This window comes from Mucilaginibacter corticis, assembly GCF_007558865.1.
Taxonomy (GTDB): domain Bacteria; phylum Bacteroidota; class Bacteroidia; order Sphingobacteriales; family Sphingobacteriaceae; genus Mucilaginibacter; species Mucilaginibacter corticis.
The window spans coordinates 112,380-170,050 of the sequence record NZ_VLPK01000006.1 but is presented as its reverse complement, the minus strand read 5'-3'; the positions used below and the strand labels follow the sequence as shown (position 1 = coordinate 170,050).

At 42.6% G+C, this 57,671-nt stretch carries 39 protein-coding genes (2 of these 39 cut by a window edge); 28 read left to right on the top strand and 11 right to left on the bottom strand.

The window, feature by feature from the left end:
• The 4 genes from FO440_RS22540 to FO440_RS22525 all read left to right on the top strand — a co-directional run.
• On the top strand, positions 1-655 hold the 3' portion of the coding sequence (locus FO440_RS22540) for a hypothetical protein (protein WP_144250575.1). Its footprint begins 368 nt before the window's first position; the window shows 655 of its 1,023 coding nt (coding positions 369-1,023); its start codon lies beyond the left edge, outside the window; its stop codon occupies positions 653-655.
• A gap of 10 nt (positions 656-665) precedes the next feature.
• Positions 666-5,069, top strand: coding sequence for a DUF7619 domain-containing protein (locus tag FO440_RS22535; protein WP_144250574.1), 4,404 nt, complete (start codon positions 666-668; stop codon positions 5,067-5,069).
• On the top strand, positions 5,066-5,779 hold the full coding sequence (locus tag FO440_RS22530) for a hypothetical protein (RefSeq protein WP_144250573.1): 714 nt from the start codon (positions 5,066-5,068) through the stop codon (positions 5,777-5,779). The genes FO440_RS22535 and FO440_RS22530 overlap by 4 nt, the downstream gene beginning before the upstream one ends.
• 852 nt (positions 5,780-6,631) lie before the next feature.
• Positions 6,632-7,351 (top strand): RNA polymerase sigma factor, encoded by a 720-nt coding sequence (locus tag FO440_RS22525; protein WP_246104298.1) that lies wholly within the window; start codon positions 6,632-6,634, stop codon positions 7,349-7,351.
• A 42-nt stretch (positions 7,352-7,393) separates the two neighbouring features.
• Here the strand turns inward: FO440_RS22525 and FO440_RS22520 are convergent, their stop codons facing one another.
• The gene (locus FO440_RS22520) at positions 7,394-8,218 is read right to left on the bottom strand and encodes a carboxylesterase family protein (RefSeq protein WP_186292763.1); all 825 of its coding nucleotides are present in this window, start codon (positions 8,216-8,218) and stop codon (positions 7,394-7,396) included.
• Positions 8,219-8,451: 233 nt separating this feature from the next.
• Here FO440_RS22520 and FO440_RS22515 point away from each other — a divergent pair, with 233 nt between their 5' ends.
• From FO440_RS22515 to FO440_RS22485, 7 genes are all read left to right on the top strand, one after another.
• Positions 8,452-8,814, top strand: coding sequence for a helix-turn-helix domain-containing protein (locus FO440_RS22515; protein WP_144250571.1), 363 nt, complete (start codon positions 8,452-8,454; stop codon positions 8,812-8,814).
• Positions 8,815-8,859: 45 nt separating this feature from the next.
• Positions 8,860-9,627 carry an SDR family oxidoreductase gene (locus FO440_RS22510; protein ID WP_144250570.1) on the top strand — a complete coding sequence of 256 codons (768 nt, stop codon included), beginning with the start codon at positions 8,860-8,862 and terminating at the stop codon, positions 9,625-9,627.
• 128 nt (positions 9,628-9,755) lie between these two features.
• Complete coding sequence (locus tag FO440_RS22505; RefSeq protein WP_144250569.1) at positions 9,756-10,841, top strand: FecR family protein; 1,086 nt, start codon at positions 9,756-9,758, stop codon at positions 10,839-10,841.
• Positions 10,842-10,975: 134 nt separating this feature from the next.
• Positions 10,976-14,335 carry a SusC/RagA family TonB-linked outer membrane protein gene (locus FO440_RS22500; RefSeq protein WP_144250568.1) on the top strand — a complete coding sequence of 1,120 codons (3,360 nt, stop codon included), beginning with the start codon at positions 10,976-10,978 and terminating at the stop codon, positions 14,333-14,335.
• A gap of 19 nt (positions 14,336-14,354) precedes the next feature.
• Entirely contained in the window at positions 14,355-15,806 is a 1,452-nt protein-coding gene (locus tag FO440_RS22495) for a RagB/SusD family nutrient uptake outer membrane protein (RefSeq protein WP_186292762.1), read from the top strand.
• Positions 15,807-15,814: 8 nt separating this feature from the next.
• A complete protein-coding gene (locus tag FO440_RS22490; RefSeq protein ID WP_144250566.1) occupies positions 15,815-18,454 on the top strand; it encodes an alpha/beta hydrolase family protein in 2,640 nt (879 codons plus the stop codon).
• Between the two features lie 53 nt (positions 18,455-18,507).
• Positions 18,508-21,072, top strand: a complete 2,565-nt coding sequence (locus FO440_RS22485) for a glycoside hydrolase family 2 protein (RefSeq protein ID WP_144250565.1) — start codon at positions 18,508-18,510, stop codon at positions 21,070-21,072.
• 83 nt (positions 21,073-21,155) lie between these two features.
• On the opposite strand, the gene FO440_RS22480 is transcribed toward FO440_RS22485, so the two are convergent.
• Both FO440_RS22480 and fbp read right to left on the bottom strand, forming a co-directional pair.
• On the bottom strand, positions 21,156-21,617 hold the full coding sequence (locus FO440_RS22480) for an Lrp/AsnC family transcriptional regulator (RefSeq protein ID WP_144250564.1): 462 nt from the start codon (positions 21,615-21,617) through the stop codon (positions 21,156-21,158).
• A complete protein-coding gene (fbp, locus tag FO440_RS22475) occupies positions 21,595-22,617 on the bottom strand; it encodes a class 1 fructose-bisphosphatase (RefSeq protein WP_144250563.1) in 1,023 nt (340 codons plus the stop codon). The genes FO440_RS22480 and fbp overlap by 23 nt, the downstream gene beginning before the upstream one ends.
• Positions 22,618-22,882: 265 nt before the next feature.
• Here fbp and serC point away from each other — a divergent pair, with 265 nt between their 5' ends.
• From serC to FO440_RS22460, 3 genes are read left to right on the top strand one after another with little or no spacing between them, the layout of a single operon-like run.
• Positions 22,883-23,923: a 3-phosphoserine/phosphohydroxythreonine transaminase gene (gene serC, locus FO440_RS22470; RefSeq protein WP_144250562.1), complete on the top strand. Its 1,041-nt coding sequence runs from the start codon at positions 22,883-22,885 to the stop codon at positions 23,921-23,923.
• Entirely contained in the window at positions 23,910-25,019 is a 1,110-nt protein-coding gene (locus FO440_RS22465) for a DUF1015 family protein (protein WP_186292761.1), read from the top strand. The genes serC and FO440_RS22465 overlap by 14 nt, the downstream gene beginning before the upstream one ends.
• On the top strand, positions 25,012-25,968 hold the full coding sequence (locus tag FO440_RS22460; RefSeq protein ID WP_144250560.1) for an NAD-dependent epimerase/dehydratase family protein: 957 nt from the start codon (positions 25,012-25,014) through the stop codon (positions 25,966-25,968). Before FO440_RS22465 ends, FO440_RS22460 begins: the two co-directional genes overlap by 8 nt.
• A 224-nt stretch (positions 25,969-26,192) precedes the next feature.
• On the opposite strand, the gene FO440_RS22455 is transcribed toward FO440_RS22460, so the two are convergent.
• From FO440_RS22455 to FO440_RS22425, 7 genes are all read right to left on the bottom strand, one after another.
• Positions 26,193-26,651: an RES family NAD+ phosphorylase gene (locus tag FO440_RS22455; RefSeq protein ID WP_186292760.1), complete on the bottom strand. Its 459-nt coding sequence runs from the start codon at positions 26,649-26,651 to the stop codon at positions 26,193-26,195.
• Positions 26,648-27,124, bottom strand: coding sequence for a type II RES/Xre toxin-antitoxin system antitoxin (gene parS / locus FO440_RS22450; RefSeq protein ID WP_144250558.1), 477 nt, complete (start codon positions 27,122-27,124; stop codon positions 26,648-26,650). Before parS ends, FO440_RS22455 begins: the two co-directional genes overlap by 4 nt.
• Positions 27,125-27,525: 401 nt before the next feature.
• On the bottom strand, positions 27,526-28,347 hold the full coding sequence (locus FO440_RS22445; RefSeq protein WP_144250557.1) for a phosphoadenosine phosphosulfate reductase family protein: 822 nt from the start codon (positions 28,345-28,347) through the stop codon (positions 27,526-27,528).
• Between the two features lie 25 nt (positions 28,348-28,372).
• The gene (locus FO440_RS22440; RefSeq protein ID WP_144250556.1) at positions 28,373-30,352 is read right to left on the bottom strand and encodes a hypothetical protein; all 1,980 of its coding nucleotides are present in this window, start codon (positions 30,350-30,352) and stop codon (positions 28,373-28,375) included.
• A gap of 29 nt (positions 30,353-30,381) precedes the next feature.
• A complete protein-coding gene (locus tag FO440_RS22435; RefSeq protein ID WP_144250555.1) occupies positions 30,382-32,718 on the bottom strand; it encodes a sensor histidine kinase in 2,337 nt (778 codons plus the stop codon).
• Between the two features lie 3 nt (positions 32,719-32,721).
• The gene (locus FO440_RS22430) at positions 32,722-36,144 is read right to left on the bottom strand and encodes a hypothetical protein (RefSeq protein WP_144250554.1); all 3,423 of its coding nucleotides are present in this window, start codon (positions 36,142-36,144) and stop codon (positions 32,722-32,724) included.
• Between the two features lie 28 nt (positions 36,145-36,172).
• On the bottom strand, positions 36,173-37,114 hold the full coding sequence (locus FO440_RS22425) for a DUF4007 family protein (RefSeq protein WP_144250553.1): 942 nt from the start codon (positions 37,112-37,114) through the stop codon (positions 36,173-36,175).
• A gap of 121 nt (positions 37,115-37,235) precedes the next feature.
• Here FO440_RS22425 and FO440_RS22420 point away from each other — a divergent pair, with 121 nt between their 5' ends.
• Positions 37,236-38,390, top strand: a complete 1,155-nt coding sequence (locus FO440_RS22420) for a cysteine desulfurase family protein (protein ID WP_144250552.1) — start codon at positions 37,236-37,238, stop codon at positions 38,388-38,390.
• Between the two features lie 15 nt (positions 38,391-38,405).
• Here the strand turns inward: FO440_RS22420 and FO440_RS22415 are convergent, their stop codons facing one another.
• Positions 38,406-40,298: a nuclease-related domain-containing DEAD/DEAH box helicase gene (locus FO440_RS22415; RefSeq protein WP_186292759.1), complete on the bottom strand. Its 1,893-nt coding sequence runs from the start codon at positions 40,296-40,298 to the stop codon at positions 38,406-38,408.
• A gap of 160 nt (positions 40,299-40,458) precedes the next feature.
• Between FO440_RS22415 and FO440_RS22410 the strand changes: the two genes are divergently transcribed.
• The 13 genes from FO440_RS22410 to FO440_RS22345 form a co-directional block, all read left to right on the top strand.
• The gene (locus tag FO440_RS22410) at positions 40,459-40,950 is read left to right on the top strand and encodes a hypothetical protein (protein ID WP_144250550.1); all 492 of its coding nucleotides are present in this window, start codon (positions 40,459-40,461) and stop codon (positions 40,948-40,950) included.
• 1,047 nt (positions 40,951-41,997) lie between these two features.
• Positions 41,998-42,222 carry a helix-turn-helix domain-containing protein gene (locus tag FO440_RS22400; RefSeq protein ID WP_222104036.1) on the top strand — a complete coding sequence of 75 codons (225 nt, stop codon included), beginning with the start codon at positions 41,998-42,000 and terminating at the stop codon, positions 42,220-42,222.
• 156 nt (positions 42,223-42,378) lie between these two features.
• The gene (locus tag FO440_RS22395) at positions 42,379-42,960 is read left to right on the top strand and encodes an RNA polymerase sigma-70 factor (protein ID WP_144250548.1); all 582 of its coding nucleotides are present in this window, start codon (positions 42,379-42,381) and stop codon (positions 42,958-42,960) included.
• 56 nt (positions 42,961-43,016) lie between these two features.
• Positions 43,017-44,117 carry a FecR family protein gene (locus FO440_RS22390; RefSeq protein ID WP_144250547.1) on the top strand — a complete coding sequence of 367 codons (1,101 nt, stop codon included), beginning with the start codon at positions 43,017-43,019 and terminating at the stop codon, positions 44,115-44,117.
• Positions 44,118-44,287: 170 nt separating this feature from the next.
• The gene (locus tag FO440_RS22385; protein WP_144250546.1) at positions 44,288-47,677 is read left to right on the top strand and encodes a SusC/RagA family TonB-linked outer membrane protein; all 3,390 of its coding nucleotides are present in this window, start codon (positions 44,288-44,290) and stop codon (positions 47,675-47,677) included.
• Positions 47,678-47,687: 10 nt separating this feature from the next.
• Positions 47,688-49,103 (top strand): RagB/SusD family nutrient uptake outer membrane protein, encoded by a 1,416-nt coding sequence (locus tag FO440_RS22380; protein ID WP_144250545.1) that lies wholly within the window; start codon positions 47,688-47,690, stop codon positions 49,101-49,103.
• A gap of 70 nt (positions 49,104-49,173) precedes the next feature.
• Entirely contained in the window at positions 49,174-50,652 is a 1,479-nt protein-coding gene (locus tag FO440_RS22375; RefSeq protein ID WP_144250544.1) for a thioredoxin family protein, read from the top strand.
• The gene (locus tag FO440_RS22370) at positions 50,649-53,378 is read left to right on the top strand and encodes an alpha/beta hydrolase family protein (protein ID WP_144250543.1); all 2,730 of its coding nucleotides are present in this window, start codon (positions 50,649-50,651) and stop codon (positions 53,376-53,378) included. Before FO440_RS22375 ends, FO440_RS22370 begins: the two co-directional genes overlap by 4 nt.
• A gap of 35 nt (positions 53,379-53,413) precedes the next feature.
• On the top strand, positions 53,414-55,684 hold the full coding sequence (locus FO440_RS22365) for an alpha-L-rhamnosidase (RefSeq protein ID WP_144250542.1): 2,271 nt from the start codon (positions 53,414-53,416) through the stop codon (positions 55,682-55,684).
• Between the two features lie 6 nt (positions 55,685-55,690).
• Positions 55,691-56,158, top strand: coding sequence for an ankyrin repeat domain-containing protein (locus tag FO440_RS22360; RefSeq protein ID WP_144250541.1), 468 nt, complete (start codon positions 55,691-55,693; stop codon positions 56,156-56,158).
• Between the two features lie 26 nt (positions 56,159-56,184).
• Positions 56,185-57,258 carry a metallophosphoesterase gene (locus tag FO440_RS22355; RefSeq protein WP_144250540.1) on the top strand — a complete coding sequence of 358 codons (1,074 nt, stop codon included), beginning with the start codon at positions 56,185-56,187 and terminating at the stop codon, positions 57,256-57,258.
• A gap of 15 nt (positions 57,259-57,273) precedes the next feature.
• The gene (locus tag FO440_RS22350; RefSeq protein ID WP_144250539.1) at positions 57,274-57,498 is read left to right on the top strand and encodes a hypothetical protein; all 225 of its coding nucleotides are present in this window, start codon (positions 57,274-57,276) and stop codon (positions 57,496-57,498) included.
• A gap of 49 nt (positions 57,499-57,547) precedes the next feature.
• A protein-coding gene (locus tag FO440_RS22345; RefSeq protein WP_144250538.1) for an Lrp/AsnC family transcriptional regulator crosses the window boundary here: on the top strand, positions 57,548-57,671 show its 5' portion. Its footprint extends 350 nt past the window's final position; 124 of the gene's 474 nt are visible here — the first part of the coding sequence; it begins with the start codon at positions 57,548-57,550; its stop codon lies beyond the right edge, outside the window.

Genomic DNA, 57,671 nt, shown 5'->3' with positions numbered 1-57,671 from the left:
TAATAATTGTCCTTATGTGGCAGTTGACGGAATTTCTATTATCCGGTGTTACCTTGCCAATGGCATACTCATTACGGGCAATATTACCAGCTTAATTGTGATACAAAATTATATCACTGGTCCGATAAATGTCTACAACTCTAACCTGACGCTCAGCGGTGCCATTTTAAAAAACAATATCATTGATAATGGGATCAATGTGAGCTCCAGTCCGACAGTGCCGAGAGTGTTCGCCATAGTTGAGCATAATATTTTTACCAATGTTGTTACCTTGTCGACATCCTCCTTCAGAAGCAATATACTGACCAGTACGGCTGTCCCTACGATCACTTCCAGCGCTATTCAAAATAACCTTACGCTGGGCACGCAATTTAACAGCATTGCGACCAATCAGAGTTATGGCAGCAGTGACAAGTTATTTGTTGGTGTGTCCGCTTCAAATAACAGCCCCGACGGACAGTACAAAATTGTAGCGGGGTCCGCGTTCGCAAAGGCGGGTTATAATGGGGAGGAGCCCGGCGTCTTCGGCAGTGCCGCTCCTTACGTATTATCCGGTATTCCGCCCATTCCCTCAGTTTATGAATTACAGGCCGACGCGGTAGCCAGTAAAGCTGACGGGCTGAACGTAACGATCAAAGCAAGGGCCAACCAATAACCTGTAAAATATGCGCGGCAAATTAACGCTGCTATTGCTGGTCATTATTTGGTTCCCGGCGATAGCACAGATCAATAAAGCAGAATACTTTATCGATACAGATCCTGGTTTTGGAAAGGCATCGGCGATAACAATTACGACTGGGAATGATGTATCAACCCGGTTCAATGTGCCGTTGGCTAATATTCAGGAGGGATTACATACACTCTATGTCAGGGCCAGGGATGCAGCCGGGCATTGGTCGCTCAGCAGTTACAATACCTTTTATAACACAGCGATCAGCACAAAAAACGTTACGATATCGAAAATAGAATATTTCATAGATAAAGATCCCGGAATTGGTATGGGGACAGCTGTAAGCATACAAGCTGGACAGACCGTACTCAGTACTAATTTCAACGTCAATCTTACCCGGTTAAGTACCGGTACGCATATCATTTACGTGCGTACGCTCGACAACAAAGGTTCCTGGTCGGTAAGCAGCCAACAGTTGTTTTTTGTAAAACCATCCGGATTGGAGAAAATAGCCGCGATCAAGTATAATTTTGTCAGGGCTGGTTTTGAATCGCCTTTACATACTTATCCTATCGCGACGCCTGCGACTTCGGTCGATCTTAATTTTAAAGCCGATTTAAGCGACCTCCCGGCGGACCAGCAGTACACCATGCAGATTTATGCGGTCAGTGTAAGCGGCGTGCAAAGCTTGGTTAAAACCACTACAGTAAAAGTATGCAGCCAAAAATTGGCAGACGCAGGCTTTAGCTTTGTGCAATCCGATTTTAAAGTAAACTTTACAGCGGATAGCGCAAAAAACAGCAGTTACAAATATAGCTGGGATTTTGGAGACGGAGCAAAAGACAGCATACCGGTGGCTTTGCACCAATATGCGGCACAGGCCAATTATAAGGTAAAGCTGATCACGACCAATTTTTGCAATTCCGATACGGTTGTCAAGACTATTAGCGTTGACGGTTTAAAAAGCATTTATGCGAATCGCGGCGGCAATACTGGTCCGGTTACAGTTAATCTTCAGGGTTCAGGCTTTATCACTGGCACACAGGTTTTTTTAAATCATAACGGCCAGCACATACCGACACAAAACCTGAATATTCAAGATGTAGGCCTGGCGGTTGCAACATTCGATCTGAGCAAGCAAACTCCCGGATTGTGGGATGTTGTTGCTATATTTCCCGGGGGCAAAAGCGATACACTTTACAGAGCTTTCACTATCGAACAGGGTGGCCCAGTCAATCTTTCAGTAGCCATCTCCGGCGACCGCATCTTGCGTATCGGTTTTAACCAGGTCTATACCGTGACCTATACAAATAGCGGTAATACTGATGTCGGATTAGTTCCGATATTTATCGGCGGACTACCGAAAGGGACAAATATCGATATACAGCGCCCGCTTTTTGATATAGAAAGTGTGCCGGGTTTTGAAAACCTTGGTTTGGCTAATGACGGACATCCGACGACTATCAATGACGATGTATCGAATACCAGTTACAGAATGGTTCTCCTGCCCAAGATACCGGCCAATAGCAGCGGTACTATGGATGTCATATTCCATCTGCCTGATACCACTTCGTTACATTCAACGCCGGAAATCGTTTGCAGCATGGGTACACCGTATTTATCGTATAGTCCATCAGGTAACACGGATTATTCCGCGCTTATTAATAGTGCTGCAACATGTGGCATAAAAATAGCTGAAGCCGGTTTGGATTACGTTATTGAGAAATACGGACTTGGTAAAGATAAAGACCTGACAGGAATTTTTTCCTGCTTTGGCCCAAGCGATTTAAGCCCGGCATATAACCGCTTTGTTGATGAGTCAGCAAAAGACCCTAAAGTGCTTACATATGGCAAATTCGTTGATTTCGGAACCATACACGCTGCCGTAATCAAACGGTTTCTGGGTTGTACCAGAGTGGTCACTACCGCAGCCGGTGTTATTTCTGCGTTCTTAGCAAAGAATAGTGCACCTTTAGAAGCGGCCATCAATATCGACGCTAAACTTACCGAAGTGCAAGAATTTGCGGATAAGGAAGCTAATATTTTTACAGTTTTGCAAACGCTGAGAGAGTGTGATGAAGCCTTTAATTTTAAGATCAGCAGGTTTTTAAGCGTAATCGTGGGAAACGCGTTCGACCCTAACGCGCTTTACGGTCCCGGGGATCAGTCCGCGCAGCATTATACCAATCAGCCAGTACTTGATTACACCGTCAATTTTGAAAATAAACCCAGTTCAAATTTAAATGCACAAACGGTCACCGTACTTGATACACTCAGGAAAAGCGACTATGACTTGAATACTTTTGGCTTTACTTCGGTTACCATAGGAGACTCTACTTATAAATTTTCCGCACCGGTCAAATCTTTTATACACGATTTTGATTTCGTGGGCAAATACAGTGTAAAAGCCCGTGTAGTGGCAAGCTTTGACACGTTGTCGGGTATCGCCCAGTGGAAATTTTTCAGTATCGACCCGGCGACTAACCAGGTTACCACCAATGCCCTTGCCGGCTTTTTACCACCGGATATATCCGCTCCACAAGGACAGGGATTAGTTTCCTACCAGGTTGCAGCAAAGGCAGGCTATAACACTGGCTCAAAGCTAAACAACCAGGCTTTTATAACATTTGACCATAACCCGGTAATCCCGACGAATACTTGGAACAATGTTTTTGACCTGGTATCACCGCTCAGCAAAATAAAATCATTGCCGGCCACGAGTTCGGACACGACATTTACCGTCAACTGGGCAGGGACCGATAATTTGTCCGGAATAAGACATTACGATATTTATTATGCGGTAAATAATAGTTCTTACTTCCTGTGGAACGTTCATACAACCGCGACATCCGGCGCATTTACAGGCAAAAGAGATTCAACCTATAGTTTTTACTGCATAGCTACGGACAATGCGGGCAATACAGAAAATGCTAAGAATGGTGCAGAAGCAACCATAAAAATTGTTGCACCTGTCGTTGTTCCGGTTATCACGGCATTTAAGCCTTCTGAAGCGAAAAGCGGGGATACCGTGAAAATAACAGGTACCGGCTTCACAGGCGTGACTGCAGTCAATTTTGGCAATACCCCCGCAACCTCGTACGCAATAACTTCAGCTACTTCGATCACCGCGGTAGTTGGTAATGGTGCCAGCGGTGGTATTTCCGTAACTTCACCAGGAGGCTCCAGTACCATGCCGGGTTTCATTTACCTGCCAAAGCCCAGCATAGCCTCTGTTGATCCGCTTACAGGAAAGCCGGGGTCTACTGTAACGATAACGGGAACCGGATTGACAGGCGCGACAGCGGTAAGCTTTGGTGGTATTCCCGCCAGCTCCTTCACCATCAATTCTGCGACCAGTATCACAGCCATCGTCGGTTCAGGTGCAGGGGGAACGGTGTCTGTTTCTGCTCCCGGCGGATCCGTTACATTCGACGGCTTCAGTTTCTTACCGGCGGCAACGATAACAGCATCAGGTCCCCTGGAGCTATTATCGGGAGGAAGCGTAGTTTTAACGGCAAATCAGGAAGCGGGATATACATTTAAGTGGTATAAAAACGGCTTAGCCATCAGCGGAGCTAATAGCGCAAGCTTTACCGCGACAGAAAGCGGTTCATACACGGCCGGCATAGCTTTGAACGGGTTGCAGCAAATCTCTGCGCCGGTGACTGTCCATGTCGCTTTTGACCTGCCCGCTACGAACTTCACTATTACGAATACCAGCGTCACCTGTAAGGGTTCTGCAAATGGAAGTATTGGTATCACAGCTGCCCAAAACTTCAATTACACCGCTACTATAACAGCAAATGGAACATCTAATGTTTATCCCTTTAATACGGCCACTACGGTTGGTAACCTCGCTCCGGGCAATTACGATATCTGTATCACAGTGGAAGGCCAGGCAAACTACAAACAATGTTTTACAGCAGTGATCAGCGAGCCGAAGGACCTGTCATTGTATACAGCGGTAATTAAAAACACGAATCAGGTGGTTGTTTCGCTGGACGGCGGCAATGCTTACAACGTCACGCTGAACGGGGTAACGCATTCCACAACGGAAAGTCAGCTTACCTTAAAACTTCAAAACGGCGTAAACAAGCTCGTTGTGAATTCAGATAAACCCTGCCAGGGAGAAAAAAGCACGACAATTGTTACCGCGGACCGCCTGGTACCTTTTCCAAATCCTTTTGAAAATACGATCAATGTGAACCTGGGAAATGATATTGTTAAAAACGCCTTCATTTCGCTTTATGACAAAATGAACAAGCTGGTTTACTCGGGTAGCTTTAAAAACGCATCGGGTGTCCTTACGATAGATGCTGGCAATTTGAAACGCGGCGTATTTTTCCTGAAACTCTCTGCTGATGATAAGGTTAGCGTCTTTAAAATGGTGAAGCAATGAAAGTAAAAAAATATATTTTCCTTTTAAGTGTCCTGTTACTTACAGCCTGCGGAAAGAAAAGCTCGTCGCCGGATCCAAAACCCGTCCCGGAAGCGCCGGTGCCTGCTGCGGCTACACTCACTTTTCCCGCGCAAAACTCGCTTTGTAATGCGGGTGACGTCGTTTCAGACACCCAAACTAACATTATTTTAACCTGGAGCGCTGCCGCAAATGCCGATAGCTATGAAATTGATATCAAAGATCTACTTACGGGTACGGTAAGCAAGCAAAGCAGCACAACTAATCAGTTTAAAGCAACCCTGCTTAAAAACACGCCCTATGCCTGGTCAATAGTATCCAAATCTGAAAAAAATGTGCAAACAGCAAGCAGTGATACCTGGAAATTCTATGTTGCCGGACCTGGCATAACCAGCTACAGCCCGTTCCCTGCCACACTGCTCACGCCGTCTTTTGCGCAAACATTCGCCACAGGTACGGAGACAGTTGACTTAAGCTGGACCGGAAGTGACGCGGATAACGATATTGCAAGTTATAATGTTTATTTGGGTACAGCCGCGGATCCACCGCTATTAAAAAGCGGTCTCTCCGATCAATTTTTGAACAATATCACGGTAAGCCCCGGGAATACATATTACTGGAAAATTATCACTACAGATTCTAAAGGTAATACCTCCACTTCTGATATCTACAAATTTACAATTAACCAATAGCCCCCAATTACATTGTTATCTTCCCCTGTAAAAAGGATTCGAAGATTTCCAGTTTTCTTAGAAGATTGGAAATTCAGAGATTCTTGACCAGCAAATTTCGTTGGCTATAAAGCACTGATTAGTTTAGTCGGATATTTCAAGTCACTGCTATCCATCAATAAGTTAGCGTGGTCGAAGTGTTACGGAGTCAATCTATTGCATTCGCGGAATGAGACGATAAATGACATCGGAATTTAAAATTGGCTTACAACTCTACGAAATTTGATCTCTAAGTTGAATTTTTATCTCAACCCAAAACTCACGTGATGATTCATCTTTACGCACAACAAAAGTAAATTTGAAAGAAACCCGCAAAGGGTATATAAACAGCCCCCAACTGCACAGACATGCACCCGGCTGCCCTTTGCAAATTCCTTTCAAAAATTAAGGGGTGTTTAAGCGTAAAAATGAGAGAGAGTAAGCTGGAGGGAAAAAAGACGTTGCTCACTGTAGCAAACCTGTAGATGAACCCCGCATATGGGTTGAAAACCGGATGCGGTGTGAGGAAGCGAGAATTGAGAAAGACGGTTGATTTAAAAGAGATCAATCCTCAATTTCTTAATCATAAAAATATTTTTAGCAATTTATCAGCCACCGATAGGTCAATAAGCGATGATGAACAACGATGCTTCACCAATTTTCACGGCGATCCGTCATGACTAATTTTCGAAGGTCAGCAAGGGGCGAAGCACTTTGCGCAAGCTGAGAAAATTAGTCAGGGCGGTGAGCGGATGTTTTTCCAAACCGTAAATTCTTAGTCATAAAACATTCTTAATAATTGATCAGCGGCCTATCATCTCCGGCGCACATTAAATGATAGGCAATGTTGCAAAAAATCCATACCCCAAAACATTCTTAAGTTTCAATCAATCATCCGTCGATCAAGGCAGCACCGTGAACGATAAAGCAATCCCGCTTTTTGCATTCCCCCCAAAATCTTTTTATATTCGTTTTGCCATTATGCCACAACACCTGAAAATATTGACGGACAGCGAACTTGCCGGCCTATTAAGGTCAGGTGATGCCGGCGCCTATACCGAGATTTTTTTGCGCTTCAACCGTGTACTCGTGGCACACGCCTACCGCATGCTCGGCGACCGTGACCGCGCCATGGATGTCGTGCAGGATGTGCTCCTCAAAGTCTGGCAGAACCGGGAATCGCTGCAACTATCCGGCACCTTATCGGGTTATCTGTACCGCGCCGTGCGCAACCGCATCCTCGATGAGATCTCGCACCAGGAAGTCGTGGAACGTTATGTGGATTCGGCGATGGCTTTCGTGGAGCAGGGGCGCTGCCCTTCGGATGACCTGGTAATTGAAAAGGAACTGTTCGCGCTCGTGGAAAAGGAGATCGCCTTGTTACCCGAGAATATGCGCAGGGCTTTTATCCTGCGGAAGCAGCAGGAGCTGGGCTATGAAGAAGTAGCCGCGCAGCTGGGGATCTCCGAAGCTGCCGCTAAACAGCAGGTCTACAATGCCGTCAAATTGCTCCGCCTCAAGCTCGCCGACCTGCTGACCGTGATGCTTTTCTAAACGAGTTTGCATGATCAGGTGATTCATTATTTGCAGATCGTTTTACTTTTTCGAGTTATTCTTAAACGAAAACAGCCACGAAAATAAAGCCGGTTCCGCAAACACCCGGGCTTCAATATCGTGTTTCAAACCTGGGAGTTCCGTGTACCTGGCATTTTTGGCGCCGTCTTGCCGCAGGGCTTTGATCAGGGCGCGGTCGGGCCAGATGTTGATCACATCGTCGATCGCACCGTGAAATATCCAGATTGGAACCTTAGCTGCTACTTTAGGATATAAATCGACATTGGCCTGCCCGCACAACGGGAAAAAGGCCGCGAAATAATCGGGATAATGAATCACCAGATCGTACGCGCCAAAAGCGCCGAGTGAAGTGCCGCCCAGGTAAATCCTTTTAGGGTCCGCGATATGATGCCCGGCCAAACTGTCCATTAATAGTTTGACCAGCCGTTCTGGTGTCGTAAGTGCCATCGTATTCATTTGGTGGTTAACCGCTACGGTGGTATCAAATGGAGGCGAAGGCGGAAATTTGTTCCAGGTGCTGTCGGTCGGGCATTGTGGGAAAACGATGATGGCCTGGTATTTTTTGCGGACGGAATCCCTTAAAAAATCCTTGGCTACCCCGTAATATTTACTGCCTATACCGAGTTGACGTTCATTATTATTTCCCCTGAAACCGGCGCCATGCAGGTAAATGATCAAAGGGTAGACTTTTTTCGAATTGTACTTTTCAGGATAGAGTATCCGGTAACGCAGGGTGTCTTTGCCTTGGATAAACAGCGCCTTTTGATATAAGCTGAGATCCTGGGCCAGGGTAGTTTTAACACAGATCAGTAAAATGAGAATAGCAATAATTTTTTTTGAATCCATTATAGCCATTATTGAAGATTTAGTAATTAGAATTTACAGCCAAGACCATATTGATCCCATATAATTAGTGTCATTTGTAATAGCTAAGTTAACTATTACAAGCGTTCGTTCGCCAATTCACAACCATTAAAAAAGGTGTATGATAAGCTGTGAATAATAACAATTAGAATTATTTGTAGGTTTTCTTTTTTGATGAGACCTGATACGTCGGCTTTGTTGTAATTTTGAAAATCATGACGACCCGTCCCCAGCAACTTACGGAAGCTTTCAAACAATTAGTTGACCAGCACCTGGCCGACCTTGTGAATTTGCGGGCGACTAAAATGCTGGAAATCGAGCAATTTGCCGAGCTGTTGCATATACATCCCACGCATCTGAGTAACACGATCAAAGACGCGACCGGCACTTCGCCTTGCGGTATCTACCAGGAAAAGATCACGCAACTGTTACGCGCTTTATTGACTAATCCGGCCTTAAGCATCAAAGACATCGCGCTTGCGCTGGATTTTGAGCCCTCTCAATTCACCAAATGGTTCCGGCGTTTTAACGGCGTTTCGCCAAAAGAATTCCGACAAAGCAAAATACTTAAATCATGACCATTTTTATCGTCTGGCGGCTCCGACCTTTGAAAAAAAATCAACATGAAACTGAAAAATGCAAAAGTTCTGATCACCGGTGGCAGTGAGGGCATTGGTAAAGGGCTGGCCGCACGCCTGTTGGCGGCGGGCTGTACCGTGATGGTAACGGGTAGAAACGAAGCCAAACTCAAGGAAGCGGCGGCCGAACTGCCCGGCCTGCTAATCTATCAGAATGATATCGGCAACCCGGAGGAGCGCGAAAAACTGGCCATGTATCTCGAGCAAACTTTGCCCGGTTTAAATATCCTGATCAATAACGCCGGTATCCAGCGCCGTATTGGGCTGGCAGCAGATAACGCTTCGTGGTCGGAACGACAGGCTGAAATCGATATCTTACTGTCCGGCCCGATCCATCTAAACCACTTGCTGATCCCAGTGCTGTTAGCGGATGGTAAAAATGCGCTGATTGTTAATGTGACCTCGGGAGGCGCCTATATCCCGCAGGCTTTCGCTCCGGTTTATAGCGCCTGTAAAGCGGCTTTACACCATTATACGCTGATCCTGCGGCATGCCCTGTCTGCTACCGGGTGCCGGGTTGCTGAATTGATCCCGCCCGCGGTACAGACCGCTCTTGCAGGGCCCGGCCTGGATCACGGTGCATCGCTGGATGCTTTTTGCAACCAGGTGTTTTCGGGCTTATTTACCGACGACCGGGATGAAGTCGGTTTTGGCCCTACTGCTGATCTCAAAGTGGAAATCAACGGGCAATCTCAGGCTGCCTTGTTTTTAAACAGTGCATCAAGATTCCCGCCTGATCTGTATTCCCGTTAACAAACAATAGTTGATTTGTATCCATAAAAGAGGGGAAATGGTCTCATCAAAAAAGAGAGCTTAAAATTATTTAACAATTTTTTTACGATTTTTTATTACGCGGGGCCTGCTTGTCCGTCTTTACTTCAATGACACGGAAAAAGCAATTCCTCGAATTAGTAAAAAAATATCAGAACGGCACTTTGAGCGCGGAGGAACGGCGCTTGCTGGATGCCTGGTATAACCGTTATGGTGAAGAAAGCAAAGACGAGCTCGATGAAGCCGGTTTAGCCGAAACTGAAAGTCTGTTACGCGGACGCCTGCCGCTTGCGCCTCCCGCGAAAATCCGCCGCTTATGGCCGCGCATCGCTGCAGCAGCGTCAATTTTGCTGATCTTATCGGCTGGCGCCTTTTTAATTATTCAAAAACAGGCGAAGCCCGTCATCATCGCCCAGCACGATATCGCCCCGGGTCATAACCGCGCGACCCTGACACTCGCCGGCGGCAAACAGATCGCTTTAACAAAAAAGAGTAACGGGACATTAGCGGTTCAAGGGGCCACGACCATTATTGCAGGTGGCGGGGCTGTCACTTATACTATTGTTGATAAAGAAAACATGGTCAGCTACAATACTTTGTCTACAGCCAGGGGCGAAGCTTCGCCTTTCCCTTTGGTACTCGCTGACGGCACCAAGGTCTGGCTCAACGCCCAATCCAAACTGACCTTTCCGACCGTCTTTAACGGCAAGGAAAGGATTGTCGAATTAACAGGCGAAGCTTATTTCGAAGTAAAGCATAACGCGGCGCAGCCTTTCAAAGTCAAAACGGCTAACCAAACGGTCGAAGATTTAGGGACGGCCTTTAACGTGAGCGCCTACATAGATGAAAAAGCGACGCTAACCACCCTGGTAGAAGGCAGTGTGAAAGTCAATAATAAAGTCCTGAAACCGGGCCAGCAAACGGATGGTGAGAAAATAACGGAAGTGAACACCTCCCAATACTTAGCCTGGAAGAACGGGGATTTTGATTTTGAGAACAACGATATCCGTACGATCATGCGCCAGCTGGGCCGCTGGTACGAAATGGATGTGGACTACCAGGGAACGATCAGTACCGACGGTTTCAGCTCCCTGATCTCGCGGCAGCACAATATCAGCAGTGTGCTGAAGCTGCTGGAAAGGACGGGGGGCGTACACTTTAAGATCACAGGAAGGAGGGTCACGGTCTCGCAGTAAAAGAAAAGCCATAACCCCCGAAATAAAAAAGTCATCCCCATTGGGATGGGGATGACGGGAATGAATTTATGAACCGCCTGAGCCGCTGCGTCTGGTAAACTAACGGCAAAGGCATTAAAATCCAAACTGAACGAATGTACGATTTTTACAAACAATCCGTATGGCATGGCCGTACGCAAAAACTCTTCCTGGTCATGAGGATCACGACCTTCCTGTTGTTGTTGTTTATTTTGCAGGTGAGCGCGAGCAGCCTGGCGCAGAAGGTGAGCCTGGCTGTGCATGATGCGCCGCTGGCGAGGGTGTTCCAGGAGTTGCATAGCCAGACGGGTTATGATTTTGCTTATCAGACCAGGACGCTGGAATCGGTGAAGCCGGTGACGCTGGAGGTGAAGGACCTGGAATTGAAGGATGTCCTTGATAAGCTGTTTGAAGGGCAGCCTTTGACTTATACGATTGAGGATAAGTCTATCGTAGTTAAAAAGAAAGAACCCTCCATTATTGATAAGATTACGTCATTTTTTAATGTGATTGATGTGCATGGGAGGGTGGTTGATGAGACGGGGAAGCCGATGGCGGGGGTGAGCATTCGCGTTAAGAACGGTAATGGTGCAACGATTACGGATGCTAAAGGTGAATTTAGCATTAAACGGGTAGACCCCAAAGCTATACTATCTATTACTTTTATTGGCTACAAACCCTATGAGATCGAAGCAGACGGACAGTTAAATAATATCAAAATGGAGGTTAGTACTTCGAAATTGGACGAAGTACAAGTCCAAGCTTATGGCATAACTTCTCAGCGTTTGAGCACAGGGAATATTTCAACTATAAAAGCCCTTGATATTGAAAAAGCCCCTGTACAAAATCCCTTACTGGCGATTGAAGGCAGAGTTCCTGGTGTGTTTATCGAGCAAGCAACTGGTTTTGCTAACAGCGGAGTAAAAGTACGCATTCAAGGAACGAACAGTATTCTTAATGGGAATGATCCGTTATTTGTCGTTAACGGGGTGCCATATATATCGCAATTGTTGCCAAGCCTAAGCAACATTCAGGGTACATCAGGCAATTACGCCAGCAGTCCGCTGAGTTTTATCAATCCTGCCGACATTGAAAGTATAGATGTGCTTAAGGACGCGGATGCAACTGCAATTTACGGAAGCAGGGCAGCAAACGGGGCGATTTTGATCACCACAAAGAAAGGGAAATCAGGACAAACTGCTGTTACGTTCAATATTCAATCCGGTATAGGACAAGTCGGCGAGAAAATGCGTCTCATGAATACAGATCAATATGTCGCAATGCGTAAAGAAGGGTATAAGAATGATGGAATAGACTATACTACCCAACCTGTTAATGGTAGTAATTTTGATCTTTTATTATACGATCAGCATGCAAATACTGACTGGCAGAAAGTGTTCCTTGGTAAGAAAGCTCAGTACAATGACGCCCAGTTGTCCGTATCAGGCGGGTCAAATAATACCAATTATCTAGTAAGCAGTAACTGGCATCGGGAAACTACGGTATTTCCCGGGGCAGACAATGATCAAAAAGGATCTATACATTTCAATCTTAATAGTGCTTCGGCAAATCAAAGATTTAAAATGACATTTACTGGAGACTATATGGCTGATGATAATCATTTACCATTGGCGGATCTTACGGTAAATGCGATGACGACTCCTCCCAATGCCCCGTCTTTGCACAACCCTGACGGAACATTAAACTATAATATCTTTACTGACCCGAGTACGGGTGCAAAAACGATATTCCAGGCTAATCCTCTTGTCAATTTTTTATATGCAAACTACCATGTGAAAACGGACAATCTTCTTAGCAGTATGACTTTTAGTTACGAAATTGTGAAAGGTTTATACGCCAAAACGCTTTTTAGTTATTCACAGCTAGAGGGGAATGAACAAGGCTTATATCCCGGCACGCTAGTTAGTCCACTTATTCCCGTGTTGCCAAGCTACCGGACGGCTATGTATGGGACGAATAGCGTATCTTCCTGGCAGATCGAACCGCAATTGACCTACACTACGACGTTGTTCAAAGGTACACTTGATGCCGTTCTCGGTAATGCTATTGACCAGGAAAACGATAACCGGTCGGAATTAATCACTTCCGGATTTGCAAACGATCAATCGCTACTGAATCAAAGTGCGGCTACAACGATCACTATTCCTCCAAACAGCAGTATCATATCGAAATATAAAACTAATTCCATATTTGGCCGCTTAAATTATAATTGGGGAGACAGGTATCTTGCTAGTTTCAATATTCGTAAAGATGGCAGCAGCAGATTTGGGGCTGACAATCACTATCATGATTTTTGGTCCATGGCTGGCGGTTGGGTTTTCTCTAATGAAGCATTTGTTAAGAATAGTCTTGAATTTCTCAGTTTTGGAAAATTAAGGGGGAGCTACGGAACAACAGGAAGTGACCAGATTGGTGATTATTCATATTATAGTTTGTATTTCAACAGTACAGAACCAATTCCTTACCAGGGTATCACTACGCTATCTTCCACTGGCATATCCAACCCTTACCTGCAATGGGAAGAAACGCGAAAATTGCAATTTGGTCTGGATCTGGGACTCTTTAAGGACAGACTAACCATTAATGCTAACTACAACAGGAACCGCTCATCCAATGAACTGCTTTATTACCCGCTGCCCAGTATTACCGGTGCCGGTTCAATCGCGGAAAATTTTCCTGCCACAATACAAAACAGCGGACTGGAGTTAACCATTAATGGTCAGATTATAAAAAATAAAGATTTTCAGTTTACGCTGGGAATTAACGCGACCATTCCGAAAAATAAACTGGTGTCTTTCAAAACGCTCGCAACATCGTCGTATGCAACACAACTAATCATCGGGCAGTCTATCAATATCCAGAAAGCCTATAATTTATTACCGGTAGATGCCGCGACTGGAGTTCGCCAATTTTTGGCCAAAAATGGTTCAGTTGTTAGTTTTCCGTCTTATCCCGACGATATGACTTTGCTTCAAAATCCGGATCCTGAGTTTTACGGAGGTGTGACCCCGGGATTACGCTATAAATCTTTATCACTGGATATGCTTATCACGTTTGTCAAACAGCAAGGCTCGATTTATTATTCAACACAAAACGGAAATGTGATTCCGGGCGCAGTGGGATATAATCAACCCACCTATGTTCTTGACAGATGGCAAAAGGCTGGAGACGTAGCCACTTATCAAAAATTCACGACAACCTATCCCTACTTTCCTTCTCCAAATAATTCAGTGTGGGGAAACGCATCTTATGCGAGGTTAAAAAATGTGTCGCTTTCCTGGGATCTTCCACAATTGTGGAAAACGAAGGCTCAAATGCAAAATGCTCGCATTTTTTTTCAAGGGCAGAACCTGTTGACGTTCACCAATTACTTGGGTCTTGACCCGGAAACAAAATCTACTACTACTTTGCCACCACTTAGGGTATACACGCTAGGTGTTCAGGTAACATTTTAATTCTGATTAATAAATGAGTATGAAAAAGAAACTATCATATATTCTGTCGGGTATCCTGATTATAGCATTTTATTCCTGTAAAAAGCTGGTGGAAGTAGATCCGCCAATTACCCGTACGACCGAAGGCTCCGTTTTTTCTACAGATGATAACGCGATCGCGGTGGTGACAAACATCTATGAGTCGCTTAGCCAACAAGATTTATCAGGTAACGGTTCGCTAATGTCACTGTCAGCCATCGGAGGACTGTATGCTGACGAACTGAATTTGTTTGATGCTACTAATACCGGGTTGAATTTATTTTATACCAATTCGCTAAATCCGACGGTGACCGGTCCGTGGGGTAATTATTACGCGACGATATTTACAACGAATACCGTTCTTTCAGGTCTTGGCCACTCAGCCACGCTTAGTCCTGCTGTGAAAACACAATTAAAGGGTGAAGCCGAGTTTATCAGGGCTTTTTGCTATTTCTATTTGGTAAATCTATACGGTGACGTTCCGCTGGTAGTTACACCGGATTACAAAGTCAATTCCGTTCTGAGCAGAAGCCCTGTAGCCTCAATTTATCAACAGATCACAAATGATTTGTTAAACGCAGAAGCTGATCTAAGCTCGGATTACCTTGATGGTACATTGAAACCTTATGGTGGATCTCCAGAACGTGTGCGTCCGGCTAAGGCTGCGGCTACTGCGTTATTATCTCGGGTTTATTTATATCAGCAAAAATATGCCGAGGCTGAAATCTACGCCTCTAAGCTCATTGCCGATTCGACATATGCATTAGTGCCTTTGGATAATGTTTTTCTCAAAAATAGTAAAGAAGCTATCTGGCAAATACAACCCACATTGGTTACCGCAACCCAGGAAGGAAGGTTTTTTGTATTACCTCCAGGAGGCCCGGGGATGGGGCAACCCGTTTATTTGTCGGATACACAACTCAATGTATTTGATGTGGGTGATGGCCGTAGAACTAAATGGATCGACATTGCTTCTGGATTTTACTTTGATGCCAAGTATAAAGTTGGCGGCATAGTAGTTCAAGCTCCTGTAACGACTGAATATTCAATGGTATTGAGATTGGCCGAACAATACCTGATTCGAGCAGAAGCCAGAATAAAACAGCATAAAATCGATGCGGGCGTAGGGGACCTTAATATTTTAAGAGGCCGTGCACGCGTAGCTCCCACATCTCAGAATCCCAATCCACTGCCTCCGTTACCAATAGGCATGTCAGCCGCAAACGCAATGAAGGCAGTAGAAAGGGAACGACAATGTGAGTTGTTCTGTGAATGGGGAAATCGTTTCTTTGACTTGAAAAGATGGCCAAGCGCAACCAATCCATCTATTTCGCTGGCAGATGAAGAACTATCACAAGTCAAAAAAAACTGGAAAAGCACGGATAAATTCTGGCCCATCCTTCAGGATGACATTGTAAAGGATCCAGCCCTGAAACAAAATCCCGGATATTAATCAAACTTATGAAACGTTTAATTCAATTAGCTATACTTCTCTTGTTTCCTGCAGCAAGCTTTTCGCAGCCGGGTACGCTGAAACATGCCATGACGATTGATGACATCGGTCACTGGCAAGACAAAGACAGTAGTTGCAGAGTAAGTCCGGACGGGAAATTTGCCATAATTTCCTATACGTTTAAAAGTGGCAAGTCCTATTTCACAATAAAACCTACGGAAGTATCTGCCAAGCATCGCGTTATTCAATTTAACGGAGAGGACCCCGGCTTTGGCCCGGAAGGAAACTGTGTGTATTACAAATCAGATGGTAAAATATTCATCTATCGTTTTGCCGACGGTAAAGAATTTAGTCTGAAGGGTGATGAATTCCATCCAGTCGGAAACATTCTGCTGACCAAAAATAAAGACACAGTCATTTTGGTAAGCTTGTCAGTACTCGCCGTCGTCCGTACTCAACCTGATTGTAATAACTATTTTATAAATCCACAACAATCGTACTTGGTTTTGACAGCTGATAAATCATTAATAATCATTAATCTGAGAACATTAAAATCGCGAACAGAGACCTTATCCGGTGCGGTTTCAGAATTAGCATTCAGTCAAAACGGGGGTAGATTTGGTGCAATCATAATCTCCAATCATAAATATACCCTTCGCTATGAAAATCTCGCTACCGAGGCGCTCAAATTAATCAATTTACCTGATTCGGACCGTTATCATAATGGAATGCAAACTACCTATAGCAACTTGGTTTTTAACCAGGAAGAAAGCAGGGTTGGAATTGTCCGAAAAATAATTGATACTATTACAGTACCACCGAAAAAAACTAACGACGGACCTGATTTATATAGTTTTGTCGACGGCGCACAACCTCAAGCGTCAAAAGGGTTGCCTTTACAAAATCGGCAGAATGAGCATCTTATAGTTTTTAACCTGGCATCCGGGAATCGCGAATTGATCATGGATCGTAAAAATATAGATCATGGGGTAGATGAGGGACGAAATGTTTTGCATGATTTTTTGATATTGAAAAGTGGCATTCGAAATCAGTTATGTTTGTTTAATCTTTTGGAAAAAAAGCTATTTGTTGATACAGGTGTCAACGAAACAAGATCAATCATCTTTTATTCTCCTGCCGGAAAATTTTTGTATGGCTTTGATGACAGTTCCAAAGATGCCTTTTATTTCAATTTACAGTCACATAAACTGACGCGCTTGCGGTCACTTATACCGGTCCCGCTTTACGACGACGCCATTGGTAATGCTCCGGATAGACGAAGAAACTTTGGATTTGCAGGGTGGGGTCCCGGTGATGAATACTTTCTAATCTATGATCGCTATGATATTTGGAAAGTAGATTGTCAGCGAACGTTTAAAGCTCATAACCTTACAGTAGGATTCGGTCGGCAAAATGCAATTGTGTTCAGAAGACCGACAGATTTCCGGACCATAATAGAGACAAGTTTAAAAAAAAACGAAGAGTTGCTATTAATCGCTTTAGATGAACGGACTATGGACAATGGTTTTTGGAAAATAAATACAGGTTTTGCTGGTAAACCCGTATGTTTTACCATGGGACCATTTGTTTATTGGTTGCCAGACTACCTCATGTATGGCGATAATTCCGGGCCATACAATGGAGCAGGCCAAATACCAATCAAGCTTTCTGGATGCGATAAATATATAGTTTCAAGAGAGTCATCAGAAAGCGGCATATTCACTATGCTGACAAACGATTTTAAAACTTTCAACCCTGTTTTTTCAAAAACTCCTCCTGCCAATCTTAATTGGATGACTTCAGAATTAGTTACGTGGGAGTTGCCTGGCGGACAAAGGTCAAAAGGTATATTGTACAAGCCAGAGAATTTTGATAAATCAAAAAAATATCCTGTTTTATTCAACTTTTATGAAACAAGAAGTGGGGAATTACACAGATTTCCCGAGCCGGCCCTGTCTGCTGCAAATGTTGATATAGCATTTTATGTGAGTAACGGATATCTGGTGTTTATCCCTGATATTCACTATGTTGTAGGCAGTCCAAGAGAGAATATTACAAATTCCATAGTTTCTGCAGCCCAAAAATTAAAGACGTTTTCATGGGTAGACAGCGCGAAAATGGGTCTTCAGGGCCATAGTTTCGGAGGATATGAAGTTAATTGCGTAGTCACAGATTCTCCGATATTTGCCGCCGCTTGCAGCGTATCTGGTTGTGTCGACATGATTAGCGCCTATAGTCAGCAAGGCTTGGTCAATTACCATGGAAGGCTTGGCAGCTCTTGGTTTGAGACCGGACAATCAAGACTTGGGGTAAGTCCTTCAGTTAATATTTCCACTTATATAAAAAACTCACCGATAATGAATGTTTCTCGAGTGTGCACCCCACTGTTGATCGTACAGAATAGGGATGATGGCGCGGCTTCTTTTGCGCAGGGGCTGGAATTTTACATTGGATTGCAAAGGGCAGGTAAACAAGTATGGATGTTACAGTATGACCAAGAGGGGCACACTATTGAACAGCCGAAAAATGCGCTGGACTTAACCATTAGGATGAGACAATTTTTCGATCATTATTTAAAAAACTCACCTGAACCTGAGTGGCTGCATAGTAAGTCTGATTTTCCTTCAAATTCTGAAAATAATTTATAACCAAAAAATGTTAGCTAATGTGTTAATAGCTAATGATGATCAAATCAAAAATAATGAAAACTAGATTATATACATTGATTGCAGTGTACTTGCTAATAGTTGGCAAAACGATAGCTCAACACAGTTACAAAATGCAACCCGCTGTTCTTCAAACGAGATGGGCAAAAGAAGTCACCGCTTTGCACAACCATGATGCCTATCCGCGCCCGCAATTAATGAGAACGAACTGGATAAATTTGAATGGGCTATGGGATTACGCAATCGTTCACAAAGGTGAACAGCCAAAAGAAAATTTTGGCGGCCGGATCTTGGTGCCGTATCCTATAGAATCAGCGTTGTCGGGAGTGCAGAAGAGCTTGTTGCCTGATCAGGAACTATGGTACAAAAGAAAAGTATTAAAACCAAAGTCCAAAACTGGTGATAGGGTGTTATTACATTTTGGAGCAGTAGACTGGCAAGCTACAGTCTTCGTTAACGGCAAAGAAGTCGTCAAACACGAAGGCGGCTATACAGCTTTTACAGTCGATATCACAAGTGAACTTAAAGCTGGGAGCAATGAGTTAAAGGTAAAAGTATTTGATCCGACAGATGCTGGTATTCAACCCCATGGAAAGCAAACTTTGAATCCTGCGAATATCTACTATACACCAAGTTCCGGAATATGGCAAACCGTTTGGATGGAGGTTGTTCAGAAAAACTATATCGAGAGCTTAACGATTACACCAGATATTGACAAAAAGCTAGTTAGCGTGATTGTACATTCACACGTAAATGGCACTGTTAAACTTAAAACGGATAACTGTATCATTGCGGGTAAAGCGAATACAGTAATCAACGTTCCGGTCAAAGACATGAAACTTTGGTCGCCGGAAAATCCGCATTTGTATGACCTGACTGTCATATTGGGTAAGGATCAGGTTAAATCCTATTTTGGAATGCGCAAAATTGGTGTAGCCAAAGACATTAAAGGAATCAGTAGGATATGTTTAAACAACAAACCGTATTATAACTTAGGCACCCTGGATCAGGGTTTCTGGCCCGACGGTTTATATTCCGCTCCAACGGATGCAGCTCTGAAATTTGATGTCGAAGCTATTAAAGCTATGGGTTTTAATACGATTAGGAAACATATAAAGGTTGAACCTGCCAGGTGGTATTATTACGCCGATAAATTGGGAATATTGGTTTGGCAAGATATGGTAAATCCCGATCAACAGCTTAGACCTGGAGCTAAAGTCGAATTTGAAAAAGAAAGCAAAGAGATTGTTAATCAGTTGCATAATTATCCGAGTATAACCACTTGGGTTCTGTTTAATGAAGAATGGGGAGCCTATGACCAGGCGAGAATGACAAATTGGTTAAAAATATCGGATCCAACTAGATTGGTAAACGGCCATTCAGGCGGCATTCTTTATGTCAATAACCAAAAGGCTAAGGGCGCAGATACATCTTACGTTAATGCAGATATCACGGATATTCATAGTTATCCGAATCCAATGATTTCGTTAAATCAAAACAACAAGGCAATGGTCTGCGGTGAGTTTGGCGGTATAGGCGTATCGGTAACGGGACATGAATGGAACGATATTACTGGATGGGGTTATGTACAGGTTTTGCCAAAGGACCTGGAAAGTAGATACGATCACATGATCAAAAAACTCTATCAATTAAAAGAACAAGGCCTTTCAGGCAGTATCTATACCCAACCGTTTGACGTGGAGGGAGAAGAAAACGGTTTGATCACCTACGATCGGGAAATAGCCAAAGTGCCGTTGACCAGGCTGAAAGAGATCAATAGCCAATTGATACGAACCGCGCCATATCATTTATCGACCACCATCGGTAATACTAATAATATCCAAACTGATGTACAATATCAGACTCTTTTAGATAAGTTCAATCAAAATCCGAACCAGGATTCAACCTTCCTAAGAGGGTTAACAATAATGGCGCTACATAAAAAAGACCAGGAAAACCTTACGAAGATCGGGAATGCTTATATTGATAAGTTAAAATATCCTGACATTGATCAAAATGCCGTTTTTATTTCCCAGATTACTAGGACTAGTAAGGATAAAGGATTTCAACTTTTCAGTAAATCTGACAATCCGCAACGCCAAAATTTTGCCGTTAATATTTTGATGAGTGAGATATTATCCAAACTAGATAATGAGACTAATTTAGCAATACTTGATACTGTAGCCCAAAAAGTAACAGAAAAGTACGGCAAAATTGGTGAACGTGCATCGGCTCATGCCATCGCCGGATTTGCCTGGAACAAGCAGAACTGGCCGCTATTCGTAAAATATAAGAATATTATTTACAAAAAATTTGATGCCGATGTGAATGGTTTGAACATTAACAATGATTCCTGGACCATATTTCTTAAAAGTGTCGATAAGTTCGAATTGGAAAGTGCCTTAAACTGGCAAAAGATCGTATTGGGACGTGAACAATACAAAGACGGCGGTTCAATCGATACATACGCTAACATCCTGTACAAACTGGGACGGAAAGAGGAGGCAATAGAATGGGAAAATAAAGCGATCGCAACAAGCGAGGATCCTGAATTAAAAAAGACCTTGGAAAAAATGAAGGCAGGCCAGCCAACCTGGTGAAAACTAACCATTGGTGGATAATCAAGTACGCTGAAATGAGTAAAAAACAAGAAAGACCGTGCTTCCGGTCTTTCTGTTTTGGTTTAAAACATATATCCCGTTTCATGTTTCACTTCTGACATGACAAACAAGCTCTGCATATTGCCGACATCCGGCAAAGCAGAGAGGATCTCGTTGAGGATATGGTCGTATTCATCGATGTCCCGGCAGGCGACGCGCAGGAGGAAATCGAAGGAGCCGGTGAGGTGGTAGCATTCCATGACCTCGGCTACTTTAACGACTTCGCTGCGGTATGCGGCGAGGCTCTCTTTGGAATGTTGTTTGAGTTGTACCTGTACGTAACAGATGAGGCCCTTGCCGACCTTTTTATGATCGACTTCGGCTCGGTATCGCTTGATGTAGCCCGTGTTTTCCAGGCTGCGGATGCGGGTATGGATGGCGTTGACGGATTTATGGAGACGAAAGGCAATCTCTTTATGGGTCAGGGTACAGTCCTGCTCCAGGAGCTTTAAAATGCCCTGGTCAGTTTTGTCTAATTCTTTCATAGGTGTTTTGCATAAATTGTTCAGCTACGCTTACCATCGCTTTGGAACCGATAAAGATAGGGGCACGCTGGTGTAGTTCGTATACATCAAGATCTAAGATACGGGAGCTTCCGTTGGTGGCTTTGCCGCCCGCCTGTTCGATGATGAACGCCATCGGGTTACATTCGTAGACCAGGCGCAGTTTTCCGTTTGGAGCGGAAGAGGTTACAGGGTAGATAAAGATGCCGCCTTTGATCAGGTTGCGGTGAATGTCGGCTACCATGGAGCCGATGTAGCGGGAGGCGTAGGGCCTCCGTGTCGCGGCATCTTCCACCTGGCAGTATTTGATATAGTCTTTTACGCCCTGCGGGAAATGCACGTAATTGCCTTCATTGATGGAATATAGCGTACCGGTCTCGGGAATTTTGAGATTCGGATGTGACAGGCAGAATTCACCGATGGACGGATCAAGCGTAAAGCCATTCACGCCTTTGCCGGTGGTATAGACCAGCATGGTAGAGGAGCCGTAGATGATATAGCCCGCGGCGACCTGTTCGGTACCTTTCTGCAGGACATCATGGAGTGTCGCGGGGCCGCTTGCAGTACGCCGCCTGTAAATGGAAAATATGGTGCCGACAGGCACATTCACATCAATATTGGACGAGCCGTCCAGCGGGTCAATCGCCACGATATATTTGGCGTTTTTGGAAATGTCAGAATCTAAACGGATGATCTCTTCGTTTTCTTCTGAAGCGACGATACAACATTCGCCGCCTGATTTGAGGGCCGCGATAAATTGCTGGTCGGCGTAGACGTCCAGTTTCTGCTGGCTTTCGCCCTGGATATTCGTGCTGCCTGCCTGCCCGAGGATATCCATCAGGCCGGCTTTATTGACCTCGCGGTTGACGATCTTGGCGGCGATGCCGATGTCCCGCAACAGGCGGGAAAGCTCGCCTTTGGCATAAGGAAAGTCCGCCTGCCTCTCGATAATAAATTGGCCCAAAGTGATGGTTTTTGTCATAGGCTTAGTGTATTGGATTTTTGGCAAGATACATGCTTATCTTCTTAAATCACAAATAGACAGGCTCCGGAAATGTGGTAAACCGTTTTACTTATTGTATCGAAACTGGTTATTAAAACCAAAAAAATAGTTCTAAAACAATTTAATTGTTACTTTATGCTTTTAAATGCGAGTTTTTGGTTTTGTTTCCCAAAGATAAGGTTACTTATAGTACTTCAAACCAAAACTATCCAGATTTACATCTTCAAATACACCAATTATATTCATGTCACAAACAAAGCACAACTTCGGGGCAGGGCCCTGCATTTTGCCGCCCGTCGTATTAGAAGGATCGGCTGAGGCGGTACGGGAACTGGACGGCTCGGGTTTATCCCTGCTGGAGATCTCGCACCGTTCACCAGCTTTTAGCGCGGTCATTTTTGAAACCGAAAAACTGGTCAGGGAACTCTTGCAAGTCCCCGATACCTACAGCGTGCTTTTCCTGCAGGGTGGAGCCAGTATGCAGTTTGCCATGATCCCGATGAACTTTTTGGGATCAGAGCAAACCGCTTATTATTTGGACGGCGGTTATTTCGGGAAAAAGGCGATCAGCGAGGCAAAGGTTACAGGCCAGGTAAAGGTAGTAGATAAAGCCGATGCCTTGATCCCCAAGGAAGCGGCTTATTTTCATATCACTTCCAATAATACGATAGAAGGTACGCAACTGCCTGTTTTCCCGGTGACACTGGCGCCCTTAGTTTGCGATATGTCTTCGGACATTTTCAGCCGCCCGGTCGATATCACGCAATTCGACCTGGTCTATGCCGGGGCGCAAAAGAATATGGGGCCGGCGGGCATGACCCTGGTCATTGCCCGGAACAGCTTTTTGGACAGTATCCGGAACAAGGTACACGCGATCCTGGATTACCGGGTTTACCGGGAGCATGGCTCGATGTATAATACACCGCCTGTTTTTGCGATCTATGCGGCTATGTTGAACTTGCGCTGGCTGAAAAGCAGGGGCGGGGTGAAGTTTACCCAGCTGGAGAACCGGGCCAAGGCGCAATTGCTGTATGATGAGATCGACCGTAACCCACTGTTTTACGGGCTGGCAAAAAAAGAGGAACGTTCGGTGATGAACGTCACGTTTAAAATGCACGACGCCGGTAAAGAAAAAGACTTTTTAGCTTTTTGTGAGCAGCGCGGGATCGTCGGGATAGCGGGTTACCGTACGGTAGGCGGTTTCCGGGCTTCTTTGTATAACGCCTTGCCGTATGAAAGTGTACAGGCATTGGTTAAAGGTATGCAGGACTATGGCAACAATTAAACCTTTCCGCGCCTTGCGGCCCGAACCCTCATATTCAGGCAAGTTGAAGGACCTGTTGGAAGCGCCGGCGCGGGTCCGTCCGGAAACGGAGGAACGGCAAATGGCCGCTTATGCGGAGATCCGGAATAGGATCGACCTGCTGAAAGCGCAAGGTAATTTGCACCTGGACGAACAGGCAGGTATTTATATTTACGAGATCGTTCAGCCGGGTTACCGGCAAACGGGGATTTGGACCCTCACGGCGGTGCAGGATTATGTGGAGGGCAGGATCAAATTGCATGAGCAGACGCTGGCGGACAGCGAGCGTCGGATCTGTAATTACCGCAGGCATACTGGCCTGGAAGGCAGTCCCATTGTATTGACCTACCCGTCTGATGAAACGATTAACCGAATCATCGGGGAAGCCTGCAATGCTCATCCTGAAGCAGCAACAAATCGGATATTGAAGATCGAAGATCCGGTAACCGTGAATGAATTGATCAAAGCATTTAAAGGAATTGAGGAATCATATTTGGCCGACGGGCACCACCGCCTGGCCGGAACGGTCAGGAACAACCCGGACTCCTGGATCTCCAGTTTGTACATCGCGTCCGATCAGCTCCGAATCATCGACTATCACCGTGTTGTTATCCCGCAACTCCCCATCAATAAGACCTATTTATTACAACGCCTCGCCGAAATTTGTGAAATCAAACAAGATTTTAAGAGGCGCAGCAAAGGAAGTTTTGAGCTATACGTAGACGGCATCTGGTACGAACTCCAATTAAATAACAGTGAAGCATTGGATGTCGTTTCCTTACAGGAACAGATCCTGGCCCCGTTGTTCGGGATCACCGATCCGCGAACCGACAGCCGTTTAAAATGTATCGGCGGTGAAAGCGCCGATCTTGAAATAGACAGTTTATTAAAATTACATCCCGAAGCGATCGCTTTTAAATTACAGCCCATGAGCGTGGACGACCTGATGGCCGCTGCGGCAAAGGGCCAGCTCCTGCCGCCGAAATCGACCTGGGTCGATCCGAAAGTACCTTATGGTTTACTCATGTACCAGCACAGCTTCGAAGGAAAAGATATATCCGCATTACATTATGACTAAACAACCCAAAATACTGATTATCGGCGCGCTTGGCCAGATCGGGACCGAACTGACCACCGCCTTAAGCGCCAAATATGGCGAAGCCAACGTTTTCCCCAGCGATATCGCCCGGGAGAACGAGCAGCCCAATTACATCGCCCTGAACGCCTTACAACATGACCGCATCGAACAAGTCGTGCTGGACAAAGGCATCACGCAGATCTATTTACTGGCAGCGATGCTTTCCGCCAATGGCGAAAAAGACATCAACGCCGCCTGGACACTCAACGTGCAAAGCCTGATGTCCGTCCTGCAGATCGCGCGCGACCATAAACTGGATAAAATCTTCTGGCCCAGCAGCATCGCCATTTTCGGCCCTACATCTGCCAAACATAACTGCCGCCAGCATGCACGCGCGGAACCCATTACCGTTTACGGGATCAGTAAAAAAGCGGGGGAGCATTTCTGCAACTATTATTTCGAGAACTTCGGGGTAGATGTACGGAGTCTCCGTTTCCCGGGGCTGATCTCGCATACCGCGCCCCCGGGCGGCGGCACGACGGATTACGCGGTGGATATTTATCATAAAGCGATCCGGGACGGTCATTTTAACTGTTTTCTGGAAGAGGATTGCTGCCTGCCGATGATGTATATGCCGGATGCGATCAGGGCCACGCTGGAACTGATGGAGGCGCCGAAGGAAAAGATCAGTATCCGCACTTCCTACAATATCGCGGGGATGAGTTTCGCGCCCTGTGATATTGCCGCTGCGATCCGCGATCATATCCCGGGATTTACGATGCAATGTGCGCCGGATTTTCGCCAGGCGATCGCGGAGAGCTGGCCGGCGAGTGTAGATGATACGCAGGCGGGAGCGGACTGGGGATGGGAACCGGCGTTTAATTTAGAAAATATGACAGCAGACATGCTGCAACATATCAAAGAGGCTCACAAAGCAATTTTAGTTTAATAGGTGGTTTAGGGGCCGCGCGAGGCGGCCCCGTTTTTTTTCATCAAAATTTTAGGGTATATTGTTCCCTATGTTCAACCTCCTTTGTCTGATCGGTTTTCATGAATGGCGCAGCCGGAACCCGTCTTCACGCAACTGTAAACGCTGCGGGAAAAAACAGCAGCGGCTGCCCTATGATCCGGGCAAATGGCAGAACGCCTGATTAGATAGACAGGCGATAAGGCTTATCGCTTGAACAAACGCTCATCATAATAAAATGGCTGTTGATGAATTACCTGCACGCCGCCTGCTTCGGGATGCAACGGGTTGATCAGTACGTTCTGCGCGAGCGGGTCGATGACACTGGGGACGAACAATAATAGCGCGCTTCGGTTGCGCAGCCAGGTATTGCCGATCAATTGCAGAAAAGCAGGGGCGGGGTAAGTCGCCCAGTCAGCCGGTAGTTGCGTGGCATCCAGTGCCTCCTGGCTAACGGTGTCGGGGGCTTCGAGTATCGTCAGGACAAGGTCATGGTGGATTTCTTCGGGCCGCAGATGGACCAGTTTTTCCAAAATACAGGTGGAAGAATTTAAGGACGTGTAAATGACCGGGAGACGGTCATGCCAGCGCGCGGCGGAAAAAAGGCCGCCCTGGCCGCTCAGGTCCGAAGCATATTTTTCGCGGGCGATCCGGTAAAGCTTCACGCGTAAAAACCAAATTCGATCTGGGCCAGTACATCATGGACCAGGCGGTAGCCTTCAGCGGTATCCAGCAGTTCAAGCGGGACCTGGTTGCCCAAAGCCAGCTGAGGTCTGTTCAGCCAATTTTCCAATGTTTCGACATCGCCGAAAATATCAAGGCCGCGGATATACAGCCGGCTAAACTCATAGATAAAACCGGATTGTTCTACCGGGAGCAGGTCGTTTTTATCGTAACGGTTCATCTGGCGGACACTGAGGTGCAGGATCTGCGCTAATACTTTCCGGGAAACCGAGGTCCGGTCCAAAATAATTTCGATGGCATCGTAGGGAACACCATGCCGGATGCAGTCCAGCACATCTAAGCGGGTTTTGCAACGGTTTTCATTTTTCTGATGATCATCGGGTAAGAAATACCAATACGCCCGGCTATACTCATCCACTCCTTCGGTAAGTGATCTGATATCTAATGTTTTCATACCTTTATGTCATGTGTCCTCAAAGTTAAAGACATTTGTCTTTAATTCCAAAAATTGATGACGATTTTCAACTCCTTTGTCTGATCGCTTTTCATGATTGACGCAGAAAGGACCCTTGAGTAGAAATTCTGCAAGGCTTGATCATATGATTCCGTAGGATATAGAGCACGATTGGTGTAATCAATTATTAAACGTGGCATTTGAAAATGAATGAATTAGCATGGTTAAAGTGTTACGAAACTTTCGATTCTCCATCTCGCAATGGGGTGATTAACAGGCTCGGAATATCCAGGTATAAACAGGGTATTATATAGGGAAGGCAAAAACTGGAATTTTTAATTTATATTGATGGCTAAATAATTGGTAAAGCCTATCTGTTACCGTAATTTTCGAAACGGTGCCTATAATTGGCAAATTAAACAACCTTCATTGCTCTCGTAATCATCAACTCCACCTAAGATATTCATGAGACTTTTATTTGCGGAGTTAGCTTTTTTACGAGCTTTCACTAACTCGTGTTCACGTTTGATTTGTTCCATTCGCTCGGGTTTTTCGAGTTCTGCTAAGGGTTCGTTACCGCACCAATAAAAAGTTGTAGTAGCTTTCTTTCCTGGTTTTTCGTAGGCCTTAGCTTGTTCAAATAGATCTGGATAAGTCTCCTTTAAACGTACCCATTCAATTTTTTGCTGATAAAAGCAAAAAAAGCATCCGGATCGTGTCCTTCCCCATTCGGTATACGGTGGCATTCCCAATCCCGACTCTTCTAAAATATTTACAATGTCGCCCCTAACTAAACCATCTTCTTTAAATGGATAGATTGGGATGATATTAGGTTTACTGCTAATATACCCTGTGCGGTCTTCGTCCGCACGTAACCCGACGTAATTGTAGCATTTACCAGACCCTATAAAGCGCTCGAAAGGTCGCAATTTCATCATTCTTGTGCACCAACGGCGGTGACTTGATGGCAACATCCCGCCATATACTTTCAGCAGTTGGTCAAATCCAATGAAATCACCATTTTCGACGGTGCTTTTATGAATTTCTTTGCCGAGAATAGCCTCTAATCGTCCTAAGTATTCATAGGTTTCAGGTAGTTCCTTACCAGTATCATGGAATACGTATTCCATGTCCGGAATACGGTCACGAAGATAAATTGCTAGGGCGGCACTGTCCTTACCTCCTGATAGGCTTAATATATGTCTAAAACCATTTTGATTCATCGCTTTTTCCTCAATTACAAATGTATCAACTTGTACACTTACTTTCCGGAAGATTATCAATCATAGTGTCTTTTTTAACTATTTCTGTATTCACAATTTCAATCCAGAAATATGTCTTCAATTTTTTGACATCTACAGTGGAATAACCCGAACTTAGTTTTTTATTTTCAACAATTGTAAAGTCATCACCGGGCTTAGGCTTCTTGAAAGCTCTGTTAGTAAAAAACCAATCATCGAACTTTAAATTAAATTTCTCCAATTCTTCCAGTAGGCTTTTTTGCTTGGGGTCTATTTCTGTGTCATGCTCTTGGGGGCGCAAATTTTTTATTTCTTCTATCAAAGCTTCCTTAAAGTCTAGAGCAAACTGGAGTGTAAGACGATACTTATCTTTTTCTTCATCGTCTTTATCATACCTGGAAAGATTCTTTATTTGCATGAAGCCGTAATTATCTTTCGCTGGTAAGAAATCCCTATTAATCTTTCCATCCCAAGATTTATATCCAACACGAATGCTCAACGAACCGTATAGTGGTGGCGAAACAGGTAATCCAACACGGGACAGATTAGAAGTGAAGCGACGCTGCACTTCTAAAGCAAAAGGTAAACGTAATCGATGCTCTCTATTCAGCTGATCCTTCTTTACCCAATCTATGAAGTCTTTATATTCAATAGTTTTTACACGCTCAATATTCCAATAAATTCGATACTGTTTTTCCTCGAAAATAAAAAATTCAGTTTTAAGCTTGTCGTTGCTTATTTGATTTTCAATTTCATCTAGTGTTCCTGGTATAACAAAAATGCTCATCTCCTTATCCATTTTGGACGGCCGTTCCAAATCGCATTGTGGATTGATAATCATATGGACGTTTTTGCTACCTGTTGACGTAAACAAATCTCCCAAGTGTAAATGTGGAGCATCGGGTAGCGTTTCATCGTTTAAATACCATTTATGGGCGAGCGTATCAAAATCCTGCTCGTACAAGGCGGTCATGAAGATTTTGGAAAGATTTTTAGATGGCGTAGTATGATGCAAGGGCTTTTTGTCAGATATGATTTGATCCAAAGTATCTTGAATTGCAATCAATTCCGTGTTTTTAAACATCAAATTTTGCCAATGTGCGCCATAGAGCCATTTCAAGTAATCGCCTAAAGGTTGTTGAGAGTCTCTTAATATGCTACTGTAGATATATTCATAATCTTCCACTTTTAATTTCTTGACTTCAACACCGAATTGATCTTGTGCTTCCTTGGCAGCATTAATCAATGTGTCCAAATAACTTTGAAGTTTACCGTTAGATATAAACTCCTCCTGGTAAGCTCGTATTAATAGAGAAACTTTTTCCGGATTAGATAGGTCTTTCTTTTGCGAGAATCGAAAAACCCCTTCTACCCAACCGGCATCTTCCTGAAATTTTTCAATTAGTGTTTCATCTCTTGAGTCCGAAGACATAAGGATTGTAATTGGTTTACTGCCTTTTGGGCACGCATCATAAATTTGTTTCGCAATACGTTGGGCATTTGCTACAGCTTCTTTCCCTTCCTGGACCCCAAGGTTATAATCAAGGAACACATAAACGTATTCATTACTATTAAATATAGTCCAATCTTCAATAAAGGATTTTTGCTCTTTGATTTCAAAGTTTTTTTCCTTCAAGTTGGAACAAAGTCGTTTTAACTCATCGAGATTATCAATTCGCCTTTGAAAGACTGATGTATGATAAACGAATTTTCTAAGTTCAGGATCATCGTGTCGTTCCCAAAGAACACGTAAATGATTTTCGTAATCAACAGAGTCATCATTCCAATCGTTTAAGGCTGGCCGGTCTATATTAAGGGCTTCTAACACTTTATCAAAAGCATCAGTTTCTCCATTTGCTTCGGAGCAAAACGCACGGTAATCTTCGATAGGAATTTCGCTGGCATAGATATCATCAAAAGCGTCATCAATCACAACAGCTTTGATTACTTTCATCTCCTGTTCAGTGGTGGGTGAAGTTTCGGTCATAAAATGTGATATTCAGGTTTATCGTATTATTAACATTTACTTAGGTCAAAAATGAATGTGTTCAAATGGTCTTTAGTGCCGTCATCTAACAGGTACAAGGATGCATTATGATATTTTGCTTGCTCTTTAGATATATAAAGCCCCAGTCCTTTACCCACGCTCGGTGGTTTTGTACTGTAAAACGGCCTAAATACCTCTTCCTTTTTATCTACTGAAATACCAGGCCCATTATCAGAAATAAGCAATTGCGAATTTGTGCGATCAACCTTGATAAAGATTTCGGGTTTAAAATTCCGATCAATGTTATGATGCTGTTTTAGCCAGTAAACCGAATTGCTAATGAGATTCTCTAATATTTGAATAATCATTCCCGGCACGGCACGAACGATCCATTGCGGATTATTGTCATTGTCAATTACTGAAAAATTGATGTGGTGGCGCTTGAATTGCTCGCGATGATTGTCTGAAATTTCCTTGATCAAATATTTAAGATCGGTTGGTGTTTTATGTTGACGACCAGAAGGACCGAGAGGATCAAGCACTTTTAAGCGGGTTTGAAGTGTTTTCAACTGTGATCTTAGTGTCGACATTGTGCCGCTCAAATTACTTGGAAGATTTGAACCGAGGGTATCTATTGTTTTCATTGCATGCTGAGTTGCCCTATTAAGTTCGTGTGCGATTACATCAACCATTAAACCAAGCCCGGCAAGATCGACAGTAGTCTTTAATCGATCTTCATAGACGGATGCAGTATCTTTCGCTCTTTTAACTAAAGCATTGCTTTCAGAAAGCACGTCATCAATTATTGAAAGTGCATCTTGTTCATTCTCTAATTCCGGATATTTTTCACGAAGTAATTGTACTGCTTGACGAACGTCAGCTTGTCCCTTTTCAATTCGTTCTTCAATTTCATCCAACTCAAGTGCGGCTATGTTTTCATCTTCCATTTCCTTTATCTCATCGAGATAAACTTTCAATTCCTTCCAGATGAAAAATTGTAACAGCGCAACAAGCGCTTTTTTCTCAACATTATCACGCAGTCCTTCGCGATTGGTTTGATCTAATAGTACAGAATTGCCTGCAGATGAAATTTCAACTTTTCCTATTAATTGCCTTCTGTTTAACTTATATCCGCCGGACGATAACGCCTTCTTATCTATCTGTAGCCAATCATCATCTGGCCCACCATAAGGATTAACTCTAAAACCGTCCCTGAACATCATTAAACCACCGCCCCAGTTATCAACTAGCTTTTTGATATTTGCAGCATCAAAAACACCTTCTTTAAGGGTCAGTAATTTTCTGTTAAACCAATAAAGTTCCACTTTAAAGGGTCCCAGTGCTTCTAATATTTCTCGGTATTGAGGGGACGCGATAATACCCGCCAAATGGGTACCAGAAAGTGAGAAAGTTTTCTGCCTGTTGTAGGACTTATAATCGATTTCTCCAGAAAATATAGGTCCGTCTTTTTTATCTATCAAAAGCGTAGCCGCAGCTCTAGCATGGGCATAATCGAAAACCGTTTTATCTATGCCCGGCAAAGGTACCGTTTGTCTATTAAACCAAAGATTGATAAAATCTCGGTTTTTAGATTCAAATGGGTTAATAAAACGGTTAAGCTCACTTTCGGCTATCTTAAACAGTTTGTCAAAGGTCCATTCATTATTTAAATCGTATACAAAAATTCTGGTACCTTTTAGAGAAACATCTTTTTTTACTTTGCCAAGTTTAGGTTCAAGCTTGATCGAATCTAGTAAAGCGTCGGAATCGTGTGAAAAAATTGACCAGTCAATTTCTAACTCATTAAAATTTTTTTCTCCAGCTTGTGTAGTCTCAACTCTTAATCCTTCGCCCAATCGCATAACTGAAAGCCTTCCTAGTCCTTTTTCACCTAATATAGGCCGACCTTTATTATTTTCCTCTTCTCGTTGTTTCCGTCTATTTCTGGTACCGATGGTGAGGTAGATGTCTGTTAAATCCTTTAAAGACATACCATCTCCGAGATCCTTAAAAAGTATATAATTGGCCTTTTTAAGGACACTCAAGAGATAAATGGGGTCATCTATGGTCTCTAATTCCTCAATTAACTCGCTTGCCTGGTGAGCCTCATCGTTTATATTTAATAATGCCGTATCTATTATATTTGAGATTGTGGCATTAGTTTTCTTTCCTTCAACAAGTAATGAGCATTGTTCTTTTAGCATGACTAAAAGTTCAAAGTCAATTCTTACAACAACTCTTACTTCTACAGATCTGGATTGCGCATCAAATGCGTTTTTAATCAACTCGTAAAAAGCAATCGCATCAGTGCTGATTAGCTCTGATCCTAATTGTAATATTGTGCGGGCTGTTATTTTAAACGACATACATCAGTTTTGATTTTTTTTATTTTGGGCATCGTCTAGCATCTTCCATAAGGCATTTGATGCAGCAGCCATACCTAATTGGCCATACTGCTCAAGCAAATCCGATATTTTTTTCTCTAAGCCGTCAATTACTTCGGCCTCAGAAGTACTAAAATGAATAACTTGACCCCTTTCCTGCCCGTCAGGTCGTGTCAGCGCAACCCTTAAGGATATTCCCTCGCCGTCTTTTTTTGACTTGCTGTAAACGGTCGCTTCAACGCGAATAAATTGCTGTGTTAGATGGTGTAGTTCCTGCTCAAACTTATAAATATCCTTTTCACGCCATTTATTAGCTGGCATTGAACACAATAGATTGGCCAAGGATTCCGCCCATTGGTCTGCATTTAGGTTGAGATCCGCTAAACGTAAACAATAGCTTTTCAAACGAATTTCAGTAATAAACGGCAATACGGAAGTCGCGCGCTTAGATAGCGCTAGACGGTTTTTTTCGAAAGACCCCGTAAGTTCAAATTCCTTCATCAAATCTTCAAGTAGGCGGTGAAGTAAGGCAGGATAACTTTGCCTAAGTTCGTCTATAGCCTCTTTTAGTTTTTTTGAGAATTCCGCTATCACTTCAGGTTGTAGACTGGCGTTTTTCAGGTCGCCAATATCGCATGCTTCTGGTAGATCGGTAAATAAAAGATTGACCGGGTCTCCCGTTTTCCGTAATATATTGCGAACACGCTGGGTAATTGAATTAAGGCTATTTGAATTCAATACATACTCGGGCAACTTGCCCATGAATGTATAGAGCGGTTTTATAATGTCAAGAAGATCTACCTGATCTACGACTTCATTGACAAATCCAAGGTCCTGTGCTAACTTGGAAAAAAGTGAAGTACGCAACGTAGTGATCGGATAAAACTGTATTTGAAACGTTTCCGGGGCCTTAATAAGTCGGAGGTAGTTCGAACCAGTTATCCGGGGTATAAAAGAACCATCTTCATACAACGCTACGGCTTGCTCGTTCATTACAATAAATACCGCCAACAGGACGGGGATCATTCCATCGCGGACACCAAAAGGCTTTGATCGCAGTACTTCAAATATATCAGGCACCTCTACGCGTTGATTGTGTTGGTCATTGAGAAGCTCATTAATACGCTGCATCGCCGGGATAACGTTGCAGTTATCAAGATCATAGGCCTCATCAGGCAATCTGATTTGCCAATTTCCATTACCCGCTTCATGGTGAAATCCTGCCGCATGAAAAACCGATAAATACATGGACATTTCCGGCGGATGTTTCTCGGGATCCATGCCTAAGAATGGCTTATCAGAATATTCAAACAGTCGTTCACAAAGCCGTAAACGCGCGGATGCTGCCGCTGAAGAGATATCCCTGCGATTAACAAGTTCGTTATGGATACGCGGTGCATAGGGAAAAAGCTCATCGAAAACATCGGCTAAAAAACCCATCATGGCCCGATTGCCTATAAGGGCTTCCTTCTTTTGTCCGAGGTGATACCATGCGAGCGCACTGTCCGCGCTTAGTGAATTAAAGCCGATTATTCTTTGCAATTGTTTTTGTAGTTCCAAATTTGATATTGCTAACTGTCGTGACACTTCATCACGAGCATACTTATCATGACGAAGGTCGCCAACCGACCTTTCGACCCATTCCCAACGGCGGACCTCTTCCAAAAATTCACTAAGAAAGCGCAATTGACCGGGAATCACGACAATAACACTGGGTGGCATATTATCAGCCGCAGCCTCGATAATGCTAATGGCTAGCTGCACCTGCTGTTCAGTTTCGCACAATGGAACAAGTATAAGACCATCTGAATCAAAAGGACGGTTCAATGATGATTCAAGCTCCGAAGCATCAATATAGTCAATCCCAAAGTATCGCAAATTCCCTGTTTCGATATAATGGCGGCGGGCAACGATTGGTCTGGTGGATAATCTATCCTTAAGTAAACTCTTTAGATCATTTGTTTGAGGTCCGACAGCTGCGATTGCCTGTGCATAGCAATCCTCGATATTGACACTGCTATGCGGCCAAATACAATACCCACCTGCGTGTCCACGGAAGTGTATTATATTGTCCCGATTCAATTTATCCAACACTTCTCTCATATCCGAATCATTAGCTAACGACAAAAGCGCTTCAGATGCAATTAAAGCATCGGAGTTTATGAGATTGATCAGCCCTATGGTCTTCAACAGCTGCAATTGCTCCTCATTCGAATAGGGAAAAGTTGCAATGACGTCATTTACTGCTTTCCAATGATAACTTAGTGCAGCCAATTTCGTGCCGAAAGCGGCCCGCGCAAAATCATATAGGTCATGCAATCTGTACAACCGCATACCCTCTGTACGCTGAACAAAATCTTGCAAACCAAAGGACTCTTGACCCAATAAAAATGAGTAGAGGGAACGCTCGTTTTGCCCGAAAGTAGTGAAGAGTTTTACTAATATAGGTATTACGGTTGGATGAAGCGGGTAAAGTCTTTTTGCCAGTTCTTCAAGAAGGTCTGAGCTTACGGTGTAGCCATACCAGCCTAAAGTTAGAGCCTTATGCATCAACACTGTCATAAATTCACCTGAATTTGACGGTATGGCCTCAGAATCAACGTCTAAAGCATGGCCGATCAGCAATACTACCTGATCTAAGGGGTGGTGCCATAGAATCTCCTCAAAGCGCCCTGCTACCTTTTCCCATTCTCTTTGCTGGCTTTTGGCAAGGCGTTCTGAATAGGCATTTAAACCCTGATGCAAAATTGTTACGACGATTATTGGATGCTTACCGCTTCTAGCAGCCATCTCCGCTAGAGATTGTAAAAGGAAAATATCTTCCTGTTCAGGTTTGGAGGCAGCAAGTTCAAGGAATTTTCCCGCCTCATCTATAAAAATGGAAATGCCAAAACCGGTCTTGCTTTTTATAATAAAGTCATGAAAACGTTTGGTCATTTTTAAAACCACCGAATCGTCGGGCTTGGCCGTTTCCGTCAAAATATGTTCTACTTCCTTTAGTAAGCTTTCACCCTTACTTTTTTCAGTTAGATAAGTTACCATACTTTGAAGGATTGCCTGGCCAAGTGAACCGCGGTAACCGGTAATGAGTAACGGTATTATGCGAGCGCCTTCCGCACCGTAATTTGAGACCTTTATATGACCTGGCAGGTCTCTTTTATCCAACACATTTGCGGCAAATAATGCAAACGATGATTTGCCCGAACCATAGTCACCAGTGATACGCCAGGCGCGTAAACTTGACTGCGGTTTCAAGCCGGCCAGGATCTTATGTAAGGATTGCTCACTTTGAGGAGTGACCAAGTAGTTATTTAAAGCCTCCGGATCATGCCAATCGCGTTCAAGATTGGTCGACCTCAGATATTGCTGATGTGTTTTAAATATATGTATCTCTTGAGCTATACTCACTATAATCGTTCCTGTTAATTCTTCTAATTTAGTTAAATAATACCTTCTGGTAAATCCTGCTCAACGTCTCCATCACAATTTCGTCGCTTAATTCCATATTTTTAACAATACGGGGTACTGCAGCAGATGAGACATACTCGAACAAACCTAGGGAATCTGCGTTAATACGTTCCAGCCGAAGACGAAGTTCGGGTTCCGGAAGTTTAAATATCTGTCCAATACTAAACGGCATTGATGAGACATCACGAAATGATAAGGTTTTTTCGGCTGCGTGAAAATTTCGCCAATGATCTAATAAGCAATAGGTAAAAAGCTCATTTGAAATGGTTCTGCCATTTTCGCTATTAAATTCATAAACTGGCTCCCGCCGGCCGGTTTCTCCCATCACGCGCTCACCCGCTTGGGAAATAAATTGCAATTCATTTAAAGGACAATCTAAGGAGTCTTCCAATACCTCGTTGGTTTTTTTCGACCGTACAGGTACATAACTGTGAAGAAAGATATCAAAATGCTGATCTTTAGTAAAATCAGCCAGCGGGCGATCCATTTGGTCGGATTCCTTTGTGAATTGCGCTAATACTTCGGAGCGCGTAAATTGTGGTTGAGGCCAGCGAAAAAGTAAGAAGTACCATGCGAAAAGCGGATCATCTTTAATACTAGAAAGCTTCCAGTGTAATAACCATAGTGTTTGGATGTCTTCCAGAAAAGGATCGTAGCCCTCTTCTCCAAATAGCTGGTGACCAAAATCAGTAATGGATAGCCCTGGGCCATTTTGACATGGTTGGGCCACGCTGAAGGCTTGAACCCAAAAACGAATGGATTTAACCATATTCTTACCAACGCCCAATGTTACCATCGCGTTGTTGTCATCAGCGAATATTTCCGGATTGTGTAAAATAGCTTTATAGGCTTTAGGAAGCCAAGTATAACGGGCGGGAAAACTTTCGTGTCCGGAAAATCTAAATTTCATCTATCAGTATTTGTAATAAGGCGGCCGGACGATCCCGACAAAACTGCCAGGCAACGTCCAAGCTATCAAAAATAATCTTTATTTTCGGCCTATTTATAAAAATAATCTAACAAATATAAGGATGATTTATTTAGATAACCATGCAACTACTGCCTGTGACCCAAGGGTCATAGAAAGCATGGTGCCATTTTATACCACATTTTATGGTAATGCGTCTAGCAATCATCTTTATGGTGAGATCGCTGCAAATGCTGTAAATGAAGCCGAGAAAAAAATCTATAATTTAATTAACGGGCAACATGGAACGCTTGTTTTTACCTCAGGAGCGACGGAGAGCAATAACATTGTTTTAATCGGGCTGGCGCAGGGCCACTACCAAAGAACCGGAAAGAAAGGTAAGATTGTTACTACTGGTATCGAACATAAAGCTATATTATCTCCACTTTCGTACCTCGAAAATGATGGTTGGCAGATCGAATACTTGCCGATAGATATTACCGGTACGGTTGATTTGGAAAAAGCGCGCGAGATCATTGATCAACGAACAGTATTGGTTTCGGTCCAGCTAGCTAATTCTGAAATTGGTACGATACAACCGATAAAAGAATTGGCTGCCTTATCGCACCGCGCCGGTGCGTTTTTTCATTCAGACGCAGCACAGGCGGTTGGGAAGATCTCTGTGGATGTTGCAGACAGTCAAGTGGATTTGCTCACCTTCAGCGCACATAAATTATATGGACCAAAAGGTGTAGGCGCAATCTGGATCAACCAAGACCCGGATTTGCTTTATAAACTTCAGCCGATCATGTTCGGGGGAGAATCGGGTAGCCGTCTTCGTCCAGGTACCTTACCCGTTCCGCTCGTTGTAGCATTTGGAGAAGCGTGTGCAATATGTGCCGAGGAATTAAAAGAAGGAACACATTATTTGTCGCTATTACGGGATCATTTTGAAAGCTTATTAAAGGCAGGCATACCAGATCTGTTAATTAATGGTAACCTTAGCAATCGTTTACCAAACAACTCCAACTTAACATTTCCTGATACGGAAGCCGATTTGTTACTAGCCAACCTACCGGAAATAGTTGCAAGTACGGGTTCAGCCTGTGAATCCGGAAGCATTGAACCTTCGCGCGTTCTATTAGCTATTGGTGTTCCGCGGGACGATGCCTTTAACACTTTGCGAATTGGACTTGGTCGTTTTAACACAATTTCTGAAATTGAAATCGCGGCGAAACTTTTCATTAAAGCTTATACTGAAGCTTTTGATGTTTTATAGAATTAGCAACAAAAGTCACACATCTTGTTCGTTCCACTTTTTTGGGAACTTTTCACCAAAACCAACGTATCTCTGATTTGAATTCAAAACGATCAGGTTTTCCTTAGTTCGCGTAATCGCGGTGTATACAATAGCATCAAGTTTTTTGGGGTTGTCCGGTATTCCGAGTGGGATATACAAAACAATATTAAGCAACTCCCAGCCCTTAAACGAGTGAATTGTTGACATTTTCAGGCGGCTATCACCCATCCAAAATGCCTTCTTATGCGGATGATAACGAGCTTCGGAATTGTCTTCAAAAACATGATTAACTTCAATGCCTTTTTCTTTAAACAAATTTATACAATCCTGCCCGTGTTTATGACTGGGCAATAGTAAAATTATGTCAGAAGGACTGTATTGAGCTTTCTTCAAGCGGCGGAATGCGTGATAAACCATATCTTGCCATTCAGAATCCCTTATGTTAAGCCAAACAATGTGCTGGGAGTGCAATAGTACAGGCAGAATATCAATTTTTGAGAGCTTAATATCCTGATTCAAATTAAATAGCTCGCTGAACTCGTTAGATAGTTCGGCTACTTTTTGCGGCATACGATAACTCACTGTTAAATCAATGAAAGGGGAAACAAATTTTTCAAGGCCTTGACGGGTAACACGTTTATCGATCCAATCCATTTCCCGGTCATAGATATTTTGCTTTTTATCACAAACTACCAACAGTTCATCACGCTTAGTAAGAAAAAGTTCATTTAGCATCCCATACCACTCCACATGATAGTCTTGCCCTTCATCGATCAGGATCGCATCGTATTTGTCATAATCACCACCTGCTACTGCCTGTCTAACTGAATTTGGCACAGTTGCCTTAAAAAAGTTTTCAATGGCATTTTCATATTCGAAAGGAAATTCAAATACGGTTGGTTCGGGCGATCTCGGCCATTCTTCACCAAACTCATTTAGTTTATCTTTACAAAATCCATGAAAATGGCTGAACGTAATTTTATCCCACTTAAATTTAAAGGGCGCTCTGGCGATCATATCCTTAATATAATGCCATAGTGTGATGTTAAATGAGATAATTAAAACGTTAAGCCCTGATGATGCTAAATTCGCAGCACGATATGCTAATGCCTGTGTTTTTCCGCTCCCGGCCACGCCCCTCGCACGGTGATGTCCTACAGCAGGCATTGCTAATTTCTCTTGATTACCCTTTAATGTTAAAGGTCCCCCTTGCTCGATATAATGAAAAGGTGGATTAAACCAAAACAGCAACTCTTCATTCCAAGCAATGTCCCAAAAATAACTATTACTGTAATTTACGTCAGGTACAACCTTTTCCAAATTGCCCGGCATTAACGAATCACTTCCCAAAATTGGTAAATATGAACTATCTTTTTCAGGGTTTACAAATAATTCTTCAGCTTTCCATTCCGGTGACTTATGGAAATACAAGGCTGTTTTAATTAAACCAAAAGCCTTTTTATCCTTATCCATTCTTTCGCCTATTGCTGGTACAAGCTGGCCAATGATCTTTTCTTTGTAGTGATTTACCTGTTTGATTGGGCTTTTTACCTGATATGAACTAGAACCATTCCGACCATACAGTTTTCCCCAACGGCCATTGGCATCTTTTTCACGACTGTAAAGATTCAAGTCCCAATCTTTAACCTCATAAATGACTACGCCAACAAAGGGATGAAATATAATAATATCCGGCCGGCTACCATTTAAAAAAGGCTGAGCAAAAATTAGCCACCCGCGATAAGCAGAAAGTGGCTTGTCTTTCGTCCAGTTGCTGTCTTTGGGAAGATATTTATCCAAATATGAAAGCAGCGCTTCTTCCCCCGGTGTTAGTGGATTATGTGCATCTTTAAGTTGCTCCCAGGTTGGATAAAGTCGGTTTGACACGATTAAACAAAACCAAATATAATTAATTATCAAAACGTTGCAACCTAGTTGTTTTTACGAATTACCAAATTGATACTATAATGCTGGATTAGAATTCTTGAAATCAATCTGAATAAATTTTATTCTGAGATTTTGTAAGTTCGTAATAAACTTTCTAGTAATGTCGCGATCTGTAGAAGAACGAAACCTTGTAGGTCATAATCATCGAGGCCACATTATTGATGCCTGCAGCTGGCTCGAAAAACACATTGAAGTTTTTATTTTGGATTTCTTTGTTGGAGAGCGTGGCACGCGTTGGGATATGATGCGGGAAATTTTGTTAGACCGCTTCCATTTTGATGGCAAGATCGCCACAATGGAGGTATTAGTCAAAAAGTCAGCTGGCACTAATTTTAAAAAACTTTATGGGAAACTATTTGGCGAACTAAGATATATCAAAGAGCAACGAAATTTCTTTGCTCATTACGTACAGATTGCTCGTTTAGACACCGACGATATTTCCTTGATATCTTTACGTGACGGCGCGAAAACCTTAAATTACACAGAACAGGAACTGAAGGACTTATTTGAAAAAATTCTTAAATGCTCGAATGAAGTGGTTGAACTCAACAAAAAAGTTAACGAGTTTCTTCCCGAGGAATTCCCTCGGTGATACAACATTTAATTTGAAATTTTTTCAAAATGTCGTACTTTTAATTAAGCCAAAGAAATAGCTAAGAACCGTTAATAATACGTTAACAGAAAAAAGAAAGGCAGCTACGACTCAAAGTAACTGCCTAATTATGAGGTATTTGTAGCAGGGATTGAACCTACGACCTTCGAGTTACGAGGTGTAGAAATTCCGCAATGCGTGACCATACGATTCGGTAGGATATAGCGCTCCGATTTGTGTAATCAATTATTGAACATGGCAATTAGAACGCAACGAATGAGTTGAGTCAAAGTGGTAAGGAACATGCTCACGGTTTTGATCATTGATTCGGAGGCCGACTTCGCACTTATTTGGACAAAAAGATCATCGCGACCCAGCTTCATAAAAATCCTTATTTCAAATTTATTTAGCTATAATATTCATTATCACCATTTTGCATCCTTTAACATTTCCTTATATTCGTATTCCAATTTTCCCAAATGGTTACACTTCAGGCACGGACAGACCAGGAGCTCACCACTTTGTTAAATTCAGGAGATAAACGGCCTTTCGCCGAATTGTACCTGGTAATTATTTCTAGGCTTATATCATAATTTTTCATCCCGATGCGTGATATATTCTCGAATTGTGCGATTGACTTAAGTGCTGTTAGTGTGGCCAATAAGTTTCATTTGAAGGATGGACGTTTGATTTGGGAACTTCGCAGGCTGTTTTGCTAATGCTTCACTACCTGGATAAATTAATTGAGGTGGTAGCCTAATCCATGCGCTTCTAAGAAAGCAACATACTCGTTCCAAAGACGATGGTCGAAGTTTGGTAATTCTATAATCTCGTTCATCGACAACTTCAATAAGTCACTTAAATTGCTAAGCCTGTTTAACACACAGGCTTTTTTTAATTCTGGACTAACAGGTAATAAATTTATCGGTTTGAGGAGAATGGATTCTGATCCTAAATTACCCGTCATATTGGAAGGTTAAAACGTACATGTAAAATTAAGGCAAATTTGCCTTAATTCAAAATCAAAATTAACCTAAGCTTTGGAATGTGCCACAGCTTAGAGATAATCATGCTATTAAAATCCTTGCAAACAATGTCAGGAAGTATCGATTGCAGCGCAATCTTGCGCAAGAAGCGTTAGCAAATTTGGTTGGGATAGAATTCAGTCAGATTAGCCGGATCGAGCGTGGCGTGATCAATACCAGCATTTCTATGATTTTCGCGCTCGCGAAAGCGTTGGAGATAAATCCAAGTCAGTTGATCGAGGAATGATTTATAAAAAACTTGCTCAAAACAAGGCCTTAATACAAAAAGCCCGCAAGAAACTGCGGGCTTTTTATTGTACTTAACACTCAGTTAATACTCAATTTTTTTCTTTGCGCAATACTTTTAGTACATTCGTTTTTAGATAGATACGAATCCCCGATCATGCGCGCCCTTAATACCTATACTGATCAAGAACTTGTCGCCCTGTTAAAACAGGACGATCAGCGGGCGCTGAAGGAAATATTTGAACGTTACTGGGATAAATTATTAGCAGTCGCTTTAAACAGGTTAAATAACCTGGAAGAAGCGGAAGAATGCGTGCAGGATGTCCTGATCAAACTGTGGAACCTGCGGGAAAAACTGGAACTCCGTTATACTTTATATACTTATTTGGCGGCTGCGACCCGCTACCGGGTATTGGATCTGTTAGACAGCCAGTACCGCAAACAAATTAAAACCGTCGAACTGACAGGCCAAGCTGAAATCCTCACTTCAAATACTTTGGCCGATTCTGCCCTGCTGGAAAAAGAATTGACCGAGAAGCTGGAAGATGCTATCCAAAACCTGCCGGAGAAATGCCGGATCGTTTACCGCATGAGCCGCGAAGAAGGGATGGCCAACAAGCAGATCGCCGCCGAACTGGAGATCTCTGAAAAAATGGTGGAAGCCCACATGACCCGCGCCATCAAGGGCCTAAGCGCTTCGCTGCCGGCCGTTATTTTACTCATCGCGAATATTTCTTAATTTTTTTTTCAAAGCGACATAGGGTTGTCTTTTAAATTGCCGTCTATAAAGGCAATATGGAAGAAATGCCTTCAAAAGAAGAATTACGCCGTTTGGCTTACAAATGGAAAACGGGAACGTTGACCGAAGAGGAAGCAGACAGGCTGGCGCAATGGGACCAGGCACAAAGAGATGAGATCATGGAACTATCCGATGATTCGGAAGGTCCGGACGCGGTACGCGACCGGATGTACGCTCATGTCTTGGCATCGATCAATCCAAATCAAAGACCAGCGATTAGACGCTTAATGCCATTAATTGCTATAGCTGCATCCATATTGCTGGCTTTAGCGGCTATATTATATTTCTATATAAAATCTAAACCTGCAACAGATCAAATAGTAAAGGTTGAAAACGACTTAAAACCTGGAACAAACGGTGCGATCCTGACTTTAGCCAACGGCAAAAAGATCGTTCTTGAAAAAACCAGAGTAGGGGCGATCGCATCCGGTATCAACAAATCCAACGACAGTTTATTAACTTATAACCAGCCAGAAGAAATTGGCCAGAATATCCTGGAAACGCCAAAAGGGCATCAATACAGTGTAGTATTGCCGGACGGAACCAAAGTTTGGCTCAACGCGGCATCATCATTAAAATACCCGACCAAATTCGTAAGCGAAAGAATCGTAGAATTAACAGGCGAAGCCTATTTTGAAGTGGTGCATAACGTCCATATGCCTTTCAAAGTAAAAACCAATAACCAGTTGACAGAAGATATCGGCACCAGATTTAATATCAGCGCTTATAACGACGAACCGGCTACCGCTACTACGTTGGTCGAAGGCTCAGTAAAAGTTAACGAGCAGCTCTTAAAACCTGGTTATACGGCTATTTCTCCGGTATCTACCACTACAAATGTAAAACGTGCCGATATTGACCAGGTAATTGCCTGGAAGAACGGTGCTTTCAGTTTTGAAAAGACGCCGGTACCGGTGATGATGCGGCAAATAGCACGCTGGTATGATGTGGAAGTGGCTTATGAAGGAGAAATACCCAACAAGACCATTACTGGTGAAGTACACCGTAACGTGAATGCGTCGCAGGCGCTGCAGATATTAAGCTACTTGAATATCCATTATAGAATAGAAGGAAAGAAAATCATAATAACTAAATAAATGCCAACCCTAATGAAACAGCTATGACCCGTACCCAAAACGAAACACAGTAAAACCGGAATTAGGTAGGGCCAAAAAAAACCGCGGAAGTGTTGGAAGCACGACCACGGTAAATATTTGGGTTTACCCTTTCTCCGTCCCGATCAGATCGCGACAGGGAGAATAAACAATTGTCTAAGATTGATACAGTATTAACCCAAACACTAGCAAATGTAATGAAATTTTACACGAATCTCCGTGCCTTGCCCAAGGCATGGCCCTACTTCAAAAAATCGTTTTTGATTATGAAGCTGACGACTCTTATCCTGTTCATCGCTTTTCTCAATGTGAGTGCAAAGACCTACAGCCAGGTTACCCTCAGGGAAAAGAATGCGTCGCTCGAAGAAACTATCAAAGCCATCAAAGAGCAAACCGGTTACTTTTTTATTTACAGTGACCAGGAAATAAAAACAAAGCCCATAACGGTAGATTTAAAGAATGCCTCTGTAGAAAAGGCGCTTGATGAATGCTTCAAGGATCAACCCGTTAGCTTTAAAATAATAGACAAAAACATCATCTTGCAGCTTAAGGAGCAATCTTTATTTGACCAAGCTAGGGTTTATTTGGCCCAAGTTACTGTTACTGGCAAAGTAATCGATGAAACCGGTCAGCCAATGACTGGAGTTACCGTACGTGTTAAAGATTTAAATACGGCTACTTTAACTGATAACAAAGGTTTTTATGAGATTACTGTCCCAGACGAGAAAACAACCATCGTCTTCAGCTTCATCGGTTTCGAAAGCCAGGAATATACAGCAAATGAATTGACCAAGATCAAAACCATCACCCTCAAAGCCAGTAACACCAACCTCAAAGAAGTCGTAGTCAACAAAGGCTACTACACTACCACCCAATTATTAAATACAGGGTCAGTATCATCCGTTAACGCTAGCCAAATTGCACAGGAACCTATCAACAATCCATTAACAGCTCTGCAGGGCCGAGTAACTGGCGCATTCATAACACAGGGAAGTGGACTTCCAGGTAGTTCGTTCTCTTTGTTAGTTCGTGGCCAGAATGCGATTCCAGCCGACGGTTTGGTAAAGGATACAAATCCATTCTTTGTTATTGATGGCGTGCCTTATATGGATCAAACACTTGGACTCGTTAATACAAATTTGAGCGGTGGTAACCCACTCAATTATATCAATCCACAAGATATTGAAACCATAGATATACTAAAAGATGCCGATGCAACCGCTATTTACGGAAGTAGAGGAGCGAATGGAGTGGTTTTAATTACAACTAAGAAAGGGAAAATAGGTGCTACAAAAATTACTGCCAATGTCTACGGCGGGTACGGAAAAGTAACTAAGCTCCCGCAACTGCTGAATACACAACAATATATTAGTATGCGTGAAGAAGCCCTTAAAAATGATGGCCTTCCCATACCTTCAATTACAACAGATCCAACCGATTATAATTATGATATTGATGGGGCCTGGAGCAAGGACAGATATACCGACTGGGCCAAATATTTTTGGGGCGGTGCCGCACAATATAGAAACGTCGACTTATCTGTTTCAGGTGGAAATAACAACACGCAATATTTAATAAGCGGTACCTGGCATCGGGAAGCCACAGTTTATAATGATCCAGGTGCCGACACTAAAGCCGCTTTCCATTTCGGCCTAAACAGCGCTTCTTCGAACCAAAAATTTAAGATAAGCTTTTTCGGAAACTATGTAAATGACAATAATACAGTTCAATCACTAGGTAGTTTTAGCGATTTGCTGTTACCGCCCAATGCGCCCACTCTATATAATGCTGATGGTACCTTAAATTGGGCGCCCTTGACGCCGGGTGGCGTTGGAACATGGACAAATCCCCTGGCTCATTATTTATATAGTCACTATAGTGCCATCACCGACAATCTAGTTGGAGATGTCATAATGAGTTACCAGCTAACCAATGGATTGACCATTAAGGCGAGCGGCGGCTACACTGTCACCAGGACTGATGAAAAAAGACAGTTACCGCTAAAATACTATGACCCTGGTTATCATTTCACAACCGGTAATCAGTCAACTTTCGGCAACGCAAATAATAGGTCCTGGATAGTAGAACCTCAGCTAAACTATAATAATACATTCGGTAAAGCAGAAATAAATACACTGATCGGCAGTACGTTTCAACAACAGGAAAACCAGAGATTACAAACAACAGGAACTAATTTCAGTAGTGATGCACTTCTCTCCAATCTTTCTGCTGCTTCAGTAATTACTATTAACAGCTCAAGTCAGGCGCTTTACCGGTATAGTGCAATTTATGGCCGTATTGGCATGACTTGGGACAACAAGTATGTTTTAAATATTACGGCCAGACGCGACGCCAGCAGTCGGTTCGGCCCAGATCGTCAATTCGCGAATTTTTTTTCTACAGGAGCGGCCTGGATATTTTCGAATGAAAATTTTTCAAAAGATTTATTTCCTTGGTTGAGTCTGGGAAAGATAAGAGGTAGTTATGGTATTACTGGTAGTGATCAAATCTCTGATTATTATTTTATGGATTTGTATAGTTCCGTTAGCAAAACTTACGATGAAATTAAGGGTTTACAACCAACACGTTTTTATAATCCAGTCTTAGGTTGGGAATCGACCAAAAAACTAGAGGTTGGTGTAGATCTAGGGTTTATTAATGATCGCATTAATTTAAGTGTTGATTATTACCGGAATCGTTCGGGTAATCAGTTATTAAATCAACCTCTTCCAATAAGTACAGGCTTTGGTACTATAATTACTAATATAGATGGTTCAGTACAAAATACCGGTTTAGAAATAGTTTTAAATACTGTAAATGTTAAATCCCCGGACTTTCATTGGCAGAGCAATTTTAATTTGACTATGCCCCAAAATAAATTATTAAGAATTCCGGACTACTTGACCTTAGGAGATTTCACTATCGGAAAGCCTATAACACAGATTAAAGTTCCACATCTGGTCGGAATTGATTCAGTTACCGGGGCTTATATTTTTTCTGATGGAAATGGGGGGACAACCAGTACCTCTGCTGCTGCGACTGCTTATATGAATACCGCACCAAAACTATACGGGGGCTTTGATAATAATATCAGTTATAAAAATTTCTCGTTGGATATATTATTTTCATTTGTTAAGCAAACAGGGCGTAGTATATTTTCCGGAATTGGTAACCCTCCAGGTGATTGGATGGTAAACCAACCCACATATGTGCTTGATCGTTGGCAAAATAATGGTGATCGCAATATTTATCAGCGCTTTACCCAAGATTATTCTACAGATGCATATCGGGCTTACAGCAGCCTTATAAATAGTGACTTTACTTACGTGGATGCATCCTATATCCGGCTCAAAAACCTAGCATTATCTTGGTCAGTTCCACGTAGCTTGACTGCCCGTCTAAAATTGGATGATGTGAAATTTTATTTCCAAGGGCAAAATTTGTTGACGATCACTTCTTATAAAGGACTTGATCCGGAAACACAAGGGGTTTCTTTACCGCCTTTAAGAGTTTATACATTGGGTATTCAGGCAACTTTTTAAAATTACAATTATGAAAGTTAAATCAATCTTAAATATAATAAGGGTATGTTTGGCCCTGCTTTTATTTTTAGCAGTTCAAGGATGTCGAAAGTTTGTCGAAGTACCCCCACCGCCAACGCAACTATCATCCGGATCAGTATTTGCCGATGACGCCTCTGCTGCTGCTGCTGTAACAAGTATTTACACAAATATGTCGGCAAAAGGAATCACAGACGGCCCCACATGCCTTAGTCTGCTCATGGGCGGCTATGCTGACGAATATGTAAATTATTCTTCCTATGGCGCTTGGGCTCCTTACTGTAAAGATGCACCGGAAGGCAATTCACCCGGTTTTTTGGAAATGTACCAACGGATTTATCAAGTTAATACAGCATTAAGTGGATTAAACGCATCAAATACCCTTACGCCGGTAATTAAATCTCAGCTCATTGGTGAAGTCAGTTTTATGCGGGCGTTTTTTTACTTCTACCTGGTAAATTTATACGGAGATGTGCCGTTGATGCTAACCGGCGACCCTAGTATAAATAGCAAAATCGGACGCACAAATAAAAATAAGGTATATGATCAAATTATTAAAGACTTGACAGTAGCTAAAAATAGCTTACAGGATGAATATCGGACTGGTGGAGGTGTTGCATCGGTAGAACGCATACGTCCCAACAAAAGTACAGCGATAGCGCTGCTAGCCAGAGTTTACCTGTATAAAAGCGATTGGAATAATGCTGAAGTCGCTTCAACAAGTGTAATTTCTAATACAAGCTTGTATTCATTGGTGACTTTGAATGCTGTTTTTAAAAAGAATTCGAATGAATCAATTTTTCAGATACAGGCTGTTAATGTTCCTAATACATCGAACTTGATTACTCAATATTTGATTATCCGACCTAATTATACGCCCACAAATAATGCCGCACTAATGTTAATCAGCCCACAATTGCAAAATGCATTACAAACTAACGGCGGACAACGTTTTACATCCTGGGTAGGGCAGTACACGGCCAATGCCACCACCTACTATTATGCGAATAAATATCAATCTGTTCTCACCGTTCAACCTAATACAGAATATATGACAGTGTTGCGTTTGTCTGAACAATATTTGATTCGCGCAGAAGCGCGCTTTCAGCAAGGTAACGTTGATGGTGCAAAATCAGATTTAATGGCTATTCGTCAAAGGGCAGGATTAGGCCCGGTTACCACGACAGATATACTTGATGCCATACACAAGGAACGCCAGGTTGAACTATTTGGAGAATGGGGCGATCGCTGGTTTGATCTAAAAAGATCTGGGCAAGTAAATTCAGTCATGTCGGCCGTAGCAGTATCCAAAGGCGTAACCTGGGCTGACTACAAAACTCTATTTCCAATCCCTCAAACTGAAATTGATCTAAATCCTGCGTTACTGCCAAATAACTCGGGCTATTAGTCTACTTTAATATCAACAGCAACCATAGTGAAATAATTATGGTTGCTGTCAATTCACTAAAAAATTATATATGAAAAAATATCTGCTTATATATTTTGCGGCCTTATCCCTTACGGCTTCAGCTCAAGGCATCAATTTCGAAAAAAACCTAGCGTGGAAAGATGTGCTGCTAAAAGCCAAAACTGAACATAAATACATTTTCATGGACTGCTATGCGACCTGGTGTGCACCATGCAAATGGATTGCAAATAACATTTTCCCAAATGACACGGTCGGTAAATATTTCAATGACCATTTCATCAATGTTGCACTCCAAATGGACAGAACTAAAAACGATGATGATTTTGTAAAGTTGTGGTATAACGACTCAAGATCAATTGGCCAGCAATACAGTATTCAAGCCTATCCTACCTATTTATTTTTTGATTGGAACGGGAATGCAGTTCACCGATTTGTTGGAACACCTGAAAATGCTGGTTCTTTTATTGCTATCGCAACAAATTCATTCGATCCTAATAAACAGTATTATACAATTTTAAAACAACTGGATGCACACAAATCAGATTCAGTGTTTCTAAGAGAATTGGTTTTAAAAACAATCCGGTTTGACAAAAATAATGCAAAGTTGGCTGTTAACGCATACTTTAAGACCCTTACTCATCCATTTGAAAAGAACAATCTCGAATTTAACAGTAAGATCATAGTCGCCAGTGACCAGGAAATTTTTACGTTTTTTTTTAGAAATATAAAGAAAATCAATGAAATCCTTGGTAACACATATATGGCCGAAGGAAGAATTGCATACATTATTCAGAATGAAGATCTGATGCCTTACTATGCTGCCAATAACCCAGGCATAACATGGTCAGATTTTGAAAAGAAAATATTGGAAAAATATCCACAAATAAGCACTAGTGTTATGACTAGTCTTAAAGACTACTACAAATCGGGCGCGTATGAGTATCTAATAAGGGCGAAGGTAGATGGTTTGGGAAAGGTTAATCCTGATTGGAATGATTTAATCAATAAAGCGGCTCAGAAGTTTCCGGATATCAGCCGAGAGGATCTGGAGAATCAAACGATAATTCATAAAGCAAGATATTATAAAAATCGCCAGATGTGGCCAGAATTCGATGCTTCCGTAATAGAGTTAGGAACGTATTTGAACCGGCCCCGTTTTACCAAAAGTTTTCCTTATCCCTTTGCTAATGATATTGCCTGGGACGGTGTTTTTTTGCACTCGGAGAATATAAACGCGTTAAAGGCTGTCATCAACTGGTTTAAAAAGGCTTTTGTTGATCGTGCGGATTTCAGTAAATATGTTGATGTAACAATAGTGGATACCTATGCCAATTTGTTGTATAAGGCGGGAAACCGGGACAGTGCAATTCAATATGAAGAAATTGCATACAAGGCAGCCCAAAAAAATGCAGAAAAACACCCTGATGATCTGGGAGATATATCTGCCGCCTTAAACAAAATGAAAAAGGGCGAAAAGACTTGGCCCCAACCGGAAACATCAATTCAACCAACAATTAAGAATAAATGAATTACCTAATCAAAGTTTGTTTATACCTTTCCCTATGGGGATTTGCAAGTGATGCACTCTGTCAAAGTGGTAAAGTTCCGGATATTGCGCATAAGAAAACACTCGATCTAGAATCAATAAAAAAATGGCCAGAAATTGATAATGAAATTATAAGTCGCGATGGAGTCTTTATTGCTTACAATATTCAAAATACAGATGGCTCAAATGAATTAGTTGTCAAATCAATAGCAACTCATAGAGAAATTAAATTAGGTAATGGAAAGGAATCAAAATTTACAAACGACTCACATTTCTTGTTTTTTAAAACGACGGCCGATAGTATTTGGAAGGTTGAATTATATAGTGGTAAATTGGAATTTGTTGATCAAGGTCAATATTTAGAATTGCCTGGCAGCAATAGTAATTGGGTGATATATAAACCTACGAAATCAAAGGGTTGGACGATTTACAATGCAATTTCAGGTAAAAAAGGAGAATATAATACCGCTGTGGAATGTTTTTTTTCTCATACTGGTCAAGATGTTTTAATCTATAAAACCGGTTCTCAAGAAAATAAAAATGCTGACTATGTATTGAGTTGGCTTAACTTGGAAAATGATAAAGAAATTCAAATTTACAAGGGTAATAGGTTATCAAACGTAGTATTTGATTTTAATGATCAACAACTCGCCTTTATAAGCTCAAATGGAGAAAGTACTTACCGAGGAAATAAAATCTGGTATTATAAAAAAGGTACGCAAGGAGCCAAAATATTGATTGATAGTGTTGTTGAAGACCTGCCACATAGTTATGTGGGAGAAAAAAAAATGTTTTTTGACAAACAAGGAAAACGTCTATTTTTTTACAGCGGAAATCGTGTCGCGCGAAAATCAGAGGACGAATCAGTAAAAGGTACAATGGTAAACGTTTGGAACTACAAGGATGAGGAATTACAATCTGACCAATTGAATTCAATACAGGAGCGTAGTATTTCCAGAAAACTCTGTCTTTCGGTAATCGATGTTGAAAACTCAGAGAAGGTAATTCAGCTTCAACAAGTAAGTGACATGATGTTGATTGGGCTTAACGCAACAGAAGACTTTGCCTTGTTTACAGCTAATATCAACGGTGACTCTAGAGAAAATAGTTGGCGACTTACTGCTCGACCCGATATATATATTGTGAATACTAAAGATGGAAGTAGAAAATTGATAAAAAGTCGCTTAAGAGGATTTGATGTTAGATTTTCTGTCGGTGGTAAGTATGTAATTTGGTATGATAATCAACTTAATGCTTGGTTTACCTATAATGTTCGTACAGAAAATACAGTAAACATTACATCAAATTTAAAATCCCGAATAGATGCGGAAAATGACGCAAATGCGCTTTCATCGATCAGTGAAGGCATTGCGGGATGGTTGGGAAATGATCATTTGCTATTGATTTATGATAGAAATGACATTTGGGCAATAGACCCAGAAGGAGAAAAGCAACCAATTAATGTAACTAACGGATATGGGAAAGCGCATAATATTCGTTTTAGGCGCCTTGACTTTGGAACAAATCATTTTAACTTGAATGACACGATAATCCTCTCCGCATTTAATACAAAGACTAAACAGGCCGGATTTTTTAGTGTGTCACTCGGGAGGGATAATCTTCGGAAATTAGTAATGGCTGACAAAGGATATTATTTCCCACCAAGATATGGTAGCTCTATACTTGGAAAAGCTCAATTTAAGCCAGTTAGGGCAACAAACAATAATGTTTTTCTGACTAGGATAATGAGTGGAGGGGAATACTCTAATCTGTATTATACCAGTGATTTTACTTCATTTTCGCAACTGACATCCTTATCTCCTCAAAAAGATTATAACTGGTATAAAGAGCAATTGATACATTGGAAGCTGCCAAATGGAAATGAAACTTCTGGCATCCTTTATAAGCCCGAGGATTTTGATAATACTAAGAGATATCCTGTTATATTTTACTATTATGAAAGGGAATCGGATTATTTGAATTCATTTATTACGCCGAATTTAAGTGATGGAACTATAAGTATTCCCTGGTTGGTAAGTCATGGATATATTGTATGTGTGCCCGATATTTATCATTATATAGCAGGATATCCTTCAAAAAACGCGTATAACGCCGTTGTGTCAGCCGCAGATTATTTATCTAAGTTGCCTTGGATAAATAAAAATAAAATGGCGTTAGCAGGACATAGCTTTGGTGGCTACGAAACGAACTGTATTCTTACGCAAACGTCAATTTTTGCAGCGGCCTTTGAGGCCGCAGGTATATGCAATGTTATTGACGATTATTTAGAACCTAGAAGGAAAGACGGGATGGGTCGCATTGGTTTTTACTACGAGACGGGTCAAGGCCGCATGGCATCTTCTTTCTGGGAAAATCCAAAAAGGTACATCGACAATTCTCCAATTTTCGAAGCTGCGAAGGTCAATACACCTTTATTAATAATGCATAATACTAATGACGTAGCAGTGCCTTGGACCCAGGGGTACGTTTGGTTTAATGCCTTACAGCGACTTGGGAAAGAAGTTTGGATGTTGCAATATGATAATGAAGGCCACGTAATGTCAGACGATCAAAATAAGGTCGATTTTTCTCAAAGAGTGATGCAATTCTTTGACTATTATCTGATGGGAAAGCAAGCACCGAAATGGTTAAAATATGGTATCCCGGCTTCAATGAAGGGGACGGATAATGGACTTAAAATAAATTGAGGATTTATAGAGACTGAAGAACAATATTATTCATTTTGGAAAAATTTTTACTGCTATTGTGCCTTTGTAATGGACTTGCAAGGCATGCCCAGACAAAACAAAAAGGGAATCCGCTAAGTAATGCTACCTGGATCACAACAACGGACTATATAAATGGTGCGCATCGTCAAGCACCAATATTTTACAAATCGTTAAGGTTCGATAAACCTGTTAAAAGAGCTATTCTATATATATCAGCCTTGGGCCTGTATGAAGCAAAACTAAATGGAAAAAAGATCGGTAGTGATTATTTCACACCAGGCTTTGTGGATTACAATCAACGTATACCTTACCAGGTTTATGATATTTCAACGCAAATAAAAGCGGATAATGAATTAAGCGTTACCGTTGGCGAGGGCTGGTACCGTGGGATATTTCGTGGCAGCGCCAGCGACAACGAGGGTGACCATTACGGCAAAGAAGCAGGCCTGATTGCCTGTCTGCATTTGGTCTTTACAGACGGGACAAAAAAGGATGTAGTGACCGACAGAACTTGGCAGTCAGCTTATGGCCCTATTTTTTATTCCGGGATCTATGAAGGGGAGCTATTTGACGCAAATATTATTGCCACCCCAAAGCAAGCCGTTAAGATACTTGATCACAGCAAAGCTTCGTTATTTCCTTCTTCAAAAGAGCCGGTACGGGCACATGAGCATTTCGCGCCTGAAAGTACCTGGGATGGTGGCGATAATTCACTCATCATCGATTTTGGACAAAATTTGGCAGGATGGGTACAGTTAAAATGCAAAGGCCTGAAAGGCGACAGCCTGAAAATTGAACATGCCGAGGTGCTCGACAAGGACGGTGGTTTTTATACCGCTAACTTACGAAATGCTACTGCTACCGACATTTATGTGCTGAATGGCATACAAAGCATACTTAATCCGCATTTTACTTATCATGGCTTCCGGTATGCGCGCCTGACCTGGATCAGGGACAAAAAGAATATACCTATTCCGGAAACAGGATGGAGCGCAGAAGCGGTCGCACTTTACACCGATCTTAAACACACAGGCACATTTGCGTGTTCTGAGCCGGTGATCAGCCGTTTGCAGAAAAATATCGAATGGAGCCTGAACAGTAATTTTTTCGAGATCCCTACAGATTGTCCGCAACGGAGCGAGCGGCTCGGCTGGACAGGCGATGCGCAGGTATTTGCACCAACAGCCTGTTTTCTGCGCAATACCAAAAAATTCTATAGCAGCTGGCTCAATGACCTGGCAGGTGAGCAAGGTGAAAATGGCGGGGTTCCAACTTACATACCAACAGTTGAACCTCACAAACCCGAGGTCAAAGGTGTTGCAGGCTGGGGTGACGCTGCAACTATAGTTCCCTGGACAGTATATGAAACCTACGCAGACAAAAAATTATTAGAACAGCAATATTCATCCATGAAAGCCTGGGTGGATTATATACAAGGTCAAAGCAATGACGGGCTTTGGGAAGCAAATGGTTACGGAGATTGGTACGCAATGGGGCCTTCTACAAAACTTCCCCTGATCGATCAATGCTATTGGGCTCGCTCGGCGCAAATCCTCGCTGCCGCGGCTAAGGTATTGGGTAAAACAGCCGACGCTGTAAAATATGCCGGAATGGTAGCAACGGTAAAAAGCAATTTTATGAAAACCTATGTCAATGCCGATGGTAGCCTGAAAATTAAAACGCAAACTGCTTACGTGCTGGCATTGGCTTTTGACATGCTGCCAGAAGACAAACGCGCGGATGCTGCAAATCGCCTGGTGACATTGATCCGACAGAATGACGATCACTTGGCTACCGGGTTTTTAGGGACGCCCTTTCTATTAAAAGTACTGGCCGACTATGGCTATGCGGATGTCGCATACAAATTATTAAATCAAAAGACGATGCCATCCTGGCTTTATCCTATTACGATGGGCGCGACCACGATCTGGGAGAAATGGAATGGTATGGGTTCGGACGGTGCGGCTAATGAGACCAGTTATAATCATTATAGTTACGGCGCTGTAGGGCTTTGGCTCTATGAATATGTTGCTGGCATCCGCAAGGCCGCGCCGGGTTACAAAAAGGTCCTGATCAAACCTATTCCTGGCGGAAATCTGACTTGGGCAAAGGCGACTTATCAGATCAGCTATGGGATGATCAGTTCAGAGTGGCACACCAAAGGGAATCAAACAAATTATGAGATCAGCATACCCAAAGGAACTACTGCCAGTATTGAACTTCCGAATCAAAAAGTTAAAAAAGTAGGGCCCGGCCATTATCAGTACACCATAAACAATTTATAATTACTCATGAAAACATTAACCATTATCTGCTGCATCCTTTTCGCAGCGTTTCAATCAAAAGCACAGGCCATTGCCAATAACGGTTTGAAAGATTTCCCGGCAAACCTGGCTGCCATCGTTAAAGCCGATGATGTTGCGGCATTGGACAAAATTGTTAATAAGGAAAACATTAACGAGTGCTATGGCAATTATAGCATCTTGTCACAATCCGTTAGGGCGAATGCTAAAAAATGTTTCGATCAGTTGATCTTAAAAGGTGCGGATGTCAACAAAGAATGCAATGGCTATGTGCCGCCTTTGATGCATGCCTGCAAATACGGGCGGCTGGAAATGGTAAAAATACTGATCGCGAAAGGTGCTAAAAAGGACTATAAATATGATGGTGATGATCCAAATATTTCCGGTATGACACCGCTGACTTATGCGGAAAAGTTTAATCAGGGAGCTGTTGGAGAATATTTAAAGAGCCTATAGTGAAGTACTTGCTGATTTTGGTTTTGATGTTGACAGGTCTTCTGACATTCGCGCAAAAGGTATGGACGGTTGACGGCCCTTATGTGCGTTATGAAGACCAAAAAGCAGTTGCTATCACAATTGAAAAAGATGATAATTTAACGTTGGCAAAATCGGAATTGATTTTGCCGGGTGAACAGATGGTGGTAACGCCCGAAGGGCACCCGGAGTGGGCATTTAAGGTGAGTCTTAAAGAAAAAATTGAAATTCCTTACGGTGAATATCCGGCGGCGGGCAAAACATTGTTTGTTTCGGACATAGAAGGGGAGTTTAAAGTTTTTAGGGAATTATTGCTGAAAAGCAAAGTGATCGATCAGGAGTATAACTGGATCTATGGTGCGAATAATTTGGTGATCGCGGGCGATCTGTTTGACAGGGGTAAGGATGTGGTGCCTGAACTCTGGCTGTTGTATAAACTGGAAGATGAAGCGAAGGCGAAAGGCGGCAGTGTACATGTTTTACTGGGCAATCATGATATCATGAACCTGGATGGCGACCACCGGTATACGGATGGGAAATACTTTAAAAATGCCTGGTTAATGGGTACGGATGCAACGGGTTTGTTCGGTAAGGATACTGAACTGGGCCGCTGGCTGCTTTCTAAAAATATTGTTGAAAAGATTGGTGATGTCTTGGTAATGCATGCGGGATTATCACCTGAGGTTGCCCGACTCAATTTGTCGCTTGAGCAACTGAACCATAAAGCAAGGCCCTACTATGATGTAAAAATCAATCAGATCCCGGCTGATTTCAAAGTGCTGTTTGATAAATCCTCACCGTTTTGGTACAGGGCTTATTTCAGGGAAACTAAAATTAGTATGGCAGGGCTGGACAGTACTTTACAGCAGTATGCTTGTAAATATATTGTAGTGGGGCACACTATTGTTAAATGGAATGTGGCGAGTTATTACGAGGGCAAAGTAATTGGTATTGATGTTGATACGCACAAAGGGCATTCCGCTTCGGTCTTGTATGAAAATGGGAAGTGGCATAGGGATAATCAAAAACTTTTGCGCTACAAACCCAAAAATGACCAAATAAAAGAAAAAGATATTTTATGAAAAGAATAAAATTCGATGGCTTTATCTGCAATTACGGCGGCTGAACATGAGCGCAATTTGAATAAGTTGAGTAATGTAAAAATGTACCAGTCAAGGATTGAAATTGAAAAGGAACTGGAAGGATTGCTGGCGGCTTATCATGATCAATTGATGGGTTTGGGCGATACGATTGAACAGTACAAGAGCACGGCGGCGAAAATACCGGGTGTGCGTAGAGCTGAACGGGGTAAAATTGTTTGATGGTTAGGTGAGAGCGCTGTGAAGGAGAAACTTTAATGAAGAGAATCGCATGAACGGAAACAAACCTGATGAAATAGACTTGAAGATTTTGCGGTATCTGCAAAATAATGCCTGGATGAATTTGGGAAAGCTGGCGGGATTGGTGGGCATTACCGGCGGGCCGCTGTCTACGC

Bases quoted from the DNA above. Each gene is read 5' to 3' on its own strand.
- FO440_RS22535 (WP_144250574.1), top strand. From the start codon at position 666: ATGCGCGGCAAATTAACGCTGCTATTGCTGGTCATTATTTGGTTCCCG.
- FO440_RS22530 (WP_144250573.1), top strand. From the start codon at position 5,066: ATGAAAGTAAAAAAATATATTTTCCTTTTAAGTGTCCTGTTACTTACA.
- FO440_RS22525 (WP_246104298.1), top strand. From the start codon at position 6,632: ATGATAGGCAATGTTGCAAAAAATCCATACCCCAAAACATTCTTAAGT.
- FO440_RS22520 (WP_186292763.1), bottom strand. From the start codon at position 8,218: ATGGATTCAAAAAAAATTATTGCTATTCTCATTTTACTGATCTGTGTT.
- FO440_RS22515 (WP_144250571.1), top strand. From the start codon at position 8,452: ATGACGACCCGTCCCCAGCAACTTACGGAAGCTTTCAAACAATTAGTT.
- FO440_RS22510 (WP_144250570.1), top strand. From the start codon at position 8,860: ATGAAACTGAAAAATGCAAAAGTTCTGATCACCGGTGGCAGTGAGGGC.
- FO440_RS22505 (WP_144250569.1), top strand. From the start codon at position 9,756: ATGACACGGAAAAAGCAATTCCTCGAATTAGTAAAAAAATATCAGAAC.
- FO440_RS22500 (WP_144250568.1), top strand. From the start codon at position 10,976: ATGTACGATTTTTACAAACAATCCGTATGGCATGGCCGTACGCAAAAA.
- FO440_RS22495 (WP_186292762.1), top strand. From the start codon at position 14,355: ATGAAAAAGAAACTATCATATATTCTGTCGGGTATCCTGATTATAGCA.
- FO440_RS22490 (WP_144250566.1), top strand. From the start codon at position 15,815: ATGAAACGTTTAATTCAATTAGCTATACTTCTCTTGTTTCCTGCAGCA.
- FO440_RS22485 (WP_144250565.1), top strand. From the start codon at position 18,508: ATGAAAACTAGATTATATACATTGATTGCAGTGTACTTGCTAATAGTT.
- FO440_RS22480 (WP_144250564.1), bottom strand. From the start codon at position 21,617: ATGAAAGAATTAGACAAAACTGACCAGGGCATTTTAAAGCTCCTGGAG.
- fbp (WP_144250563.1), bottom strand. From the start codon at position 22,617: ATGACAAAAACCATCACTTTGGGCCAATTTATTATCGAGAGGCAGGCG.
- serC (WP_144250562.1), top strand. From the start codon at position 22,883: ATGTCACAAACAAAGCACAACTTCGGGGCAGGGCCCTGCATTTTGCCG.
- FO440_RS22465 (WP_186292761.1), top strand. From the start codon at position 23,910: ATGGCAACAATTAAACCTTTCCGCGCCTTGCGGCCCGAACCCTCATAT.
- FO440_RS22460 (WP_144250560.1), top strand. From the start codon at position 25,012: ATGACTAAACAACCCAAAATACTGATTATCGGCGCGCTTGGCCAGATC.
- parS (WP_144250558.1), bottom strand. From the start codon at position 27,124: ATGAAAACATTAGATATCAGATCACTTACCGAAGGAGTGGATGAGTAT.
- FO440_RS22445 (WP_144250557.1), bottom strand. From the start codon at position 28,347: ATGAATCAAAATGGTTTTAGACATATATTAAGCCTATCAGGAGGTAAG.
- FO440_RS22440 (WP_144250556.1), bottom strand. From the start codon at position 30,352: ATGACCGAAACTTCACCCACCACTGAACAGGAGATGAAAGTAATCAAA.
- FO440_RS22435 (WP_144250555.1), bottom strand. From the start codon at position 32,718: ATGTCGTTTAAAATAACAGCCCGCACAATATTACAATTAGGATCAGAG.
- FO440_RS22425 (WP_144250553.1), bottom strand. From the start codon at position 37,114: ATGAAATTTAGATTTTCCGGACACGAAAGTTTTCCCGCCCGTTATACT.
- FO440_RS22420 (WP_144250552.1), top strand. From the start codon at position 37,236: ATGATTTATTTAGATAACCATGCAACTACTGCCTGTGACCCAAGGGTC.
- FO440_RS22410 (WP_144250550.1), top strand. From the start codon at position 40,459: ATGTCGCGATCTGTAGAAGAACGAAACCTTGTAGGTCATAATCATCGA.
- FO440_RS22395 (WP_144250548.1), top strand. From the start codon at position 42,379: ATGCGCGCCCTTAATACCTATACTGATCAAGAACTTGTCGCCCTGTTA.
- FO440_RS22390 (WP_144250547.1), top strand. From the start codon at position 43,017: ATGGAAGAAATGCCTTCAAAAGAAGAATTACGCCGTTTGGCTTACAAA.
- FO440_RS22380 (WP_144250545.1), top strand. From the start codon at position 47,688: ATGAAAGTTAAATCAATCTTAAATATAATAAGGGTATGTTTGGCCCTG.
- FO440_RS22375 (WP_144250544.1), top strand. From the start codon at position 49,174: ATGAAAAAATATCTGCTTATATATTTTGCGGCCTTATCCCTTACGGCT.
- FO440_RS22370 (WP_144250543.1), top strand. From the start codon at position 50,649: ATGAATTACCTAATCAAAGTTTGTTTATACCTTTCCCTATGGGGATTT.
- FO440_RS22360 (WP_144250541.1), top strand. From the start codon at position 55,691: ATGAAAACATTAACCATTATCTGCTGCATCCTTTTCGCAGCGTTTCAA.
- FO440_RS22355 (WP_144250540.1), top strand. From the start codon at position 56,185: ATGTTGACAGGTCTTCTGACATTCGCGCAAAAGGTATGGACGGTTGAC.
- FO440_RS22350 (WP_144250539.1), top strand. From the start codon at position 57,274: ATGGCTTTATCTGCAATTACGGCGGCTGAACATGAGCGCAATTTGAAT.